This window comes from Cellulosimicrobium sp. NPDC057127 (assembly GCF_042670945.1).
Taxonomy (GTDB): domain Bacteria; phylum Actinomycetota; class Actinomycetes; order Actinomycetales; family Cellulomonadaceae; genus Cellulosimicrobium.
Map to the genome: position 1 here is coordinate 1 of NZ_JBHUUP010000019.1, position 46,143 is coordinate 46,143.

A 46,143-nucleotide genomic window follows, 5' to 3' on the forward strand; every position below is an offset into this window, starting at 1 on the left:
CCGGGCCGCCCGGTGCCCGGGGCCCCGGGGGCGCGCCCGGGGGGCCCCGGGCGGGCCCCGGGGCCGCCGGCGGCCGCCCCCCGGGGGGGCGGCGGCCGACGTGCGGGGACGTGCGCGGACGCGGGTCAGGCGGCGCACTCCGTGCAGATCTGCTGGCCGTTCTTCTCGTAGGCGAGCTGGCTGCGGTGGTGCACGAGGAAGCAGCTCGCGCAGGTGAACTCGTCCGCCTGCCGCGGCAGCACGCGGACCGAGAGCTCCTCGCCGGACAGGTCGGCGCCGGGGAGCTCGAAGCCCTCCGCCGCCTCGGTCTCGTCCTCGTCCACAACGCCCGAGCTCTTGTCGGAGCGACGAGCCTGCAGCTCCTGGATCGAGTCCTCGCTGAGCTCCTCTTCGCTCTTGCGCGGGGCGTCGTAGTCTGTTGCCATCTGTGGGGTCACTCTCCGAAAGCTCGTCGATAGCGACCGTGCGTGCCCGGGGACCGGCCTCGCCGGGCGTGCCGAGCGGCACGGGTACGGGACGTGGGGGACGCCCCGTGACGTGCCGTGCCTCGAGGACCTCGGGACACGTGCACGCTGATCAATGCGTGGCGCACCGGAATTGTTCCCGGCGGGCCCCCGGATTCTGCACCATTTCGCGCGCTGATGCACCCCGTGGCTCACGGCGCGTCGCGGGTGTCCTTCGTCACGGCCCCGGACCGCCGTGTCGGGTCACGCGTCGGAGTCGGCGCCGGCCCTCTCGAGCAGCTCCACGAGCTCGGCGACGCGCGCCGGTCCCCCGACGACGGTCATGTCGTGACCTGCGGCGCGACCCCGCAGGCCGGTCACCCGGGCGCCCGCCTCGTGCGCGACGAGCGCGCCCGCCGCCATGTCCCACGGGTTCAGGCCGCGCTCGTAGTACAGGTCCAGCTCGCCGCTCGCCACGAGGCACAGGTCGATCGCCGCCGAGCCGAGGCGGCGGATGTCCCGCACGCGCGGGAGCACCTCGACCAGCACCCGGGCCTGCGCCCGGCGACGCCCGGCGTCGTAGCCGAACCCGGTGCCCACGAGGCACTGCGCCAGCTCCGCCGGCTCACCGACCCGCAGGGGTGCGCCGTCGAGCGTCGCGCCCGCCCCGGCGCCCGCCGTCCAGGTGCGCCCGTCCACGACGGAGTGCACGGCGCCGGCGAGCACCGTCCAGCGCTCCGGGTCCGGCGGGCCGACGACCGCCGCGACGGACACGGCGTACGACGCGACCCCGTACAGGTAGTTCACCGTGCCGTCGATCGGGTCCACGACCCACGTGATCCCGGACGACCCGCCGGTCGACCCCTCCTCCTCGCCGAGGACCGCGTCGTCCGGTCGTGCGGCGGCGATCTCGCGGCGCAGCAGCGCCTCGGAGTCGGCGTCCATGCGCGTGACGACGTCGGTCGCGGTGGACTTGGTGGACGCGACCTCGACCCGGTCCGGGCGGCCGGTGCGCACGAGCTCGCCCGCTGAGCGCGCGAGGCGCTCGGCGAGCTCGCGCAGGGCGGGCACGGTGACGTCGTCGGGCAGGCGGGGGTCGTCGATGAAGGAGCGCACGGCTCACATCCTGCCCGAACCGGGCCCGGGCCGACGACCTTCCCAGGGCCCCGGCGCGGACCAGCCGAGGCGCAGGGAGAGCAGGCGGAACCCCAGCACGAGCGCGAGGACGCCCGCCTGGGACAGCAGCCCGAGGGCGTCCGCCTCCCACAGGACCGCGGTGAGCGCCGCGCCCACGAGCGCCGGGACGGCGTACAGCTGCTGGTCCTGGAACAGCAGGGGCGCCTCGCTCGTGAGCACGTCGCGCAGGATGCCGCCGCCCACCCCGGTGAGCACGCCGACGAAGACGGCTGCGAGCGGCCCCACGCCGTACTCGAGCCCCTTCATGGTGCCGGAGAGCACGAACAGGGCGAGCGCGCCGGCGTCGAGCACGACGATGCTGCGTCGCAGCCGCTCGAGGCGAGGGTGCCAGAAGAACGTGACGACCCCGGCGGCGGCCGCGACGGCGACGAGCCGCCAGTCCGAGATGCCCACGGGCGGGATCGCGCCGATGAGCACGTCGCGCAGCAGCCCGCCGCCGAGCCCCGCCGCCCAGGCGAGGACGAGGACGCCCACGAGGTCGAAGCGCTTGCGGACCGCGGCCAGCCCACCGGAGAGCGCAGCGCAGAAGACCCCGCCGAGCTCGAGAGCGTCTCCGGGGACGAGATCGAGGATCACGGGCACGATCCTCCCAGAGCCAGTCCGCGGCACACCGGGCGCATTGCACCCGCGTCGGGCGCGAGGATGGCACCCTCGGAGGCAGGCACGGTGACACGGGAGGACCGATGGACGAGCTCCAGCTGGTGAGACTGCACGAGGACGGGGAGCACCTCGTCCTCGGCGGCACGGGCGGCGCGCGCTTCGTGCTGCCCATCTCCGAGGCGCTGCGGGCCGCCGTCCGGCGCGACCGTCCCCACCTCGAGCACCTGCGCGCCGAGGACGCCCGACGCCTGTCGCCGCGCGAGATCCAGTCGCGACTGCGCGCCGGCGAGGGGGTCGAGGACGTCGCCGAGGCCGCGGGGCTCGCGGTCGAGCAGGTGCGGCGCTTCGCCGGTCCGGTGCTCGCGGAGCAGGAGTACGTGGTCGAGCGCGTCCGCGCCGCGCGCCCGGGGCACGGCGACGACGCCCCCACCGTCGACGAGCTGGTGGCACGGCGCCTGTCCGCCCGCGACGTCGACCTCGCGGGACTCGAGTGGTCGGCGGCGCGCACCGCGGGCTCGCCGTGGGTCGTCACGGTCGTGTTCACCGTCGCCTCCGGCCGCTGCACCGCTCGCTGGTCGTACGACCCGTCGTCGCGCGCCCTGCACGCCCTCGACGACGAGGCGCGCTGGATCACCCAGCCGGAACCCGCGCCCGAGCCCGTGGCCGCCGACGTCTTCGACGTCGACTCCGCCGCGCCCCGGCGACACCCCCCGCGCCGGACGCCCGAGGCGGACGGCACGGCCGACCTGCTCGACGACCTGGGCCGGCGACGTGGCGTGCGCGCGCGCACCGGCCCCGACCGGGGGTCCGCCGCTCCCCCCGACGACGGGCAGGAGCCCTTCGAGGGCTTCGGACCGCTCGCGATGCTCGACGGCGAGGGCCCCGACCACGCGGCCGAGGGGCGCGACGACGACCGCCCGCAGCACGGCGGGACGGTCGTCCAGCTGCCCTCGCTGCGCCCTTCGCCGCGCCCGACGCCCGCCCGGGAGGAGGAGGACGGGGTGCACCCGGCCGCGCTGCGTACCGACGACGAGCCGGCCGCCTCCCCCGCGACCCGTCCGTCCACGCCCGCACGCTCGTCGACGCCGTCGCGACCGTCCGGGCCGCAGGACCCGGACGACGCCGCCGCGCAGGACGTGCCCGCCACCACCCGTCCCGCGCCGCGCGAGACCCGCAGGAGCCGCAACCGCTCGCGCGCGAAGGTCCCCAGCTGGGACGAGATCGTGTTCGGGGCGCGCCCCGAGCACTGACCCCCGGCTCAGCCCGGCAGGTCGAACGACAGCCCGTCCGCGGGCCCGAGGGCGCGCGCCGCGGCGGTCGTCATGCGCCGCATGTGGTGCCGGCGGCACAGGACCTCGTAGGCCACCTCGCCCGGCCCCGTCCCGACGTCGCCGACGACGACCTGCTCCCCCTCGACGACCATGCGCCCGTCGACGGTGCGCGCGTTGTGCGTCGCGCGCGCCCCGCACCAGCACAGGGACTGCACCTGCAGCACCTCCACCCGGTCGGCGAGCTCGATGAACCGTGCGGAACCCGGGAACAGGCGCGTGCGGAAGTCGGCCGTGATGCCGAACGCGAAGACGTCGATCTCGGTCTCGTCGACGAGGCGGGCGAGCTGCTCGACCTGCGCCGGCGAGTAGAACTGCGCCTCGTCGCACACCAGGTAGTCCACGGGGACCGGCTGGGCCGTCACGAACGACCAGAAGTCCGTGTCGTCCCGCACCTCGTGCGCGACGACCTCCAGCCCGAGGCGAGACGACAGCCGGTCCGTCCCCGCGCGGTCGTCACGCGAGAAGATCAGCCCGCGCCGCCCGCGCGCCGCGTGGTTGTGGTCCAGCTGGAGGGCGAGCGTGGACTTGCCGCAGTCCATGGTGCCGGAGAAGAAGACGAGCTCGGCCATGCGGGCCCTTTCGCGGTCGGTCCTGTCGTCGGTGGCTGCGGTGCCGGGCGCCAGCGCGCCGGGCACCGCGCGTCAGCCCGTGGCCACGAGCAGGGGGACCCGCATCTCGCGCTCCGTGAGCGACCCGTGGACCCCGACGAGCGCGAGCGACGCGGGAGTCTGGGTGCGCGAGTCGACCACGGTCGCCCGGCCCCGCATCGCCACGAGCACGTCTCCGGCGGCGGCCACCGCGTCGGGTCGTGGATCGGGCCCCAGCAGCCCGCCCGCGAGCACCTCGTCGCGCTCGAGCACGAGCGCGCCGTCGCCCAGGGCGTCGCGCCAGCGTGCCGCGACCTCCTGCGCCCGGCCGGGCTCGGCGTACAGGTGCACGGCGCGCGGCTCGCCCCCGACGAGCACGACGCCCTGCGAGAGCACCGGGTCGTCCGCGACGTCTCGTCGCAGCACGGGGTCGACGTCGACCATGCCGTGGTCGGCCGTGACGAGCAGCAGCGTGCCCGCGGGCAGCGAGCGCGCCAGGCGCGCGAGCTCGCGGTCGAGGGCCTCGAGCTCGTCGCCCCACTGCCACGAGCCGGAGCCGTGGTGGTGGCCGGCCTTGTCGACCTCGCCCCAGTAGACGTAGACGAGACCGGGTCGGCGCAGCGCCCGCACCGCGGCGTCCACGCGGTCGCCCAGCCGCTCCCCCGCGGCGTACGTGCCACCGCGCAGCGCGGCGAGCGTCATGCCGGACCCGGCGAACCGTGCGGGGCCCGTGGACGTCACGGCGACCCCTGCGTCCGCGGCGACGCCCAGCAGCGGAGGTTCCTGCTGGAGCTCGTGCGGCGGCGGCGCGCCCTCCCACGACACCATGTTGGCGAGCCCGCCGGTCGCCGGGTTGCGCTGCGTGTAGCCGAGCATGCCGGTGCGTCCGGGTGCGGTCCCCGTGCCGAACGCACCCACCGCTGCGGCGGTCGTGCTGGGGAACGACGACGTCAGGGCCCGTGCCCCCGGCAGCAGGGAGCGCAGGAAGGGCGCGTGCCCCGCGCGCTCGGCGAGGTTGACGTGCCCGAGGCCGTCGACGAGCACGACGCACACCCGCTCGGCGGCAGGCAGGTCGAGGACGCGGCGCGCGTCGGCGCCGTCGATGCCCGTCGCCGTCGTCACCCCGACGCCGAGCGCGTCGAGCGCGGCGGGGAGCACGGCTGCGAGGCTCCCCGTCCCGCCGTCCGGCGCGAGCAGGTCCGCGGGCAGCTCGACGGCGGCGCCGGCCGCGGCCCGCGGCGGCGGCACGGTCACGGGACGCGCTGCGCCGTCGCGCGCGACAGGGCCCTGGCGAAGTCGACGGCGGCACCCACGGCGGCGCGCCCCTCGGCCTCGGCGCTCACGCGGACCACGACGTCGTCCGGCGTGATCTGGCCGGTCATGCCGTGGTCGGCCTCGCACGCCGGGTCGGTGCAGCCGGCGGGCTCGAGGTCCACGCGCGAGACCGCGCCCCAGCCGAGCGCGAGCGTGACCTCGAGCGGCGGCTTGCCCGCGCGGTGCTTCTGCGGGTCCGCGACCACGTGGGTGAGCGAGACGGACCGCACCTCGGCGAGGGGCACGGACTCCGTCGTCGCGGCGGCCGAGGCCGACGGGTTCTCGCTGTCGGCGGGGTGGTCGTCCACGTGCGCCGTGACGAGACGCGTCGGGGTGAGCACGAGCACCGTGAGGTGGCGCCGGACCTCGGACGCGTCGAACGTGGTCTCGGGCAGCACCAGGTGGGAGACGATCTCCTCGCCCGCGACCGCGAGGTCGAGGACGTCCGCGACGAGCTCCGGGTAGTAGCCGGCACGGTGGAGCTGGGCGGTCAGGTCGGTCCAGGCGTCCGGGGACGCGTCGGAGGTCGTGGAGGGCACCCGCGCATTCTCCCACCCGCCGGGAGGCGGCGGCCAGCCCGCGGCACGCGGTGCGGACGTCGCGGTGCGCTCAGCCGGGGAGGGCACGGCGCAGGGTGTCGGCGCGCTGGGCGTCACCGAGACTGATGCGCGCGCTGAGCACCGCCGCGCCGTGCTCGGACACCACCACCGGGTGGAGCTCGAGGCTGCGCACCTCCGGCAGGTCGTCGGCGAGCACGGACACGCGGGCGAGGACGTCCTCGAGCGCGCCGGTCGCGACGACCGGCGCGCCCATGTAGCCGAACAGGCGTGGAGCGGCGCGCACGGAGCGGACCATCGCCGCGACGTCGACGTCGGTGAGCGGCGGCACCCCGTAGGCGACGTCGTCGAGGAGGTCGACCGCGTCGCCGGCGAGCCCGAACGAGACGACCGGCCCGAACAGCTGGTCCTCGGTGGAGCGGATCACGCAGGCCACCCCCGCGTCGGCCATGGCCTGCACCTCGAAGGGGGCGTCGGCCGCGCTCGGCACGACGGCGGCGAGCGCCGCGCGCATCTGCTCGACGTCAGCGCGCAGCTCCGCCTCGTCCGCGATGACGAGACGCACGCCGCCGAGGTCGGCGCGGTGGCGCAGCGCCGCGGCGGTGCTCTTCAGCGCGACCGGCCACCCGATCTCGTCGGCGGCCGCGACGGCCTCGTCCGCGGTGCCGACCCGCCGTGCCGGCCACACGCGGATGCCGTAGCAGTCGAGGAGCTCGGCGGCGTCGGCGGGGCCGAGGTCCCTCCCGGGCGCGCCCGCGAGCGCACGCTCGACGATCGAGCGCGCGCGGTCGGGGTCGAGTCCCGACGGGCGCACGGGCACGCCGTGGTCCGTCTCGCGCCAGGCGGCGTAGCGCACGACGGCACCGAGCGCGGCGACGGCGTCCTCGGGCGTCGAGTACGCCGGGACGCGGCAGCGGGCGGTGGCGGCCGCGCCGTCGGCGGGGGCGTGGGGGTCCGGTGCCGACAGCTCGTCCGTCATCCCGTGCAGCCCGAGCATGCTGGCGACCGTCGTGCGCCGGGTGCGCGCCGCCGCGCGCGCGACCGCGTGGGACACGTCGGCGCGCCGCGGCCGCACCGTCGGCACCTGGACGGCGACCACGACGTCGCACGCGTCCGGCGCGTACGCGGCACCCACCGCCTCCGCGACCCGCTCCGGCGAGGCGTCCTCGGGCAGGAAGTCGGTGTGGGACACGACGAGGCCCGCGGAGACGACGGCCTCGGCCACGAGGGCCGCGAGCGACGCCGAGCTCGCGAGGACGCCGACGCGCCGGCCCTCGGGCAGCGGCTGGTGCGCGAGGAGCTGGGCGATGTCGATCATGTGGTGGGTGTTCTCCGCCCGGATCACGCCCGACTGGCGCAGCATCTCCTCGAGCGTGCGGCGCGGTGCGCGCGTCGAGCGCACCGCGTGCCCCGGTGGCACGACGTGGCCGGACCGGCCCGCCGTCACCACGACGACGGGCTTGACGGACGCGAGACGGCGCGCGATGCGCGTGAACTTGCGCGGGTTGCCGATGGACTCGAGGTACAGGCACACGACCTGGGTCGCCGGGTCGTCCTGCCAGTACTGCATCAGGTCGTTGCCCGACACGTCGGCCCGGTGGCCCGCCGACAGGAAGGTCGAGACCCCGAGGCCGCGACGCGCGGTCGTGGCGAGCAGCGTGACCGCCATCGGCGCGGACTGGCAGAACAGGCCGACGACGCCGGGCGCGGGCAGGTCGTCGGCGAGCGTGGCCGCCAGCCGTGGGTGCTGCGCGCTCGTCCCGGTCGTGACGAGGCCGTAGCTCGCCGGCCCGATCACGCGCAGACCGGCGGTGTGCGCGGCGCGCAGCAGCTCGCGCCGCAGCGCGAGCCCCTCCTCGCCCGTCTCCGCGTACCCGGCGGAGAGCACGACGACGCCGCGCACCCCGAGACGCGCGAGGCGGCGGACCGCGTCGATCGCCTCGGGCGGGCGCAGCGCGACCACGGCGAGCTCCACGGGTCCGGGCACCGCGGCGAGCGACGTGTGCGCGACGACCCGGGCCCCGCCGGGCCTCCGCGACTCACCCGGCTCATCCGGCTCGGCGGCCGGGACGGTGGTCGGGACGGACGGGCCGACCACGTGGACGGTGCCGTCGCCGCGCGCGAGAGCCGCGAGCGCCCGGTGCGCGAGGAGCCCTTCGATCGAGGCGTCGCGGCCGTCGGCCGGGTCCGGCGGGCCCACGAGCACGACGCTCGTCGCCCCGAGCAGCCCCTGCATGCTGCGCGCCTCGGCACGGTGCTCGCGGTCCGCCATGACGGCGCGCGAGCGCTCGGTGGGGTCGAGGTCGACGCTGACCACCACGAGGCCGTCGTCCATCTGCTGGTGGACGTCGTACCCGGCCTCGCGGAACACGGCGAGCATGCGGCCGTTCTGCGGCAGGACGTCGGCCGTGAACCGACGCACGCCGCGCTCGCGCGCCGCCGCCGCGAGGTGCTCGAGCAGCACGGAGCCCAGCCCGCGCCCCTGCGCCGCGTCGGCGATGTTGAACGCGACCTCGGCCTCGTGCGCCGAGGTGCGGTCGAACCGCGCGACCCCGATGATGTCGACGCCGTCGGGGTGCTGGTCGGCGTCGTGCGACCCCTCGATGCCGGGGCCCGCGCCGTCCGCGTCCGGGCCGGCCGACCGCGGGCGGACGGCGACGAGCGCGACGCGGTCGCGGTGGTCGACCTGCGTGAAGCGCTCGAGGTCGCGCGGGGGCAGGCGCTGCAGCGGCGCGAAGAACCGCAGGTACGTCGACCGCTCGGACTGGCCGACGTGGAACCGCTGGAGCGCGTCGGCGTCCCCGGGACGGATGGGGCGCACGTGCGTGGTCGTCCCGTCGCGCAGGACGACGTCCGCCTCCCACTCCACCGGGTACGTGCCGGCGGCGCCGTCGTCGCTCACGCCCCCAGGCTATGCACTCCCCCGTCCGGTGCGCCTGCCGCGGCACGGTCGCGCGACGGAGGACAATCGTCCGCAGGGGCGCGCGGCGCGAGCCGGGCGCGGGCGTGTCGCACGCGTGGGCTACCCTCGCGTGCGGCGACCCGGCGGCCCCAGCCGTCGGCCCGCCACCCACGACCAGCGTCGCCGACGCACCGACCGGCAGGAGCCCGCACGACCATGGCGCGCAAGCCCTCGACCCCCTCGCTCGACCCGGGCGCGGTGAACGAGACGATCGTCGACGTCGACGTCGCGACGGAGATGGAGGGGTCGTTCCTCGAGTACGCCTACTCCGTCATCTACTCGCGCGCGCTGCCGGACGCCCGTGACGGCCTGAAGCCGGTCCAGCGCCGGATCCTGTACATGATGGCCGACATGGGCCTGCGGCCCGACCGTGCGCACGTGAAGTCCGCGCGCGTCGTCGGCGAGGTGATGGGCAAGCTCCACCCCCACGGCGACGGCGCGATCTACGACGCGCTCGTCCGCCTCGCCCAGGACTTCTCGCTGCGGCTCCCGCTGGTCGACGGGCACGGCAACTTCGGCTCGCTCGACGACGGCCCCGCCGCCTCGCGGTACACCGAGGCGCGGCTCGCCCCCTCGGCCCTCGCGATGACGACGAACCTCGACGAGGACGTCGTCGACTTCGTGCCGAACTACGACAACAAGCTCACCCAGCCCGAGGTGCTGCCCTCGGCGATCCCCAACCTGCTCGTCAACGGCGCGTCCGGCATCGCCGTCGGCATGGCGACCAACATGCCGCCGCACAACCTGGTGGAGGTCGTCGCGGCGGCGCGCCACCTCGTCAAGCACCCGGACGCGGACCTCGAGGCGCTGATGCGCTTCGTCCCCGGCCCCGACCTGCCGTCGGGCGGGAAGATCGTCGGGCTCGACGGCGTGCGCGACGCCTACCGCACCGGCCGCGGTTCGTTCCGCACGCGCGCGACGGCACGGGTCGAGAACCTCACGCCGCGGCGCAAGGGCATCGTCATCACGGAGCTGCCGTACGTCGTCGGCCCGGAGAAGGTGATCGAGAAGATCGCCGAGGGCGTCAAGGCCAAGAAGATCCAGGGCGTCACCGCCGCGACGGACCTCACGGACCGCGAGCACGGGCTGCGCATCGTGGTCGAGGTCAAGACGGGCTTCAACCCGGAGGCCGTGCTCGAGCAGCTGTACAAGTTCACGCCGCTCGAGGACTCGTTCGGCATCAACAACGTCGCGCTCGTCGGTGGCCAACCGCGCACGCTGGGCCTGCGCGAGCTGCTGACCGTCTGGGTGGACCACCGCATCGACGTGGTGCGCCGACGGTCCGCCCACCGGCTGCGCAAGCGCTCCGAACGCCTGCACCTCGTCGACGGGCTGCTCGTCGCGATCGTCGACATCGACGAGGTCATCCAGGTCATCCGGTCGTCCGACGACGCGCGCACGGCGCGCGAGCGGCTGCGGACGGTGTTCGACCTCTCCGAGCCGCAGGCCGAGTACATCCTCGAGCTCCAGCTGCGCCGCCTGACGAAGTTCTCGCGGATCGAGCTCGAGAAGGAGCAGGAGGAGCTGCGCCGCGAGATCGCCGAGCTCGAGGAGATCCTCGGCGACGACGCACGGCTGCGTGCCGTCGTGTCGGCGGAGATGGCGGACGTCGCGAAGACGTACGGCACGCCGCGCCGCACCGTCCTCCTCGAGTCCGCGGGCGCCGCCCCGACCACCACGTCGGCCGTGCCGCTCGAGGTCGCCGACTCCCCCTGCTGGGCGCTGTTCTCGGCGACCGGCCTGCTGGCGCGCACGAGCGACGACGCGGAGCCCGCACGAGCCGGTTCGCGCTCCGCGCACGACGTGCTGCGCGCCCGTGTGCGCACCACGGCGCGCGGCACGGTCGGGCTCCTCACGAACCGCGGCCGCGTGGTGCGCCTGTCGGTCCTCGACCTGCCGGCGATCCCCCCGACCGACGGCGCGCCGAGCCTGTCGGGCGGCGTGCCGCTCAGCGAGGTCGTCGCGCTCGAGCCGGGTGAGGAGGCCGTGACCGTCGTCTCGCTCGACGCCGACGCGCCCCCGCTCGCGATCGGCACCGCGCAGGGGGTGGTCAAGCGCCTCGCGCCGGGCGACGTGCCGAACCGCGACGACTGGGAGGTCATCGGCCTGCGCGACGGCGACACGGTCGTCGGTGCCGCGCCCGCGACGGACGCCGACGAGGTCGTGTTCGTCAGCACCGACGCGAACCTCCTGCACTTCGAGGCCGCCGCCGTGCGGCCGCAGGGCCGGCCGGCGGGGGGCATGGCCGGCATCCGGCTCGCCGACGGGCAGCGCGTGGCGTTCTTCGGGGTCGTCCCGGCCGACGTGCGCGACCTCGCGACGGTGGTCACCGTGTCCGGGTCGTCCGACGCGCTGGCGGGCACCCAGACCGGAGCGGCCAAGGTCACGCCGTACGAGCTCTATCCCGGCAAGGGCCGCGCGACGGGCGGGGTGCGCGCGCACCGCTTCCTCAAGGGCGAGGACGTGCTGATCCTCGCCTGGGTGGGCCAGGGGCCCGCGCGGGCGACCGGCGCCGGCGGACAGGCCGTCGACCTGCCCGAGGCGGACCAGCGCCGCGACGGCTCCGGCACACCGCTGGCCTCCCCGGTGACCGCCGTCGGCTGACCCCTCGCCGCCCCGGGCCGCGTCCCTCGCGCTGCGCGATACCCCCGATGGGGGCACGCTGAACAAGGTGGAGGCCGCACAGGAGCGGGGCGGCGGGACGGCGAGGGAGCCGGCGGAGAAGGTCGACTACCACGCGGTCTTCGCCGCGCTCACGGCGCCCAAGCTCGTGCTGTCGCCCGAGCTGATGATCCTCGACGCCAACGACGCCTTCCTGCGGACCGTCGACGCCCCGGCCACCGCCGTCATCGGCCGGCACTACCTCGACGTCTTCGCGCCACGGGACGACGTCAGCCCGCTGATCCGCCAGGTGACGGAGGCGTTCGAACGGGTCCTGGCGACGGGACGGCTCGAGATGATCGGCCCGCAGCGCTTCGACATGCGCGACGCCCACGGCCGCTGGGGCGAGCGGTGGTGGGTGATGACGATCGTCCCCGTCCTGGATCCTGCGGGCCACCTGTCGGTGCTCGTGCACCGAGCCGAGGACGTGACCGACATCGTGCTCGCGCGACGGCAGGCCCGCGCCGGGACCGCGTCGCGTGGCAGCCCGCCGGCGACCGCCCCTGCCGAGGACGCCTCGCTCACCGGCACGTCGTCACCGGTCGCCGCGTCCGGCGACGCGCTCCCGGACGCGGCGTCCGGCGGGCAGGACGCGCCGCTCGACCCGGCGGTGATCGGTCACGTGCTCGCCGTGGGCTCGACGGTGCGCCGGTACGCCGACGCGCTCGTCCGCGAGCGCCGCGCCGCGCTCGAGCTCCAGGACTCGATCCTCACTCCCCCGCCCTCGCCGCCAGGGCTGCGCATCGACGCCCGGTACCGCCCGGCGGTCCCGGAGGTCCATGTCGGAGGGGACTGGTACGACGCCTTCGTCCAGCGCGACGGCCGCACCGTCGCCCTGGTGGGCGACGTCACGGGGCACGACGTCGCCGCGGCCGCGCGCATGGGGCACCTGCGGGGCCTGGTCCGGGCGGTCGGCTACAGCACCGGGGGCACCCCCGCGCAGATCCTCGACGAGGCGGAGCGGACGGCGGCCGGCCTCGAGCTGGACGTCACCGCCACGGTCGTCGCGGCGTGCGTCGACCCTGCTGCGCCGGACGGGACGCGCGCGGCACGGCTGTGCCGTGCGGGGCACCCGCCGCCCGTGCTGCTGTCCGCGGACGGGTCGGCGCGTCTGGTCCCCGCCCGCGCCGACCCACCGCTCGGGCTCAGCTTCGGCGACGACCGCCACGACAGCGACGTGACGCTGTCGCCGGGCGACACCCTCCTGCTCTACACCGACGGGCTCGTCGAGCGGCGCGGCCACCGGTTGCGGGACAGCCTCGCCGTGCTCCCCGAGCGCGTGGCCGTGCACGCGCGCGTGGGACCGAGGCGCCTGCTCGACGCGCTGCTCGCCGACCTCGTGCCCGACGGCGCGGAGGACGACGTCGCGCTCCTCGCCGTCCACGTCGAGGAGGGGTGAGCCGGGCGCCGGCGCCCGGTCCGGGCGCGCCGTGCGACCGTCGCGCGCCCTCGTCCTGCGAGCGCGGCCGGCGCCCGTCAGGCTCAGGGGGTGACGCGAGCACCCGACGTGACGGAGGACAGCGTGCGGACCACCTCGCAGGATCTCGACTACCAGGCGATCTTCTCGGCCCTCACCGCCCCCAAGCTCGTCATGTCGTCCGAGCTCATGGTGCTGGACGCCAACGACGCGATCCTGCGCACGGTCGACGAGCCGGCGTCGGCGATCGTGGGACGGCACTACCTCGACGTGTTCCCGCTCCACACCGAGGAGGGCGCCGGCGCGGCCGAGGTGGTCGCGTCGCTCGACCGGGTGCGGGCGACGGGACGCCTGGAGATGATCGGGCCGCACCGGTACGACCTGCGCGACGCGGACGGCCGGTGGACGGAGCGCTGGTGGATCACGACGAACGTGCCCGTCACCGACGCCACGGGCGCGGTCTCCGTCATCGTGCACCGCGCGGAGGACGTGACGGACATCGTGCGGGCGTACGGTCCCGTCCGGGCGGGCGGCGCCACGGCTCCCTCCCCGTCCGTGCTCGACCGCGTGCTCAGCGTCGGGTCGACCGTCCGCCGGTACACGGCGGCGCTCGTGCGCGAGCGCCGCGCCGCGCTGGAGCTGCAGGACTCGATCCTCACGCCGCCGCCCGATCCACCCGGCCTGCGCATCGACGTGCGGTACCGGCCGGCGGTGCCGGAGGTCCACGTGGGCGGTGACTGGTACGACGCGTTCGTCCAGCCCGACGGCCACACCGCGGTCGTCGTCGGCGACGTCACGGGGCACGACGTGTCCGCCGCGGCGCGCATGGGTCATCTGCGCGGGGTGGTTCGTTCGGTCGGGTACTGCACCGGTGCCGGGCCGGCGTCGGTGCTCGACGCCGCCGAGAGCACCGCCTCCGGGCTCGGGCTCGACGCGCTCGCGACGGCCGTGGTCGCACGCATCGGACCGGGTGCGGAGGGCGAGCCGCGGTCGCTGACGTGGGCGTCGGCCGGGCACCTGCCCCCGGTGGTGCGGCGGGCGGACGGTTCGGCGCGGCTGCTCGAGGCGCAGTCCGACCCGTTGCTCGGGCTGGGCCTGGGCGGCGACCGGTCCGACCACGCCGACACGCTGGCGCCCGGCGACACGCTGCTGCTCTACACCGACGGCCTCGTCGAGCGCCGGGACCGTCCGCTGCGCGAGAGCCTCCACGAGCTGCCGGGGCGTGTCGCCGCGCTCGGCGACATCGCGCCGGGGCGGCTGCTCGACGCCCTGCTCACCGAGCTCGTCCCGGCCGGGACCCGGGACGACGTCGCACTCCTCGCCGTCCGCGTGGACCGCTGAGGTCGGTCCGTCGGCACGCCGCCCGCGACGAGGACGCGAGGGTTCGGTCAGGCCCCGGACGGCGACGCGGCCACGCGTTCCTCGGCCGCCGTCCGCCCCACGACGACCACGGACCGTGCGCCGACACCGGCGACGAGCACGCGCCCGTCCCGGACCTCCGCGGGGAACACGGCGAGCGGCCGGCGGTCCTTGCCCCCGGAGTCGACGACCTCGCCCGTGTCGATGTCCCAGACCTGCTTGAGCATGGGCGTCGTCACGGTGGTCACGTCGCGCACCGCTCCGTCGTCGCCGGTGACGCGGTGCGTGCCGACCAGGCCGCGCGACATGACGTTGGCGCCCGAGTACGGGTCGCGCTGCTGGACGGCGCGCACCGTGCCGTCGGTGAGCCGGAAGACGGCGACCTGGGTGGCCCCCAGGAGCGCACCGACCCCGCGCTCGGGGTCGAGGTCCTCGAGGGCGCAGATGTCGACGGGCGTGCTCATCGGGCGTCTCCTGCGGTGAGGTCGGCGCGCACGCCGGACAACGCGGCGTCGCGGGCGGCGCGCGGGTCAGGGTACGTCGGGGCGTCGTGCTCCCCGGCCGGGCGGACCTGGCCGCGCTCAGGCACGAACGCGAGGTCCGGGTCCGCGGCGTCGGGCGCGTTGACGAACGTCACGAACTTGCGCATCTTGTCCGGGTCGGCGAGCGTCGCGCTCCACTCGTCCTCGTAGGAGCGCACGTGCTCGGCCATCGCGGCCTCGAGCTCGTCCGCGATCCCGAGGGAGTCCTCGACGACGACGCGGCGCAGCTCCTCGAGCCCGCCCGTGCGGTCGGCGACCCACGGCGCGGTGCGCTGCAGCCGGTCGGCCTCCTGGACGTAGAGCATGAGGAACCGGTCGACGTACCGCACGAGGGTCTCGTCGTCGACGTCCTCGGCGAGGAGCTGGGCGTGGGCGGGCTGCGCGCCGCCGTTGCCGCCCACGTACAGGTTCCAGCCCTTGTGCGTGGCGATGATGCCCACGTCCTTGCCGCGCGCCTCCGCGCACTCGCGCGCGCAGCCGGAGACGCCGAACTTGATCTTGTGCGGCGACCGCAGCCCGCGGTACCGCAGCTCGAGCCGCACCGCCATGGCCGACGAGTCCTGGACGCCGAACCGGCACCACGTCCGGCCGACGCACGTCTTCACCGTGCGCAGCGACTTGCCGTACGCGTGCCCGGACTCGAAGCCCACCGCGACCAGGCGCTCCCAGATCTCCGGGAGCTGGTCGAGGCGCGCGCCGAACATCGCGAGGCGCTGGCCGCCGGTGACTCGCACGTAGAGGCCGTAGTCGTCCGCGACCCGCGCGAGCTCGAGCAGCTGGTCGGGTCGCACCTCGCCGCCGGGCATGCGCGGGATCACCGAGTAGGTGCCGTTCTTCTGCAGGTTCGCCATGACGTGGTCGTTGGTGTCCTGCAGCGCCGCGTGCTCGCCCTCGAGCACGTGACCGCGGTGGAGCGTCGACAGGATCGAGGCGACGGTCGGGCGGCAGACGGCACAGCCTCGGCCCGTGCCGTGCGCCGCGACGATCTCCGAGAACGTCCGCAGGCCCTCCTCGCGGACCACCCGGTACAGCGCGGCCCGCGACATCGCGAAGTGCTCGCACAGCGCGTCCGAGACCGTGACGCCCGCGCGCGACAGCTCGGTGTTCAGCAGCTTGGTGAGGGCCGGGACGCACGAGCCGCACACCGTGCCGGCCTTGGTGCACTCCTTGACCTGCCCCACCGTCGTGCAGCCGTGCTCGGTCACCGCCGCGCGGACGGTCCCCGCATCGACGTTGTTGCAGGAGCAGACGACGGCCTCGTCCGGGAGCTCGGTGTCCGCCAGCCCTTCGCCGTCGGGCGCGATGACGGCGGCCGGGTCGGCGCCGAGCGGGCGTCCCAGGAGCGGGCGCAGCGCCGCGTACAGCTCGACGTCCCCGACGAACACGCCGCCCAGGAGCGTCGTGGCGTCGTCCGAGAGCACGAGCTTGCGGTACCGACGGTTCACCGGGTCGACGAAGGACACCTCGAGCGCGCCCGCGCTGACGGCGTTGACGTCACCGAACGACGCGGCCTCGACCCCGACGCCCTTGAGCTTCGTCCCCTCGTCGGCGCGCCGGTGCGCACGTTCGCCGCCGAGGAAGCGGTCGACGACGACGTCCGCCATGTCGTTGCCCGGCGCGACGAGCCCGGCGCACACGCCGTCGACGGACGCGCACTCGCCGATCGCCCAGACGACCGGGTCGGAGGTCTGGCACGCGTCGCCCACGACGACGCCGCCCCGCTCCCCGATCGCCAGGCCGGCCTCGCGGGCGACGCGGTCGCGCGGTCGGATGCCGACGGACAGGACCACGACGTCCGCCGGGAGGTCCGAGCCGTCGGAGAGCACGGCCGTGCCGACGGGACCGTCGCCGGCGGGCAGGAAGCGCTGCGCCCCCACCCCGGTACGGACGGTGATGCCGAGGTCCTCGACGAGCAGGCGCAGCATCTCGCCGCCGCCCTGGTCGAGCTGGACGCTCATCGGGCGGTCCGCGAACTCGACGACCGTGGCCTGCGCCCCCAGCTGCTGCAGGGCCGCCGCGGCCTCCAGACCGAGCACCCCGCCGCCGACGACGACGCCCCGCACCGGCCGGCCGAGCACCTGCTCGCGCAGCCGCACCCACTCCGCGAGCCGTTCGACGTCGTCGATGGTGCGGTACGTGAACAGACCGGGCAGGTCCGTGCCCTCCGCGCGCGGCGTCCAGGCCCACGACCCGGTCGCGAGCACGGCGCGGTCGTAGTGGACCTGGCGACCGGACCTCGTGGTCACCACGTTCGCCGTGCGGTCCAGGGACGCGACCGCGTCACCGGTGACCAGGGTGATGCGCGGGTCCTCCCACACGCCGGGGTCGAGCGTCAGGGCCTCCGCGTCGCGCGACGCGAACCACTCCGACAGGTGCACGCGGTCGTACGGCTCGTGCGCCTCGTCGCCGATGACGGTCAGCGACCACGTGCCCTCCGGGTCGCGACAGCGCAGGCTCGTCGCGAAGCGGTGGGCCGTCATGCCTGCGCCGACGACGACGATCCGGGTGCCGTCGAGCCCGCTCGCGTCGGTGGACGAGGTGGTGACGGGTGACGGGCTGGTCGTGGTGTGCATCTGGGGAGATCCTTCGGGAGGAGAGCGTTGCCGCACGTCGCCCCGCACCGGTCGACGCCGGTTCCGACACTATCCCGCTCACACCGGACGAATCGGACGCGCGGGACCAAGGTCCCCGACATCCCCCCGGAAGGGCCTCCGCCCGGACGCGACGGCGCCGTGCGGTACGCCCGCGTCAGGCGTTCGCGAGCTCGCGGTCGCCGTGCGCCGCGGGCTTCTGGTCCTCGTAGCGGCGCACGACGCGGCTGACGGTCGAGCGCGACGCCGAGACCTGCTCGGCGATCTCACGCTGGTTCATGCCCTGACGAGCGAGCTCGACGATGCGGCGGTCGCGCTCGGCCGCCGGGTCCTCCTCGACGGAGGGCCCGGTGGCCGAGGCCTGCGCGGCGTCCCCGGAGCCAGGGAGATTGAACACCTCGACGCGTCGGGTGTGACCGGTCACGGCCGACGGCTCCGTGGCCGACGGCGTCGCGGTGTCCTCCGGGACGGGCTGCTCCCAGGGGAGCGGTCGCGTGCGCTCGAACAGCTCCTTCACCCGCGCCTCGAGATCGGGAAGCGCCTCGAAGGTGGTGGTCCGGGGCGTGTAGGGCTGCTCGAGCCCGTTCTCCGGCTCGGCGGCGGGGCTCTCGGCGGGCGCCGCCGCAGCGTGCTGCTCGGGGGCCGGCTCGTCCGTCCGTGCGACCGCGACGGCGGGGCCGGCGGCGTCGCGCGCCGGCTCCGGCACGAGGGACTCGAGGTCGCGCGCCTCCACGAGCCGATCGGCGGGCGGGGCGGTCCGGGCGACGGCCCCGGAGGCCTCGGAGGCCCCTGCCGATCCGGAGGCCTCCGCCGACCGGCGGGCGGTGCCGCGCTTGACGGAGCTCGCCCCGATGCGGTCGAGCCGGTTGCCGTGGCGCTCCGCGGCCTCGAGCCGGTCGACCCAGACCTGCATGCGGCGCTCGAAGTCCTCGACCGTCAGCAGCTTGAGCGCTGCGTCCCGGGCGGCGCGCTGCCGCTCGTGCGCGGCACGGACCTTGCGCAGGTCCGCGGGCGCGCCCGCGCTGTCGGCGCGCGCGTCGCGCCACTGCTCCAGCGCGGAGACGTACCCGTGGACCCGTGCCTCACGGCGACGCTCCTCGAGGGTGTGACCCGTGACCATGTGCCGCTCCCCCACGAGGGCGAGGTGCCACATGAGCGCGGCGACCAGCGGCGGTACGAACCGGAACACCACCATGTAGGGCGTGCTCTCGGTCGGGACCGCGACCTCGTGCAGCGCAGCGAACACGCCCGAGGTGCCCGAGAGCACCCAGGTGAGGGTGAGGAGGACGCCGTACGGGCGGCCCTCCAGCGCGGCGTTGCGCGCCATGAGCGCGACGGCGACGAGGCTGACCTCGAGGAAGCCCGCCAGGCCGTACGCCTCGAGCGGCGACATGTGCGCGACCTCGAGGCCGAACAGGACCATGCCGCTGTAGGCCAGGGCCGTGGCGATCGTCGCCGCGACGACCACCGCGACCATCGGGAGATACCTGCCGCGGTAGCGCACCTGCCGCGGGGAACCGCCCGAGCCGGTCTGGTCCTGCTGTGTCACGTCGTCCTCCGAGAAGTGGTGGGGGGCGCCCATATCGCACCACTCGGGACACTCTTCGTCAACGCCCCAGAAGGATCGCAACCGGATCGTGAACAGCGACGTCGGTGGGGCGGCTCGCCCCGTGCGCGGCACGACGCGCGTCGGACGGCTCCAGACAGCCCGACGCCGCGCCCCCGAGGGGACGCGGCGTCGGTCGGCGAGCGCGGAGGTCGTCAGCCCGCACGGGCGCAGGCGGATGGTCTCCGGCGCACAGGGAGGCAGCGAGAACGCCGTCCGGTGCTCAGACGTTGAAGCCCAGCGCGCGCAGCTGGTCCTTGCCGTCGTCGGTGATCTTCTCCGGGCCCCACGGCGGCATCCAGACCCAGTTGACGCGGAAGCCGTCGACGAGCCCGTCGAGCGCCTGCGCGGACTGGTCCTCGATGACGTCGGTCAGCGGGCACGCCGCGGACGTGAGCGTCATGTCGATGACCGCGTGGTTGTTCTGGTCGATCTGGACGCCGTACACGAGGCCGAGGTCGACGACGTTGATGCCGAGCTCGGGATCGATGACGTCGCGCATGGCCTCTTCGACGTCCGCCACGGTGGGCGGGCTCGGTGCGACGCCCTCGGGCGCGCCGGTGTCGGTGCTCATCGGTTCTCCTCCGTCGTGCCGGGCGCGCTCGGTGCCGCGCCGGCGGGTTCGGTGACGTTCGTGGTGCCGGTCCCGTCGAGGGCGCCCGAGGTCACGAGCGAGTCCCGCAGAGCCGCCCAGCCGAGCAGGGCGCACTTGATACGGGCAGGGTAGCGGGAGACACCGGTGAACGCGGTCGCGTCACCGAGCTCGTCCTCCGCGTCGTCGTCGAGGCCCTTGCCCCGCGAGCCCATGAGCTCGCGGAAGACCTCGCCGAGGTGCTCGGCCTCGTCCACCGGCCGACCGGTGACCAGGTCCGTGAGGACGGACAGCGAGGCCTGCGAGATGCTGCAGCCCTGCCCCTCCCAGCTCACCCGGGAGATGGTGTGCTGCGCCGGGCCGCTCCCCGCAGCACCTCCGGCTCCACCGATCTCCACGCGCAGCGTCACCTCGTCGCCGCACGTCGGGTTCACCTGGTGCGACTGGCCGTGAGTCGTGGCGTCGGCCGCCTCGACCAGCCCTCGCCCGTGCGGGCTCTTCGCGTGGTCGAGGATGACCTGCTGGTACATCTGCTCGAGCGAGCTCATCGGGCCTCCCTCATCGGTCCACCGAGAAGAACGCACGGACCCCCGCGAGTGCTTCCCGGAACGCGTCGACGTCGTCACGCGTGGTGTACACCGACGCGGACGCGCGAGCCGTCGCCGCGACGCCGAGGCGCCGGTGCAGCGGCTGCGCGCAGTGGTGCCCCACGCGCACCGCGATGCCCGCGTCGTCGAGCACCTGCCCGACGTCGTGCGCGTGCACGCCGTCCACGACGAACGACACGACCGCGATCCGGTCCTGCGGGTCGCGCGGCCCCATGACCCGCACGCCCGGGACCTCCGCGATGCGCAGGAGCTCGGCCGCGAGCTCGTGCTCGTGCGCCTCGACGGCCTCCATGCCGAGCTCGTGCAGGTAGCGCGCGGCGGCGCCGAACCCGACGACCTGGGCCACCGCGGGCGTGCCGGCCTCGAAGCGCTGGGGCGGCGCCATGTAGCTCGACTCGGCCATCGTGACGACCTCGATCATCGACCCGCCCGTCGTCACGGGCGGCAGCGCCTCGAGCAGCTCGCGCCGCCCGTAGAGCGCACCGACCCCCGTGGGCCCGAGCATCTTGTGCGCGGAGAACGCGGCGAAGTCGACGCCCAGGGCCGGCAGGTCGACGGGCACGTGCGGCACGGACTGGCACGCGTCCAGCACGGTGAGAGCGCCCACCTCGCGCGCCCGCGCGACGAGCGGCGCGACCGGCGTGATCGCACCCGTCACGTTCGACACGTGCGTGAACGCGACGACGCGCGTGCGCTCCGTGATGACGGAGGCGGCGTCCTCGACGCGCACGCGGCCGTCGTCGTCCACCTCGAACCAGCGCAGCACGGCGCCCGTACGGGCGGCGAGCTCCTGCCACGGCACGAGGTTGGCGTGGTGCTCCGCCTCGGTGACGACGATCTCGTCGCCCGGGGCGAGCGCGAAGCGGCGCGCCGCCTCTCCCCCGCGGCCCAGCGTGGCGTTGGAGATCCCGTACGCGACGAGGTTGATCGCGGCCGTCGCACCGGACGTCCACACGATCTCGCCCGGGCGCGCGCCGACGAGCGTCGCGACGTCCGCCCGGGCGTCCTCGAACGCCTCGGTGGCCTCCTCGGCGAGCTGGTGCGCACCGCGGTGCACGGCGGCGTTGCGCTGCTCGTAGAAGTCGACCTCGGTGTCGAGGACGACCTGCGGCTTCTGCGACGTGGCGGCGGAGTCGAGGTAGACGAGCGGACGACCACCGCGCACGGTGCGCTCGAGGAGCGGGAAGTCCGCGCGCACGGCCGCGAGCTCGCCCGCGCTGAGGCGGGCGGGCTGCTCGGGGCCGGGACGTGCGGCGGGCGCGGTGGTCGTCATGGTCGTCTCCTCCGGTGCCGGTCCGGCAGTCGGTCGGTGTCGGTCGGGCCGCGTCAGGCGGACGCCGCCGCGGCGGACTCGACCGAGCCGCCGAGGTAGCGGTCGTAGCCCTCGGACTCGAGGCGGTCGGCCAGCTCCGGGCCACCCTCCTCGGCGACCTTGCCGTCGACGAAGACGTGGACGAAGTCCGGCTTGATGTAGCGCAGGATGCGCGTGTAGTGCGTGATGAGCAGGATGCCCGCGTCGGTCGAGCCGTGGACGCGGTTCACGCCCTCGGACACCACGCGCAGCGCGTCCACGTCGAGCCCGGAGTCCGTCTCGTCGAGGACGGCGAACTTGGGCTTGAGCAGCTCCATCTGGAGGATCTCGTGGCGCTTCTTCTCGCCGCCGGAGAAGCCCTCGTTCACCGAGCGCTCGGCGAAGGACTCGTCCATGCGCAGACGCTCCATGGCGCCCTTGACGTCCTTGACCCAGTGGCGCAGCGCGGGGGCCTCGCCGTCGATCGCGGTCTTGGCGGTGCGCAGGAAGTTCGAGACGGAGACGCCCGGGACCTCGACGGGGTACTGCATCGCGAGGAACATGCCGGCACGGGCGCGCTCGTCCACGCTCATCTCCAGCACGTCCTCGCCGTCGAGCGTCACGGAACCGCTCGTCACCTGGTACTTCGGGTGGCCGGCGATGGAGTACGCGAGCGTGGACTTGCCCGAGCCGTTGGGGCCCATGATGGCGTGGACCTCGCCGCTGTTGATGGTGAGGTCGACGCCGCGCAGGATCGGCTTCGGCCCTTCCTTGGTCTCGACGCTGACGTGCAGGTCGCGGATCTCGAGAGTGGACATTCGTGGTTCTCCCAGGAGTTCGGTCGTGAGGTTCAGGGGGGCCGGTCGCGCCGGCCGGGCGATCAGGTGTGCGACGTACGGGGTGCCGCGGGTCAGGCCGCCCCGAGAGTCCGGTCGACGTCGACGAGCACCTTCTCGCCCTCGACGGTGACCGGGTAGACGGGCACGGGCCGCATCGCGGGCAGCGCCGTCGGCTGGCCGGTCCGCACGTCGAACTGCGAGCCGTGCAGCCAGCACTCGACGAAGCAGCCCTCCACCTCGCCGTCGGACAGCGACACGGCCCCGTGCGAGCAGATGTCGGAGATGGCGTGCCACCCGCCGTCGCCGTCGCGTACGACGGCGACCTCCACCGTGGCGCCGTCGGCGGACGCGAGCTCGACGCGCAGCGCCTCCTCGGGGCCGAGGTCCGCGGTGGTGCAGGCGAGCTGTGCTGTCACGCCACGCCCTCGGCGGTGCCCTCGATCACGCTCATCGACTTGCTCAGCTCGCGCTCGATGGCCTCGATCAGGCGCTGCTCGACCGACTCGACGCCGATCTCGGCGATGAGCTCCGCGAAGAAGCCGCGCACGACGAGGCGCCGCGCGTCGGTCTCCGGGATGCCGCGGGCCTGCAGGTAGAACAGCTGCTCGTCGTCGAACCGGCCGGTCGCCGACGCGTGGCCCGCGCCCTCGATCTCGCCGGTCTCGATCTCGAGGTTCGGCACGGAGTCCGCGCGCGCCCCGTCGGTGAGGACCAGGTTGCGGTTGAGCTCGTACGTGTCGGTGCCCTCGGCCTCGGCGCGGATGAGCACGTCGCCCACCCACACCGCGTGCGCGCCCTCGCCCTGCAGCGCGCCCTTGTACGTCACGCGGCTCTTGCAGCGCGGGACGGCGTGGTCGACGAACAGGCGGTGCTCCTGGTGCTGGTCCGCGTCCGCGAAGTACAGGCCGACCATCTCGACCTCGCCGCCCTCGGCCGTGAACTCGGCGTCCGGGGTGACGCGCACGACGTCGCCCCCGAGCGTCACGACGACGTGCTTGAGGCGCGCGTCGCGGCCGATGCGGGCGCGGTGGGAGGACGCGTGGACGGCACCGTCCGCCCAGTCCTGGACCGACACGACGGTCAGCTGCGCGCCGTCCTCGACGACGATCTCGACCGTCTCGGTCAGCGTCGCGGACCCGACGTGGTCGAGCACGACGACGGCTTCCGAGTGCCGCTCGGCGCGCACGAGGACGTGGCTCGCGGTCGGCGTGGGGCCGTGCCCCTCGACGCGCACCGACGTGACGTCGGACGCGACGGCCTCCTTCGGCACGGTGATGACCGTCGCCTGCTCGAACTCGTTCCACGCGGTGACGGCGGTGCGGTCGCCGGGCCTGCCGGCGGTGCCGAGCCGCTCGTCGCCGCGGCCGACGATCGACACCTGCACCTCGGGGGCCTCGACGACGGTGACGCGCACGTCGCCGCCCCCGGACTGCCCGACGAGCGAGGCCTCGAACAACGGCGCGAGGCGCGCGACGGGCGAGAAGCGCCACTCCTCCTCGCGCCCGGAGGGCACGGGGATGTCGGCGAGGTCGAACGAGGTCAGGCGCTCCGCGCGCGAGCCCTGCGGGACGACGCCGTGGGAGTGCGCGCCGTCGGCCGCCGCGCGCGAGTGGTCGGTGCTCAGGCCCTGCGCGGGCCCGGCGGTGGACTCTTCCGTGGTCACTGGGGTGGTCATATCAGCCGACGGACCCTTCCATCTGCAGCTCGATGAGGCGGTTGAGCTCGAGCGCGTACTCCATGGGCAGCTCGCGCGCGATGGGCTCGACGAACCCGCGCACGATCATGGCCATCGCCTCGGTCTCCTCCATGCCCCGGGACATGAGGTAGAACAGCTGGTCCTCGCTCACGCGGGAGACCGTCGCCTCGTGCCCCATGGACACGTCGTCCTCGCGGACGTCGACGTACGGGTAGGTGTCGGAGCGCGAGATCTGGTCGACCAGCAGCGCGTCGCACAGCACGGTCGAGGCGGAGTGCTCGGCGCCCTCGAGCACCTGGACGAGACCGCGGTAGGACGTGCGACCGCCTCCGCGCGCGACCGACTTCGACACGATCGAGGACGACGTGCGCGGTGCGGCGTGCACCATCTTCGCGCCCGCGTCCTGGTGCTGGCCCTCGCCCGCGAACGCGATGGACAGCGTCTCGCCACGGGCGTGCTCGCCCAGCAGGTAGATCGCCGGGTACTTCATCGTCACCTTGGAGCCGATGTTGCCGTCGACCCACTCCATCGTCGCGCCCTCGGCCGCGGTCGCCCGCTTGGTGACGAGGTTGTACACGTTGTTCGACCAGTTCTGGATGGTCGTGTAGCGCACGCGCGCGTTCTTCTTGACGACGATCTCGACGACCGCGGAGTGCAGCGAGTCGCTCGAGTAGATCGGCGCGGTGCAGCCCTCGACGTAGTGCACGTACGAGCCCTCGTCGGCGATGATCAGCGTCCGCTCGAACTGGCCCATGTTCTCCGTGTTGATGCGGAAGTAGGCCTGCAGCGGGATCTCGACGTGCACGCCCGGGGGCACGTAGACGAACGACCCGCCCGACCACACGGCCGAGTTGAGCGCCGCGAACTTGTTGTCGCCCGACGGGATGACCGTGCCGAAGTACTCCTGGAAGAGCTCCGGGTGCTCGCGCAGGCCGGTGTCCGTGTCGACGAAGATGACGCCCTGCGCCTCGAGGTCCTCACGGATCTGGTGGTAGACGACCTCGGACTCGTACTGCGCGGCGACGCCGGCGACGAGGCGCTGCTTCTCCGCCTCCGGGATGCCGAGCCGGTCGTACGTGGCGCGGATGTCCTCCGGCAGGTCCTCCCAGCTCGTGGCCTGCTTCTCGGTCGAGCGCACGAAGTACTTGATCTTGTCGAAGTCGATGCCCGTGAGGTCCGAGCCCCAGCTCGGCATCGGCTTCTTGTCGAACAGGCGCAGGGCCTTGAGCCGGGACTTGAGCATCCACTCGGGCTCGTTCTTCAGCGCCGAGATGTTGCGCACGACGTCCTCGGACAGGCCGCGCTGCGCGATCGCGCCGGCCTCGTCGCTGTCGTGCCAGCCGTACTCGTAGGCACCGATCGAGGCGATGATCTCCTCGTCGCTGCGCTTGTCGTCGACGGGCTGTGCCACGCCGGCGGCGTCCTGGGTGGGAGCGCTCATGGTTGTCCTTCCACTGTCCGTCGATGCGGAGGGGGCGGTCAGTATCGGTCGGGGGTCGAGGGTCGGAGGGGGACGTTCGTCGTGCACGCGTGCCCGCCGCCGGCGAGGGTCGCCAGGCGCTGCACGTGGGACCCGAGCAGCCGGGCGAAGACCTGGGCCTCCGCCTCGCACAGCTGCGGGAACTCCTCGGCGACGTGCTGCACGGGGCAGTGGCCCTGGCACAGCTGCAGCGCCCGGGCGCCCGCGACGGGGCGCACGCTGGCCGCGTAGCCGTCGTCCGCGAGCGCCTCGGCGAGCTGGGAAGCCCTGCCCTCGACGTCCTCGGCGTCGAGCCGGGCGGCGTAGCGGTCCGCGAGCCCGCTGAGGCGGTCCTGGGCGAAGCGCTCGACGGCTTCCGGGCCGGCGACGTCGCGCAGGAAGCGCAGGGCGTCCGTGGCGAGGTCGGCGTACGTCCCGGACAGCTCGCCCTGGCCGGCGGCCGTCGCGACGTAGCGCCGCGCGGGCCGACCGCGCATGCCGGTGGCGTGCCCGGCGTCGTGGACGGCGACGAGGTCGTCGTCCTCCAGGAGCGCGAGGTGCCGGCGGACCGCGGCCGGGGTGAGCCCGAGCGTCGCGGCGAGGTCGGCGGCGCTCACGGGGCCCGCGGTGGCGACGAGCTCGAGGACGCGCTCGCGCGTGCGGCGGTCGGCCTCGGAGGACGCGCGGGCGGGGGCAGGCTGGGCGGGGTGCGCGACGGCGCGCTGCGTCGCGGGCGGACGGACGGTCCCTGCGGCCATGCTCACCTCCTGGTGGTCCCGTGCCGGACGGTGCTGCGGGCCGTGGTGCGCGACGCCCGGGGCGCCCGCGGGCACCACGCGGCCCAGATATAGACAACATGGTTGTTCCCTAATTGTTCCCGCGCAAGCAAGGTGTGCCTCACAGCCCCCGCTGTGACGCGCGCGACAACGCGGGCGGGGCCGCCGGGACGGGCGCGCGCGGGCACTAGGATCGCCGGGTGCCCGTCGACCCCGCCGTGCTCGTGCGCGACCTCGTCAAGCGCTACGACGGTCGCGCCGTCGTGGACGGCGTGGACCTCGTCGCCGAGCGCGGGGCCGTCACGGCAGTCCTCGGCCCCAACGGCGCGGGCAAGACGACGACGGTCGAGTGCTGCGAGGGCCTGCGGTCCCCCGACGCCGGCGAGGTGCGGGTCCTCGGGCTCGACCCGCTGGCCGACGCGCGCGAGCTCCGTCCTCGCGTCGGGGTCATGCTGCAGGACGGCGGGCTCCCCACGGGCGTGCGGGCGCTCGAGATGCTGCGCCACGTCGCGTCGATGTACGCCCGGCCGCGCGACGTCGACGAGCTCTCCGAACGGCTCGGGCTGGGCGGCTTCGCCCGCACGACCGTGCGACGTCTCTCGGGCGGTCAGCGCCAGCGCCTCGCCCTCGCCGCGGCGGTGGTCGGGCGGCCCGACGTGGTCTTCCTCGACGAGCCGAGCGCGGGCATGGACCCGCAGAGCCGGCACGCCGTGTGGGAGCTCGTGCGCGAGCTGCGCGCCGACGGCGTGGGCATCGTGCTCACGACGCACCTCATGGACGAGGCCGAGGACCTCGCCGACCAGGTGTACGTCGTCGACCACGGCCGGGTCATCGCCGCCGGGACGACGCGCGCGCTCCTCGAGTCCGAGCACGCCGCCGGGACGGCCCCGAGGACGACCGTGCCCGACGGGTCGCCTGACGGGCTGCCCGAGCGCACCGTGCGGTTCGAGGCCCGGGCCGGTCTCGACCTCGACGACCTCCGCACGGCGCTGCCGGGCTCGTGGGCCCTCGTCGAGGCCCGGCCGGGTGCGTACTCGCTCACGGGCCCGGCCGACCCCGGCACGCTCGTCGCCCTCACGACGTGGCTCGCCGCGCGGGGCGTCCTCGCCGCGCGCGTGACCGTCGGCCGCCGCACGCTCGAGGACGTCTTCCTCGACCTCACGGGACGGCACCTGCGATGAAAGACGACACCCGCCCTGCGCGGACGGCTCCCACCACGGCCACCGATCCCACCGCGGACGCCCACGTCGCTCCCCCGGCGCCCGCGCCCGCGTGGCGCCGCGTCGTCGCGCAGACGGCCTTCGAGACCCGCATGATCCTGCGCAACGGAGAGCAGCTGCTGGTCACGGTCGTCCTGCCCGTCCTCCTGCTGCTGGGCCTCGTCCTCACGTCGTTCGTCGAGCTCGACACCGGCGGCGCGTCCCGGGTCGACTTCGTGACGCCCGGCGTGCTCGCGCTCGCCGTCATGTCGACGGCGTTCACGTCCCAGGCCATCGCCACCGCCTTCGACCGGCGCAACGGCGTCCTGCGGCTCATGTCGACGACGCCCTTGGGTCGCGGTGGCCTCCTCGCGGGCAAGGTGCTCGGGGTGCTGGCGGTCGAGGTCGTCCAGGTGGTCGTCGTCACGGTCGTCGCGCTCGGGCTCGGCTGGCAGCCGCAGGCCGCCGGCATCGCCGCGGCGCTCCTCGCCGCGCTCCTCGGGACGGCCGCGTTCACCTCGCTCGCGATGCTCCTCGCGGGCACGCTGCGCGCCGAGGGCGTCCTCGCTGTGGCCAACCTCGTGCTCGTGCTGCTCACCGTGGGCGGAGGCGTGCTCGTCCCGGCCGAGCAGCTGCCCGGGCCGCTGCAGCACGTCGCGCTGCTGCTGCCCTCCGGCGCCCTCGGCGAGGCGATGCGGGGCGCGCTGATCGACGGCGCGCTACCGCCGTTCTCCGTCGTCGTCCTCCTCGGGTGGACGGCGGCGCTCGGCTGGGGCGCGAGCCGGCTCTTCCGCTGGCACTGACGGGACGCCGCCGTCCGTGGGGGCGGTCCGGTCCCCTGCGCCCGACTCGGGCGCTCCGTCCTGGTCGTGAGCGTCGTACCACTGCGTGAGCGCGGGGTCGTCCGTGTCCAGCCAGTCGCCGGCGGACGGCTGGTGCGGTTCCGTGGCACCGGCCGCGAAGACGAAGTCGTCGCCGTGGTCCTCGATCGCCTGCGCGACGCCGAGCCGGATCGCCTCGCGCGCGTACCTGCGCCGCAGGACCAGCGGGTCGCGGGCGAGGTCCCGCGACCACGCCACCATGACGAGGACGAGCACGAACGCGAAGGGCAGCGCCGTGACGATCACGAGGGACTGCAGCCCGTCCAGGGCCTGCCGTCCGCCCACGAGGAGCATCACGACGGCGATCCCGGCGAGCGCCACGCCCCAGGTGATCGTCACCCACGGGGACGGTTCGGGGCGGCCGCGCTGGCTCAGGCTGCCCATGACGAGCGCCGCGCTGTCCGCGCTCGTCACGAAGTAGATGACGATGGCCACCATGGCGATCACCGCGGTGACGCCGCTCAGCGGCAGGGCGTCGAGCAGCCCGAACAGCATGTCCTGCGGCGAGTCGCGCTCGCTGATCGCGGCGCCGCCCTGCTCGAGACGCATCGTCGTCCCGCCCACGATGCCGAACCACACCATGGTGACGAGGCTGGGCGCGAGGATGACCGTCATGACGAACTCCCGCAGCGTCCGTCCGCGGCTGATCTTCGCGACGAAGATCCCGACGAACGGCGTCCACGCGACCCACCACGCCCAGTAGTAGGTCGTCCACGCGTTCATGAACGCGGAGGCGTCGTCGCTGGTGGCCGCGCTCTGCGCCGCGAGCGTGAAGGTGTCGCCGACGAACGAGGCCAGCGCGCTCGGGACGAACGCGAGGACGAATGCCGTCGGGCCGACGACGAGCACGAAGAGGCCCAGCAGCGCCGTGAGCACCATCGCGGTGTTCGACAGGGCGCGGATGCCGCGCTTGATCCCCGACACGGCCGAGACGATGAAGGCGATCGTGAGCACGCAGATGATCGCGACGACCGCTCCGTTGCCCACCGGACCGATCCCGGCGACGAGCTCGAGCCCCCGCCCGATCTGCAGGGCACCGATGCCGAGCGTCACCGCCGTGCCGAAGAGCGTCACGATGATGGCCGCGACGTCGATCACGGCGCCGGCCCAGCCGTGCGTGCGAGCGCCGAAGATGGGCTCCAGCAGCGACGACATGAGCGGGCTGCGGCCCTTGCGGTACGCGGCGTACGCGATCGCCCCGCCCACGAGCGCGTAGTACGACCACGCCATCGGGCCCCAGTGGAACATCGCCTGCGACGTCGCGGCGAACATCGCCCGGTTGGACGCGGGCTCGAGCTCCTCGAACGCCGGGGGCAGGTCGAGGAAGTAGGTGAGCGGCTCGTACGGCCCGAAGAACAGCAGCCCGATGCCCATTCCCGCGGCGAAGAGCATCGCGATCCACGACGTGCGCGAGAACTCGGGCTCCTCGTCGTCACGGCCGAGCCGGATGGCCCCGTAGGGCCCGAGACCGAGCCACAGCATGAATCCGAAGACCACGAGCGTCAGCACGGAGAACAGCCAGCCGAACGAGCTCGAGACCCAGCCGAGCGCGAGGCTCGAGGCCCGGGTGAGCGACTCGGTGCCGACCACGCCCCACACGATGAACGCCCCCGTGAGGACCGCCGCGACGACGAACACCGCCCTGTTCGTGCGGAAGTCCTTGTCCGTGCTCTCCACCCCGATCCCCGGCAGGAGCGCCGGGTGCGCGAGCGAGGGGCGCGTCGTCTCCCGCATGACCCGCCGTGGCGGGTCGGTCACCCTCCGCAACATCTGTCGCGCACGCGACGCGTCGTGCGAGTGCGCCCCGTGCAGGGGGCGGTCGTGCTCGGGCGGCGGGACGTGCGCCGTGCTGTCGGTGCAGGTGGCCTCCTCGTCGTCCATCCACCGAACGCTACCCGCCACGGCCCGCCACGCCCGGGGTCCGACGTCGTGCACGTCACCCCGGCGGGTCCCGGGACCGGCCTGTCCGGGCGGCGTGGGCGGATACCGTAGTGGCGTGACGAGCACGAGCCCGACGATCCCTCCCGGCGACGCGGACCGGACAGGCCACGACGGCGCACCCGCCGGCGCTCCCCCGACGCGGCGTGACCGCCTGGCCCCGTGGCGGCGCTGGACGCGTCCGGTGCTCGTCGCGAACCTCGTCGCCCAGATCGGCATCATCGTCACGGGCGGGGCCGTCCGGCTCACCGGGTCCGGGCTCGGGTGCTCCACGTGGCCGCAGTGCCACCCCGGCCAGTTCAGCGCCGAGTTCCACCCGGCGACGACCTACCACGAGTTCGTCGAGTTCGGGAACCGCACGCTGACCGGCGTCCTCGGCGTCGTGGCCGTTCTCGCGCTCCTGCTGGTGTGGACCGACCGCTCGCGCGTGCTGTCCTACCGTCTGCTCGGCGCCGTGCCCCTGCTGGGCGTCGCGGCGCAGGCCGTGATCGGCGGCGTCATCGTGCTCCTGCACCTGCACCCGGGCTGGGTGTCGTTGCACTTCCTCGTCTCGGCCGCGCTCGTCGCCGTGTCCCTCCTGCTGCTGCACCGCTCGGGCGAGGGCGACGGCCCGCCCGTGCCCACCGTCGACCGCGCCACGCGCGCCACCGCGTGGGTCCTCGCGGCGCTCACCGCGGCGGTCGTGACGCTCGGCGTCATCACCACGGGCGCAGGCCCGCACAGCGGCGACGACGAGGTCGGCTACCGTCTCGCCGTCGACCCGGCCGCCATGAGCAAGCTGCACGCCTGGGCGGTCTGGGTCTTCGTCGCGGTCCTCGTCCTCTACCTCGTGCGCGTGCGCCGCGCGTCGCCCGTCGTGCGGCGCGCGGCCTGGTTGCTCCTCGCGATCACGCTCGCGCAGGGTGCGGTCGGCTACGTGCAGTACTTCACCGGGCTGCCTGCACTGCTGGTCGGGCTGCACATGCTCGGTTCCGCGCTCCTCGTGGCCGGCACGGCGCGCGCCGTGCTCACGACGCGGACCCGCGCCTGAGCGGCACGAGCTCTCACTCCTCGGGGAACGAGAGCGGCGTCCAGCCCAGCGGGACGAGACCCCGCACCCGTGCCCTGGCGCGGTCCGCCGCGTCCGACCAGCCCTGGGCCGCGGGGACACCGGGCTCGCCGACGGCGCCCCGAGCGACCCTGAAGCCCACGTCCTCGATGCGCGCGTCGGGCGCGCTCCCCCGCCGTACGCCCGCGCGGACGCTCCACGGCGGATCGGCCCAGCCGCCACCGCGCAGGCTGCGGTACTCGCCGTACCTGGCGGTGTCCGCGTAGTCCCAGCACCACTCCCAGACGTTGCCGAGCACGTCGTGCAGACCGAAGGCGTTCGGCGATCGGGTCGCGACGGGTTGCGGCGCGTCGACGGCGTCGTCCGCGGTCCAGGCGACCGTACCCAGCGGGCCGTACGTCGGACCGGACGTCCCGGCTCGGCACGCGTACTCCCACTCGGCCTCGGTGGGCAGCCGGTACCCCTCGGACCCGACGTCCCAGCGCACGCGCCTGCCCTCGACGTCGTAGGCGGGTTCCACCCCTGCGAGCCGCGACGCCGCGTTGCACCATCGCACCGCCTCGAACCACGTCACCCCGTGCACCGGGAGGCGGTCCCCCGCCTCCGTACGACGAGCCCCTGACCCGACCGCGTCCAGGACACGGCGGTGCTCACCGACCGTCACCGCCGTCCGCCCGATCCGGAAGGCCTCCAGGACGGCGGAGCGGGTCCGCCCCGTCCTCGCGTCGGCGATCTCGAGCCCGCCCGCGGGCAGGGGCAGCAGGTCGGGCAGCGTCGTGAGCACGTCCGGACGCTACCCGAGCCTGCGCAGGCGCCGCGGAGGGACGACCGCGGGTGTCTCGTCGTCCCGGGACGTCAGACGCCGCGGCGCTCGGGCCAGGGTGCGTCCGCCGGCCGCAAGGACGCCCACCCGCCCGCGCGGGACGTCGCGGCGGCCAGGATGCCGACGACGGCCGACGGGTTGTGCACCTGTCCTGCGAGCACGGCCGCGACTACGTCGTCGAGGGGGACCCAGCGCGCCTCCATGTCGCGCTCCTCGGCCTCGCGCTCGTGCCGCTCGTACTCGGGGACGGGCGACAGGTCGCGCGCGAGGAACACCCGCAGGGCCTCGTTGGACCCGCCGGGCGACGTGTAGTAGTCGACGAGCACGTCCCAGCGGCCCGCGCGCAGGTCGGCCTCCTCGGCGAGCTCGCGCGCGGCCGCGTCGCGGGCGTCCTCGCCCTCGACGTCGAGCAGGCCCGCCGGCGGCTCCCACAGCTCGCGTCGCACCGGGTGCCGGTACTGGCGCAGCAGGAGCACGCGGTCGTCGTCGTCGAGCGCGACCACGGCCACCGCTCCCGGGTGGTCGAGGTACTCGCGCGTCACGCGCCCGCCCTCGCCGAGGTCGACGTCGTCGGCGCGCAGGTCGAACACGCGCCCCTCGTGCACCAGACCGGTGGACAGCACGGGCCGCGGGGCCGGGAGGTCGACGACCTCCGGCCCTGCGGCGTCGGCTGACGCCGTCGCGGCGTCCACTCAGGCGGCCTGGATCTCGAGCGCGGCCGCGACGAGGCCGGCGAACAGGGGGTGCGCACGCGTCGGGCGCGACTTGAACTCGGGGTGCGCCTGCGTGCTCACGTAGTACGGGTGCACGTCCGCGGGCAGCTCGACGAACTCGACCAGCGCCGTGTCCGGCGACGTGCCCGAGATCACCAGGCCGGCCTCCTCGAGCTGCTCGCGGAAGAGGTTGTTCACCTCGTACCGGTGCCGGTGGCGCTCGGTGACGTGCTCGGACCCGTACGCCTTGGCCACGACGGATCCGGGGACCAGCGCGGCCGGGTAGGAGCCGAGACGCATCGTGCCGCCGAGGTCGCCCTCGCCGCCGACGATCTCGAGCTGCTCCTCCATGGTGGCGATGACCGGGTTCTGCGTGTCCGGGTGGAACTCCGTGGACGAGGCGTCCTCGATGCCGAGGATGTTGCGCGCGTACTCGATGACCATCGACTGCAGGCCCAGGCAGATGCCCAGCGTCGGGACGCGCCGTTCGCGCGCCCAGCGCAGCGCACCGAGCTTGCCCTCGATGCCACGCACGCCGAAGCCGCCGGGGACGAGCACCGCGTCGACCCCGCCGAGCGCGTCCTCCGCACCCTCGGGCGTCTGGCAGTCGTCGGAGGTGACCCAGCGGATCGTCACCTTCGCGTCGTTGGCGAAACCGCCGGCGCGCAGCGCCTCGGTGACGGACAGGTACGCGTCCGGCAGGTCGATGTACTTGCCGACGAGCGCGACCTCGACCTGGTGCGCGGGCTGATGCACGCGCTCCAGGAGCTGGCTCCAGCCGTCCCAGTCGACGTCGTGGAACGGCAGGCCGAGCCGGCGCACGACGTACGCGTCGAGCCCCTCCGAGTGCAGCACGCGCGGGATGTCGTAGATGCTCGGTGCGTCCACGGCGTTCACGACGGCCTCGTTGTCCACGTCGCACATGAGCGCGATCTTGCGCTTCACGGGCTCGGGCACGACACGGTCCGCACGGAGCACGATCGCGTCGGGCTGGATGCCGATCGACCGCAGCGCGGCGACCGAGTGCTGCGTCGGCTTCGTCTTCAGCTCGCCGGAGGGCCCGATGTACGGCACGAGCGACACGTGCAGGAAGAACACGTCGTCGCGGCCGAGCTCGTGGCGCACCTGGCGCGCCGCCTCGAGGAAGGGCTGGGACTCGATGTCGCCGACGGTGCCGCCGACCTCGGTGATGATGACGTCGACGTCCTCGCCCGCCTGGGCGCGCATCCGGGACTTGATCTCGTCCGTGATGTGCGGGATGACCTGGACCGTGTCCCCGAGGTACTCGCCACGCCGCTCGCGCGCGATCACCTGCGAGTACACCTGACCCGTGGTGACGTTCGCCGACGCCTCGAGGTCGACGTCGAGGAAGCGCTCGTAGTGGCCGATGTCGAGGTCCGTCTCGGCGCCGTCCTCGGTGACGAACACCTCGCCGTGCTGGAACGGGTTCATCGTCCCGGGGTCGACGTTGAGGTACGGGTCGAGCTTCTGCATGGTCACGCGCAGGCCGCGCGAGCGGAGCAGACGACCGAGGCTCGAGGCGGTCAGGCCCTTGCCGAGCGAGGACGCGACGCCGCCGGTGACGAAGACGTGCGCGGTGCGGTGCTCGGAACGAGCACCCGAGGCGTTGGGGCGGGAGGAGGGCCGGTTCAGGAGGTCTGCCACGGAACTCCATCCTAACAGCGGCCCCGACGCCGGCATCCGCGTCGCGACGTGCGTCGCCTCACCGTCGGCGGCGCAGGACCCCGAGCAGCGCAGTACGGTCCGCCAGGAGCGTGCCGCCCACCACGACGAGCGCCGCGGCGGTCGCGGCCAGCAGCCCGACCCCGAGCGCTGCCGGCACGCCCGCGTCCTCGGGCAGCAGGGCCGCCGACAGCGCGGAGCCGAGCGCCGCCCCGGCAGCGGTCGAGAGTCCGACGACGACGAGGGTGCGCGGCACGTACCGCGTCGCGTCCCCGCCCGCGCGACGGTGGACGCCGAGCAGCAGGGCCGCGCCGGCGACCGTCATCCCGAGCGTCGTGGCGAGGCCGAGCATCGACAGCACGCCCCGCTGGTCGCGCACGCCCGTCGCCGCGGGCAGCGCGAGGGCCGCCACCGCGACGACAGCCCAGCCCGCGACCGTCGCGACGGCGGCGGCACGCTGGTGGTCGATCGTGTACAGGGCGCGCGACAGGTGGAGGATCAGCGCGAACCCGACGACGCCGGGGGCCATCCACGCGACGCCGGCTCCGAGCCCGTCGACGGACGAGCGCGCGATGACCGCGAACACGGCCTCGACCGCCTCCGAGGCGGCGACGAGCGCGGCGACGCCGATGCCGGCGACGACGAGCAGCGCGCGCGTGGTCACGGCGAGCAGGCTGCGGAACGTGTCGAGCCGGGCGTGCGCGACGTGCTCGGCGAGGCGCGGGAAGGCGCTCGTGGCGAGCGGGAACGCGAGCACGGCGTACGGGAGCAGGTAGACCTGCTGGACGAAGGTGTAGGTCGGGAACGTCGCCTGGGGCCCGAACTGCAGGGCCGACCACATCGTCGCGAGCACCGACAGCTGCTGGGCGACGAGCGCGCCGACGCCTGCGAGCGCGAGGTTGCGGGCACGCACGCCCTCGCCGTGCGGGAAGCGCAGACGTGGGCGCAGCCGGGTGCCGGTGCGCAGCACCGGACCGACGAGCGGGAGCGCGAGGACCGCGACGCCCGCGGTCGTCCCCCAGCCGAGCCACGCGATCGCCCTGCCGGACAGCTCCGCGACGTCGGCCTGGTTCCCGTCGGCGAGGGCGACGAACACGAGGTAGACCGCGATGACCGCGAGACTGGACAGGAGCGGCGACAGCGCCTGCCAGAAGAACCGCTTGTGCGCCTGCAGGATCCCGCCCAGCACGACCGCGACGCCGTAGAGCGGCACCTGCAGCGCGAACACGCGCACGAACGTGGCCGTGACGTCGACGAGCCCGGGGTGCTCCTCCGACATGAGCGCGACCGCGATCGGCCCCGCGAGCAGGGCGAGCAGCGCACCCAACGGCACGAGCACGAGGAGCGTCCAGCCGAGCACGGCCGAGGCGATCCGCGAGACGTCCTCGCGGGAGCGGCGCGCGATGGGCCCCGCCAGGAGAGGCACGACGGCGCCCGCGAGCGCCCCGCCGGCGGCGACCTCGAAGAGCACGTTCGGCAGGATGTTCGCCGACGTGTACGCGGTGCCGACGCCCACCGTGCCGAGCGTCGAGGACAGGACGAGCGACCGCGCGAAGCCGACGAGCCGGCTCGCGACGGTCACGACGGTGATCATCACCGCCGCGCCGGCGAGCGTCTGGGTCGCGGCGCGCAGACGACCGGCGCGCCCGGTCACGCGGGGCGCCGCCCCCACGCGTCGACGCGCCGGAGCACGTCGTTGCCGTCGATGACGCGCGAGAAGCTCACCCGCTCGCTGGCGAACGTCAGCCCGACGACTCCCGCCAGCGCCAGCCAGCGCACGGGTCGCGGGGACGCCAGCGCGACCTGGGTACCGAGCACGGCACCCAGGGCGTTCGCACCGCAGTCGCCCAGCATGTCGCGCTCGCCGAGGTCGTCGCGCGCGGCGGCCGCGGCCGCGCCGAGCACGGCGCCCGTCGTCGGTGCGGCGGACGTGCCGAGGAACGGCGCCGACACCGCGACCGCGGACTTGAGCGCGCGACCGGGACGCAGGTCGAGAAGGTTGAGGAGGTTGGCCGTCCCCGCGACGAGCGCACCGTTCACGGCGACGTCGACGAGGTGCGCCGGCACGGGCCCGCGGCGCGGCGTGCCCAGGGCGGCCGCGGCGAGCGACGTCGCCCCGATGCCCAGGACCTTGAGCCCCCCGGTCGTGAGCTCACCGCGCGCGAGCGCGCCGAGGTGACCCTTGAGCCCCTTCCTCCGCGTCGACGTGTCCTCCGCGAGGTCGTCGACGAGGCCGAAGGCACCGCCGCCCGCGGCGGCGAGCGCCGTCGCGGTCCGAGTCCGCGCGTCGCCCGCCCCGAGGAGCGCGCCGGCGACCAGCCCGGCCGCGACGGAGGGCCCTTCGAGCAGGCTGATGGGCTCGCCGCGGTGGTTCGTGCGCGTCCAGCGCTCCTCGCCGCCCGGCGGTCGTGCGCCGAGCCCGCGCCGGACGGCGGCGGTCACCACCGCGGCGACGGCCCCGGCGACGGTCGTCGTCCCGCTGCGTCCCACGCTCAGCCCTCGCCCTCGCCCGACGCCGCCCCCGCGTCCTCGACGCCCTCGGCCTCACCGGCCGGGGTCCGGACCACCGGCGGCAGCTCCACCGCGGGCGGCAGGACCGCCGTAGCGCTCTCCTCGAACCCGTAGTGGCCGACCTGGCCGGCCAGGCGTGCCGCGAGGCCGAGCGGCACGTTGATCCGGCCGGGCAGGTTCTCGATGCCGCTCACGGTCGACACCGTGGCGGCGAGCCCCTCCGAGCTGCGGATCGTCGACACGAGGTCGCCCGGCACCGTCGTGGCGCCCGCGACGAGCGCTGCCTGGGCGACGTCCTGCGCCGCGACGGCGACGCTCGCCTCGATGTCGACGACGTACGTCGAGGGTGCGGCGCTCTCGCCCGACTCCCCGGCAGGCTCCGCCGGGTCCGGTCCCGGCCCGGCCAGCAGGAGGACCAGGTCGGCGGGAGCCACCTGCTCCGCCACGACGTCGACCAGCGCGAAGCGCTCGAGCAGCGTCTCGAGCTCGACCGCCTCGGGGCTGCGCGTCTGCGGGTCGTCGGCGGAGACACCGGTGAGCGACAGGGCGAGGGCGCGCGCGAGGCGCTGGTCCGCCGTCGCGTCCTCGGGCACGTCGCCGATCTTGTCACCGAGCCCGTCCGCCACCGTGGCGCGGGCGCTCTCCTCGTCCTCGCTCGTCCACGCGTCCGTGAGCCGCACGTGCGCCACGACGCTCGCCCCGGCCGCGTCGAGCTGCGCGATGACCTCCTCGTCGCGCTCGCCCGCCCCGGCGTCCAGGTCGACGACGGCCACGCGGCGCTGCGGCAGCGAGTCGGCGACGAGCTGCGGCCCGGCCGCCTCGATGTAGCGCGTCGCCTCGTCGAGGCGCACGTTCGTCCGGTCGAGCTCGTCGCGGAGCTCGTTGCGCTCCACGCGCAGCTGCTCGACTTGGCCCGTCAGCTGCTCGCCGATGGCACCCTGCAGCGGTCCGGCGCCAAGGATGATCCCGACGGCGAGCGCGAGGAAGACCGAGATCAACGAGACGATGTGGTACCTGAAGTCGATCACTGTGCGGCGGTGTCCTTCGGTCGGTGCGGCGGGTGGAGGTGCGGACGTCGCGACGGTCGTCGCGTCGGGGCTCGGAGCCCCGGACCGGACGACGGCGGCGTCGTCCGGGCGCGGGGCGCTCAGCCCCCGGAGAACAGGGCGCCGACCCAGGACGTGAAGTCGTCGACCCGTGCGCCGACCAGTCCGAAGAAGGTCTGACCGGCGGACGTGGACCACAGGGCCATCACGACGGCGAACAGCCCGGCGAGGGACAGCAGCGTGAGCTGCAGGTTCGAGATGCGTTGCCGGTACAGGCGCGAGACGCCCTTGGCGTCGACGAGCTTGCCGCCGACACGCAGCCGCGTGAGGAAGGTGCTCGCCATGCCCGCACGGCCCTTGTCGAGGAACTCGACGAGCGTCGCGTGCGTGCCCACCGCCACGATGACCTCCGCGCCCTTGTCGTCCGCGAGCAGCATCGCGATGTCCTCGCTCGTGCCCGTCGCCGGGAAGACCACGGGGTCCACGCCGAGCTCTCGGACGCGCTCGAGCCCCGGCGCCTTGCCGTCCCGGTAGGCGTGCACGACGATCTCGGCACCGCTGCTCAGGGCGCGGTCGGACACGGAGTCCATGTCGCCCACGATCATGTCGGGCTTCCAGCCCGCGTCGATGATGGCGTCCGCACCGCCGTCGACACCGATGAGCACCGGGCGGTACTCGGTGATGTACGGGCGCAGCGTCGCGAGGTCCTCGCGGTAGTGGTAGCCGCGCACGACGATCAGCACCTGCCGGCCGTCGATGGGCGTGCTGATGTCGGGGACGCCCACGCCGTCGAGGAGCAGGTCCCGCTCGCGCCGCAGGTAGTCCATCGTGTTCTCGGCGAACGACTCGATCTCGACCGACAGGTTGGCGCGCGCCTCCTCCAGGCTCTGCGCGACCGTCGCCGGCGTCTGGACCACGCCCTCGGCCACCAGGGCCTCGCCGAGGTACACCCCGTCCCCGTCGAGGCGGAGCACGCTGCCGTCCGGCACGGCCATCACGGCCGGGCCCAGGTCGTCGACGAGCACGATCCCCGCCTCGACGAGGATCTCCGGACCGAGGTTCGGGTAGCGCCCGGAGACGGAGCGCGCGGCGTTGAGCACGGCGGCCGGCTTCGCGGCCACGAGGGCGTCCGCCGCGACGCGGTCGATGTCGACGTGGTCGATGACCGCGACGTCACCGGGCTGCAACCGCTTGGTCAGCGCCTTGGTGCGCGAGTCGACCTTGACCGGCCCGAGCGTGTCGGGGCCCGACGGGGGCGGCGTGCTCTTGCGCAGGGTGAGTCTCATCGTCGCCTATCGTCCCACGACCGACGACTCGAGGAGCTCGTGCGCGTGGCGCAGGGCCGCCTCCGAGTCCTCCTGCCCCGACAGCATGCGTGCGAGCTCGCGCACACGATCCTCCCCCGTCACCTCCTGCACGCCCGTCACCGTGATCCCGCCGTCGCCGCCGGAGCCGCCGGGGGCCGGCGAGGACTTCGTGACGACGAGCTGCACGTCGGCGAAGGCCGCGACCTGCGCGAGGTGCGTGACGACGACCACCTGGGCGGTCCGGGCCAGGGCCGCGAGGCGACGCCCGACCTCCACGGCGGCCCGGCCACCGACGCCAGCGTCGACCTCGTCGAACACGAACGTCGGCAGGGCAGGTCCGTCCTCGTCCCCGGCCACGGCCGCGGTGGCCAGGGCCACCTCGATGGCGAGCATGACGCGCGACAGTTCTCCGCCGGACGCGCCCTTGCCGAGGGGCCGGGGAGGCGCACCCGCGTGGGCAGCGAGCGAGAACGTCACCACGTCCGCGCCCCAGGGGCCTGGTTCGTCCGCGGGTGCCACGTCGACGACCAGGCTCGCCCCGCTCATCGCGAGACCGCGCAGCTCGTCGGTCACCGCGGTCGCGAGCTGCGCCGCCGCGCGCTCGCGCGAGGCCGTGATCGCGGCGGCGGCCCGGCCGAGCTCGTCGTCGAGGGCGTCGCGCCGCTGCGCCGCCCCGCGGAGCCGTTCGCCGCCGTCGTCGAGGTCGAGCAGGCGCAGGCCCGCGTCGCTCGCCCACGCGAGGACGTCGTCGATCGTCTCGCCGTAGCTGCGCGTGAGCGTGCCGAGCTCCGCGAGGCGCGAGTGCGCGGTCTCCAGCCCCGCCGGGTCGGCCGCGAGGTCCTCGACGTAGCCGGAGATCTCCGTCGCGACGTCGGCGAGCACGTAGCCGACCTCCGCGAGCCGCTCGGCGAACCGCCCGAGCACAGGATCGGTGTGCGCGCCGGACTCGAGCGCGCGCCGGGCGCGGTCGACCGCGACCACCGCGGTCTCCTGCGGCTCGGCCGCGTCGTCGCCGGCGACCGCGTCGTGCGCGAGCTGCGCCGCGACGCGCAGCTCCTCGACGTTCCCGAGGCGCGACACGAGCGCGGTGAGCTCGGCGTCCTCGCCCGGCTGGGGGTCGACGCGCTCGACCTCCGCGAGCCCGAGCCGCAGGAGCTCCGCCTCGCGCGCGCGCTCGCCGGCACGGGCGGTGAGGTCGTCGATCTCCACCTGCAGGGCGGTGCGCTCCGTCCACGCGGCGCGGTACCCCTCGAGCAGCTCGCGGTGGTCCGGGCCCGCGAAGGCGTCGAGCGCCGCGCGCTGGTGGCTGGGGGTCCGCAGGCGCAGCTGGTCCGACTGGCCGTGCACGGTGACGAGGTCGTCCGCGATCTCGGCCAGGACGCCCTGGGGCACGCTGCGTCCTCCGAGGTGCGCGCGCGATCGTCCCTCCGCGGCGACGGTGCGCAGGATCAGCACGGTGCCGTCGTCGTCGACGTCGCCTCCCGCGTCGTCGACGCGCCGAGCCACGACCGGACGGTCGGCGACGTGCACGCGGCCCTCCACGACCGCCGACCTCGCCCCCGGGCGCACCGTGGCCGGGTCCGCCTTGCCGCCCATGAGCAGGCCGAGCCCGGTGAGCACCATCGTCTTGCCCGCACCCGTCTCGCCCGTGATGACCGTAAGCCCCGAGCCGAGCGGCACGCGGGCGGACCGGATCACCCCGAGGTTCTCGATCGCGATCTCCTCGAGCACCCTCACTCCTCCTCTCGGGTCGTGCTCCGTGGCACGGACGGCGGCACGGTCGGCACCGCGGCGGTGCGCGCGGCGACGTCGGCCGCGCGCTCGCGCCAGCCCACGACCGGCAGCGAGAACTTCGACACGAGCCGGTCCGTGAACGGGGCCGTGCTCAACCGGGCGAGACGCAGCGGGGTGTCGCTGCGGCGCACCTCGACCCGGGAGCCGTTGGGCAGGTCGATACGACGGCGCCCGTCGCACGTCAGCACCCCCGGCGAGGCCGACCGTGGCAGGACGTCGACCGTCACCGTGGACCGCGGGCCGACGACCAGCGGCCGCGCGAACAGCGCGTGCGCGGCGAGCGGGACGACGAGCACCGCGTCGACCTCGGGCCACATCACCGGGCCGCCGGCCGAGAACGCGTGCGCCGTCGAGCCGGTCGCCGTCGCGGTCACCACGCCGTCGCACCCGAACGACGACACGGGGCGCCCGTCGACGCCGATGGCGACCTCGATCATGCGTTCACGCTGCGCCTTCTCGACCGTCGCCTCGTTGAGCGCCCATCCCGTGACCGGCTCGCCGCCGTCGGGCGGGTGCACGCGGACGTCGACGACGGTGCGTTCCTCGACCGCGTAGTCGCGCGACGCGAGGCGCGCCACGGCGGCGTGCAGGTCCTCCCGCTCGCTCTCGGCCAGGAAGCCCACGTGACCGAGGTTGACCCCGAGGAGCGGGACGTCCGTGCCGTGCGTGAGCTCCGCCGCGCGCAGGATCGTGCCGTCGCCCCCGAGCACGATCACGACCTCCGACTCGGCGACCCCCTCGCGTGCCCGGGCCCGTGCCATGTGGTCGCCGAAGCTCTCGGCGAGGTCGTCGTCGTGCAGGGTGACGGAGAACCCGGCGCGCTCGAGCTCGCGCACGGCCTCGCGCAGCGCGACGACCGCCTCGGGACGGCCGCCGTGGGTGACGATCAGCGCGCGCCGCGTCACGGGGCCCCTCCCGTCGCCGGCGCCGCCCCGGCGACCACGACCGGCGGCGCTCCGGCCGTCGCGCCCGGCTCCCACGCCACGGCCCGAACGGCCGCCTCCAGGAGCGCCGCGTGCCCGACGTCGGTCTGCCGGCCCGCACGGAGCCACCAGAAGTACTCGCGGTTGCCGCTCGGACCGGGCAGCGGGCTCGGGATCACGGCCACGGGGCGCATCCCCGCGCGCTCCGCGTGCTCGGCGACGGTCACGACGACCTCCGCGTGCAGAGCGGTGTCCCGCACGACGCCGCCGCTGCCCAGGCGCTCGCGCCCGACCTCGAACTGCGGCTTGACGAGGAGGAGCAGGTCGGTGCCGTCGGCCACGACGCGGGCGACCGCCGGCAGGACCGTCGTGAGCGAGATGAACGACAGGTCACCGACGACGAGGTCCGGCGGTGGTCCCACGTGCTCGGGCACGAGCTCTCGCACGTTGAGCCCCTCGTGGAGGCGCACCCGCGGGTCCTCGCGGAGCATCGGCACGAGCTGGTCGTGCCCCACGTCGACGGCGACGACCTCGCGTGCGCCGGCGCGCAGGAGCACGTCGGTGAAGCCCCCGGTGGACGCGCCCAGATCGAGACACCGCGATCCGGTGACCACGGGCGGGCGCGGTCCCCCGCCGGACGCCGCGTCCATCGCGTCCAGCGCCTCGAGCACGCCCGCGAGCTTGAACGCGGCGCGGGACGCGTAGCCGGGGTCGCCCGGGTCGGCGACGACCTCCAGCACGCTCGACCCCGCGACGACGACCGACGGCTTCGTGACCGCGACGCCGTCCCGCACGACCCTGCCCGCCGCCACGAGCTCCGACGCCTGGCGACGTGAGCGAGCGAGCCCGCGTCGCACGAGCTCGCTGTCCAGGCGCGCCCCCGCGCGCTCGGTCACCGTCAGTCCTCCGTGCGCGCCAGATCGGCGACGAGCGCGGCGTGCACGGCCTCGAGCACCTCGACGTGCGCCGCGGTCGGCAGCGCCTCGAGCCCGTCCAGCCGCCCCAGCGCGTCGTCGAGCGTCACGCGCGGACGCGACGGACCCGGGACGGGGACCGTGCCGCCGCGGGCGTCGTCACCCGTCGACACCCCGACCAGGGGGCCGTGCTCGTCCGCCATCTGTCTCTGCCTTCCGGTTCGGTCGTCGGACGCGCCGAGGGTCGTGGGCGCGCTTCACCCACCCGCTGGGCGGTCCCGGCCAACGGTACCCGTAGCGTCCCACGCGACACGCCGGACCACCGTCGCGCCTCCACAGGTCGCCGCGCCGAGCGGTTCGAGCACCACGATCGCGCTGCCGTCGACCCGTCGGCCCCTTAGTGCCTGCCGACGGGCAGCTCGGGCACCCCGTCGGGGTCCACGGGCCGTCCGGCGTCGGCAGACTCCCACGCCGCGGCCGCCACGACCCGGACCGTGTCGACCGTCGCGGACCCGCGCACGTCGAGCCGCACCTGGCTGTCCTCGACCCGGGCCGCGCTGTCACCGCAGACCCACCAGCCGTCGGCGCGCGGTTCGGGCGCGGGATGCGCCTCGTGCAGCGACCGCAGGTCCTCGCCGACGTAGTCCGGCCGCAGGCCCGGCTCGGCGAGCACGGCGTCGCGCGCCGTGCTCACGCCGGTGAGCACGTGCAGGCCGGGGTACCCGCCGGCCCGCGCGCCCGCGAGGTCCGTGTCGAGCCGGTCGCCGATCACGAGGGGCGCCGTGGCACCCGCCCGCTCGACGGCGAGCCGGTACATCGCGGGCGTGGGCTTGCCCGCGCTGTCCGGCGCGACGCCGGTCGCGGCCTGCACCGCCCCGACGAGCGCGCCGTTGCCCGGCGCGAACCCCTGCTCCGTCGGCAGCGACAGGTCGAGGTTGCTCGCGACGTGCCAGGCTCCTCCTCGGACGGCGTACGCCGCCTCCGCGAGCTGCTTCCAGCCCACCTCGGGGTGGAACCCCTGCGCGACGGCGACCGGCTCGTCGTCCGCGCGGTCGACGACCTCGAAGCCCGCTTCCCGCACCGCCGTGACCAGACCCGCACCACCGACGACGAGGACCCGCGCGCCCGGCTCCAGCCGGGTGCGCAGCAGCGCCGCCGCCGCCTGCGCCGCCGTCATGACCTCCTCCGCGGTAGTCGGGATGTCCAGGCCGCTCAGCTGCTCCGCCACCGAGGCGGGCTCGCGCGACGCGTTGTTCGTCACGAACACCAGGCGCATGCCGGCCGTGCGCGCCCCGGCCAGACTCTGCGCCGCGTGCGGGATCGGGTCGTGCCCCCGGTACGCGACGCCGTCGAGGTCGACGAGAGCGAGGTCGTAGCGTCGGGCGAGCGGTTCGGGGCTCGCCAGGAGGCCGCCGCTCACCGCGACTCCTCCGTCGTGGGGCGGTCCCCGGGCGCGGCGCTCCCGACCGGCCCCTCCTCGTCGCCCGGCCCGGTCGCGTGCTGCGTAGCGGCCACGGCGTCACCGGACTCTGCCCCGAGGTCGTCCCCGTCCTCCGTGAGGTCGTAGACGACGACGTCGTCGTCCTCGTCGAGAGCGCTACCGAGCGCGGCGGCGTCGACGCTCCCGAGGAGCTCGGCCGCCTCCTCCGTGCGCCCGAGCAACTCGAGCACGGCGGCCTTCGCCTGGAGCACGCGCGCGCCCAGCTCACCGCGCGTCCCGACAGCTGGGACGTGGTCGAGCACCGCGAGCGCGGCGTCGAGCTCGTCGAGGTCGACCCGCGCGCCGCTCACGACGATGGCGAGCTCGGTGCGCGCGACGTCGTCGAGCGTGCCGGCCTCCTCCGACGCGGCGAGCGCCAGCGCGCGTTCAGGACGGCCGAGCCCGCGCTCGCAGTCGGCCATGATGGGAAGGTGCTCCGACGAGCCGTTGAGCCGCCGCACGGTCCGCAGCTCGCGCAACGCCTCGGCGTACCGTCCCGTCCGGTAGGCCGTCAGTCCGGCCGCCTCGCGGACGACGTCGACCCGGCCTGCGCGCCGCACCGCCGCCTGGGCGTGCTCGTAGGCCAGCTCCGGATCGGTGTCGATGAGACGTCCCGCCATGACGAGATGCTTGCCGACGACCTCAGCGGTCTCCTTGCTCACGGTGCGCAGCCGTCCGCGCGCCGCCCTGTCCAGCTGGGAGATCGTCACGTCCTCCGCGATCTCGGGACCGGCCGGGTGCCGCGGCTCCGGGCGGCGATCGTGCCTCTCCGCACGGTCCCTGCCCGCCCCGGCACGCGGAGCGTGGCCCCGCCTGTCGCCGTTCCCGGCACGCTCCGGCCCGCGCCCGCCGTCTCGCCGACGTGCACCGGTCCCGCCGTCACGGCGGTCGGAGCGGTCCCCACCCTTCCGGGCGGGCCCGCCGACGTCGTCCCGTCGACGGTCGGGACGCTCGCGTCGCTCGCCGCCGTCAGGGCGGGCGTCGCGCCGCGGTCCACGGTCGCGTCGGTCGTCGCCCCACGTGCGGCGAGCACCGTCGCGAACGGGACGGCTCGCCCCTCGGCCCGTGCCGCCGCTCCGACCGGCTCCGTCCCGCCCGTCGCGCGGCGCTCGTCGGCTCGAGCCGCGGGGCGCGCCCTCGTCGCGACGATCCGCGCCGGCGTCGCGCGACGACCCCGGCGTCTGGCGGTCTCGCTCGGGGTCGTGGTGCGTGTCGTTCACAGGTTCCTTCTTCCGTGCCGGGAGTGCGCTGGCCATCTTCGCACGCCGCGCTCCGCCGGCCCTGCTCGAGTCCTCACGGGGTCCCACGACGCTGTACGCGATCACCCGTACGGTGCTCGGCGCGACATGGGGCCAGAAACGCCGAAGGCCCACCCGTGGGGGTGGGCCTTCGGTGAAGGGTTGTCCGGCGGCGTCCTACTCTCCCACCCCGTCTCCAGGGCAGTACCATCGGCGC

General features: G+C 74.9%; 39 protein-coding genes. 7 read left to right on the forward strand and 32 right to left on the reverse strand.

Going from position 1 to position 46,143, the window contains the following annotated elements; all coding sequences use genetic code 11:
- Window positions 1-125 precede the first annotated feature (125 nt).
- From ACFTZA_RS15545 to ACFTZA_RS15555, 3 genes are all read right to left on the reverse strand, one after another.
- Window positions 126-425, reverse strand: coding sequence for a DUF4193 domain-containing protein (locus ACFTZA_RS15545; RefSeq protein ID WP_069387839.1), 300 nt, complete (start codon window positions 423-425; stop codon window positions 126-128).
- A 282-nt stretch (window positions 426-707) separates the two neighbouring features.
- Window positions 708-1,559: an inositol monophosphatase family protein gene (locus tag ACFTZA_RS15550; protein WP_378196824.1), complete on the reverse strand. Its 852-nt coding sequence runs from the start codon at window positions 1,557-1,559 to the stop codon at window positions 708-710.
- A 3-nt stretch (window positions 1,560-1,562) separates the two neighbouring features.
- Complete coding sequence (locus tag ACFTZA_RS15555) at window positions 1,563-2,216, reverse strand: trimeric intracellular cation channel family protein (RefSeq protein ID WP_378196826.1); 654 nt, start codon at window positions 2,214-2,216, stop codon at window positions 1,563-1,565.
- 107 nt (window positions 2,217-2,323) lie between these two features.
- On the opposite strand from ACFTZA_RS15555, the gene sepH reads away from it, so the two are divergent.
- Window positions 2,324-3,490 (forward strand): septation protein SepH, encoded by a 1,167-nt coding sequence (sepH, locus tag ACFTZA_RS15560; RefSeq protein ID WP_378196829.1) that lies wholly within the window; start codon window positions 2,324-2,326, stop codon window positions 3,488-3,490.
- A gap of 8 nt (window positions 3,491-3,498) precedes the next feature.
- Here the strand turns inward: sepH and ACFTZA_RS15565 are convergent, their stop codons facing one another.
- The 4 genes from ACFTZA_RS15565 to ACFTZA_RS15580 form a co-directional block, all read right to left on the reverse strand.
- Window positions 3,499-4,140 carry a thymidine kinase gene (locus ACFTZA_RS15565; protein WP_378196833.1) on the reverse strand — a complete coding sequence of 214 codons (642 nt, stop codon included), beginning with the start codon at window positions 4,138-4,140 and terminating at the stop codon, window positions 3,499-3,501.
- Window positions 4,141-4,212: 72 nt separating this feature from the next.
- A complete protein-coding gene (locus ACFTZA_RS15570) occupies window positions 4,213-5,412 on the reverse strand; it encodes an alkaline phosphatase family protein (RefSeq protein WP_378196836.1) in 1,200 nt (399 codons plus the stop codon).
- The gene (locus ACFTZA_RS15575; RefSeq protein WP_378196838.1) at window positions 5,409-6,011 is read right to left on the reverse strand and encodes a DUF5998 family protein; all 603 of its coding nucleotides are present in this window, start codon (window positions 6,009-6,011) and stop codon (window positions 5,409-5,411) included. Before ACFTZA_RS15575 ends, ACFTZA_RS15570 begins: the two co-directional genes overlap by 4 nt.
- A gap of 70 nt (window positions 6,012-6,081) precedes the next feature.
- Window positions 6,082-8,931: a GNAT family N-acetyltransferase gene (locus ACFTZA_RS15580; protein ID WP_378196841.1), complete on the reverse strand. Its 2,850-nt coding sequence runs from the start codon at window positions 8,929-8,931 to the stop codon at window positions 6,082-6,084.
- 216 nt (window positions 8,932-9,147) lie between these two features.
- Here ACFTZA_RS15580 and ACFTZA_RS15585 point away from each other — a divergent pair, with 216 nt between their 5' ends.
- The 3 genes from ACFTZA_RS15585 (at window position 9,148) to ACFTZA_RS15595 (ending at window position 14,410) form a co-directional block, all read left to right on the forward strand.
- A complete protein-coding gene (locus ACFTZA_RS15585; protein ID WP_378196844.1) occupies window positions 9,148-11,595 on the forward strand; it encodes a DNA topoisomerase (ATP-hydrolyzing) subunit A in 2,448 nt (815 codons plus the stop codon).
- A 67-nt stretch (window positions 11,596-11,662) separates the two neighbouring features.
- Window positions 11,663-13,051 (forward strand): PP2C family protein-serine/threonine phosphatase, encoded by a 1,389-nt coding sequence (locus ACFTZA_RS15590; protein WP_378196847.1) that lies wholly within the window; start codon window positions 11,663-11,665, stop codon window positions 13,049-13,051.
- A 90-nt stretch (window positions 13,052-13,141) separates the two neighbouring features.
- Window positions 13,142-14,410 carry a PP2C family protein-serine/threonine phosphatase gene (locus ACFTZA_RS15595; protein WP_378196850.1) on the forward strand — a complete coding sequence of 423 codons (1,269 nt, stop codon included), beginning with the start codon at window positions 13,142-13,144 and terminating at the stop codon, window positions 14,408-14,410.
- 47 nt (window positions 14,411-14,457) lie between these two features.
- Here ACFTZA_RS15595 and ACFTZA_RS15600 read toward each other — a convergent pair whose 3' ends face one another.
- The 11 genes from ACFTZA_RS15600 to ACFTZA_RS15650 form a co-directional block, all read right to left on the reverse strand.
- Entirely contained in the window at window positions 14,458-14,892 is a 435-nt protein-coding gene (locus tag ACFTZA_RS15600) for a nitrite reductase (NAD(P)H) small subunit (RefSeq protein WP_378196853.1), read from the reverse strand.
- Window positions 14,889-17,543 (reverse strand): nitrite reductase large subunit NirB, encoded by a 2,655-nt coding sequence (nirB, locus tag ACFTZA_RS15605; RefSeq protein WP_378196856.1) that lies wholly within the window; start codon window positions 17,541-17,543, stop codon window positions 14,889-14,891. Before nirB ends, ACFTZA_RS15600 begins: the two co-directional genes overlap by 4 nt.
- A 175-nt stretch (window positions 17,544-17,718) precedes the next feature.
- Window positions 17,719-19,110, reverse strand: a complete 1,392-nt coding sequence (locus ACFTZA_RS15610; protein WP_378196859.1) for a helix-turn-helix domain-containing protein — start codon at window positions 19,108-19,110, stop codon at window positions 17,719-17,721.
- A 280-nt stretch (window positions 19,111-19,390) separates the two neighbouring features.
- A complete protein-coding gene (locus tag ACFTZA_RS15615) occupies window positions 19,391-19,741 on the reverse strand; it encodes a metal-sulfur cluster assembly factor (RefSeq protein ID WP_378196862.1) in 351 nt (116 codons plus the stop codon).
- A complete protein-coding gene (gene sufU, locus ACFTZA_RS15620) occupies window positions 19,738-20,307 on the reverse strand; it encodes a Fe-S cluster assembly sulfur transfer protein SufU (protein ID WP_378196865.1) in 570 nt (189 codons plus the stop codon). The genes ACFTZA_RS15615 and sufU overlap by 4 nt, the downstream gene beginning before the upstream one ends.
- A gap of 10 nt (window positions 20,308-20,317) precedes the next feature.
- A complete protein-coding gene (locus ACFTZA_RS15625; RefSeq protein ID WP_378196868.1) occupies window positions 20,318-21,640 on the reverse strand; it encodes a cysteine desulfurase in 1,323 nt (440 codons plus the stop codon).
- Between the two features lie 53 nt (window positions 21,641-21,693).
- Window positions 21,694-22,476 (reverse strand): Fe-S cluster assembly ATPase SufC, encoded by a 783-nt coding sequence (gene sufC, locus ACFTZA_RS15630; protein ID WP_378196870.1) that lies wholly within the window; start codon window positions 22,474-22,476, stop codon window positions 21,694-21,696.
- Window positions 22,477-22,568: 92 nt separating this feature from the next.
- The gene (locus ACFTZA_RS15635) at window positions 22,569-22,913 is read right to left on the reverse strand and encodes a non-heme iron oxygenase ferredoxin subunit (RefSeq protein WP_378196873.1); all 345 of its coding nucleotides are present in this window, start codon (window positions 22,911-22,913) and stop codon (window positions 22,569-22,571) included.
- Complete coding sequence (sufD, locus tag ACFTZA_RS15640) at window positions 22,910-24,172, reverse strand: Fe-S cluster assembly protein SufD (protein WP_378196876.1); 1,263 nt, start codon at window positions 24,170-24,172, stop codon at window positions 22,910-22,912. The genes ACFTZA_RS15635 and sufD overlap by 4 nt, the downstream gene beginning before the upstream one ends.
- Window position 24,173: 1 nt before the next feature.
- On the reverse strand, window positions 24,174-25,634 hold the full coding sequence (gene sufB / locus ACFTZA_RS15645) for a Fe-S cluster assembly protein SufB (RefSeq protein ID WP_378196879.1): 1,461 nt from the start codon (window positions 25,632-25,634) through the stop codon (window positions 24,174-24,176).
- A 38-nt stretch (window positions 25,635-25,672) separates the two neighbouring features.
- Entirely contained in the window at window positions 25,673-26,488 is an 816-nt protein-coding gene (locus ACFTZA_RS15650) for a helix-turn-helix transcriptional regulator (protein WP_378196881.1), read from the reverse strand.
- Between the two features lie 140 nt (window positions 26,489-26,628).
- Between ACFTZA_RS15650 and ACFTZA_RS15655 the strand changes: the two genes are divergently transcribed.
- Window positions 26,629-27,609, forward strand: coding sequence for an ABC transporter ATP-binding protein (locus ACFTZA_RS15655; protein WP_378196884.1), 981 nt, complete (start codon window positions 26,629-26,631; stop codon window positions 27,607-27,609).
- The gene (locus ACFTZA_RS15660; protein WP_378196887.1) at window positions 27,606-28,430 is read left to right on the forward strand and encodes an ABC transporter permease; all 825 of its coding nucleotides are present in this window, start codon (window positions 27,606-27,608) and stop codon (window positions 28,428-28,430) included. The genes ACFTZA_RS15655 and ACFTZA_RS15660 overlap by 4 nt, the downstream gene beginning before the upstream one ends.
- Here ACFTZA_RS15660 and ACFTZA_RS15665 read toward each other — a convergent pair.
- On the reverse strand, window positions 28,347-30,389 hold the full coding sequence (locus ACFTZA_RS15665) for a BCCT family transporter (protein WP_378196890.1): 2,043 nt from the start codon (window positions 30,387-30,389) through the stop codon (window positions 28,347-28,349). The genes ACFTZA_RS15660 and ACFTZA_RS15665 overlap by 84 nt on opposite strands.
- Window positions 30,390-30,504: 115 nt before the next feature.
- On the opposite strand from ACFTZA_RS15665, the gene ACFTZA_RS15670 reads away from it, so the two are divergent.
- Window positions 30,505-31,476, forward strand: coding sequence for a heme A synthase (locus ACFTZA_RS15670; RefSeq protein WP_378196892.1), 972 nt, complete (start codon window positions 30,505-30,507; stop codon window positions 31,474-31,476).
- Between the two features lie 13 nt (window positions 31,477-31,489).
- Here the strand turns inward: ACFTZA_RS15670 and ACFTZA_RS15675 are convergent, their stop codons facing one another.
- From ACFTZA_RS15675 to ACFTZA_RS15735, 13 genes are all read right to left on the reverse strand, one after another.
- Complete coding sequence (locus tag ACFTZA_RS15675; protein WP_378196895.1) at window positions 31,490-32,278, reverse strand: formylglycine-generating enzyme family protein; 789 nt, start codon at window positions 32,276-32,278, stop codon at window positions 31,490-31,492.
- A gap of 71 nt (window positions 32,279-32,349) precedes the next feature.
- Window positions 32,350-33,009 carry an NUDIX domain-containing protein gene (locus ACFTZA_RS15680; protein WP_378196898.1) on the reverse strand — a complete coding sequence of 220 codons (660 nt, stop codon included), beginning with the start codon at window positions 33,007-33,009 and terminating at the stop codon, window positions 32,350-32,352.
- Window positions 33,010-34,695, reverse strand: a complete 1,686-nt coding sequence (locus ACFTZA_RS15685; protein WP_378196901.1) for a CTP synthase — start codon at window positions 34,693-34,695, stop codon at window positions 33,010-33,012.
- Between the two features lie 58 nt (window positions 34,696-34,753).
- Window positions 34,754-36,367, reverse strand: a complete 1,614-nt coding sequence (murJ, locus tag ACFTZA_RS15690; protein ID WP_378196905.1) for a murein biosynthesis integral membrane protein MurJ — start codon at window positions 36,365-36,367, stop codon at window positions 34,754-34,756.
- A complete protein-coding gene (locus ACFTZA_RS15695; protein WP_378196907.1) occupies window positions 36,364-37,203 on the reverse strand; it encodes a hypothetical protein in 840 nt (279 codons plus the stop codon). The genes murJ and ACFTZA_RS15695 overlap by 4 nt, the downstream gene beginning before the upstream one ends.
- Window positions 37,204-37,205: 2 nt before the next feature.
- Window positions 37,206-38,252 carry a copper transporter gene (locus ACFTZA_RS15700; RefSeq protein ID WP_378196910.1) on the reverse strand — a complete coding sequence of 349 codons (1,047 nt, stop codon included), beginning with the start codon at window positions 38,250-38,252 and terminating at the stop codon, window positions 37,206-37,208.
- Window positions 38,253-38,371: 119 nt separating this feature from the next.
- The gene (steA, locus tag ACFTZA_RS15705; RefSeq protein WP_378196913.1) at window positions 38,372-39,556 is read right to left on the reverse strand and encodes a putative cytokinetic ring protein SteA; all 1,185 of its coding nucleotides are present in this window, start codon (window positions 39,554-39,556) and stop codon (window positions 38,372-38,374) included.
- 6 nt (window positions 39,557-39,562) lie between these two features.
- Window positions 39,563-41,308, reverse strand: a complete 1,746-nt coding sequence (gene recN, locus ACFTZA_RS15710; RefSeq protein WP_378196916.1) for a DNA repair protein RecN — start codon at window positions 41,306-41,308, stop codon at window positions 39,563-39,565.
- A gap of 2 nt (window positions 41,309-41,310) precedes the next feature.
- The gene (locus ACFTZA_RS15715; protein ID WP_378196919.1) at window positions 41,311-42,276 is read right to left on the reverse strand and encodes an NAD kinase; all 966 of its coding nucleotides are present in this window, start codon (window positions 42,274-42,276) and stop codon (window positions 41,311-41,313) included.
- Window positions 42,273-43,190, reverse strand: a complete 918-nt coding sequence (locus tag ACFTZA_RS15720) for a TlyA family RNA methyltransferase (RefSeq protein ID WP_378196922.1) — start codon at window positions 43,188-43,190, stop codon at window positions 42,273-42,275. The genes ACFTZA_RS15715 and ACFTZA_RS15720 overlap by 4 nt, the downstream gene beginning before the upstream one ends.
- A gap of 2 nt (window positions 43,191-43,192) precedes the next feature.
- The gene (locus ACFTZA_RS15725; protein ID WP_378196925.1) at window positions 43,193-43,411 is read right to left on the reverse strand and encodes a hypothetical protein; all 219 of its coding nucleotides are present in this window, start codon (window positions 43,409-43,411) and stop codon (window positions 43,193-43,195) included.
- A gap of 194 nt (window positions 43,412-43,605) precedes the next feature.
- Window positions 43,606-44,628, reverse strand: coding sequence for an HAD-IIA family hydrolase (locus tag ACFTZA_RS15730; protein WP_378196928.1), 1,023 nt, complete (start codon window positions 44,626-44,628; stop codon window positions 43,606-43,608).
- Complete coding sequence (locus ACFTZA_RS15735) at window positions 44,625-45,398, reverse strand: hypothetical protein (protein WP_378196931.1); 774 nt, start codon at window positions 45,396-45,398, stop codon at window positions 44,625-44,627. The genes ACFTZA_RS15730 and ACFTZA_RS15735 overlap by 4 nt, the downstream gene beginning before the upstream one ends.
- Window positions 45,399-46,143 lie beyond the last annotated feature (745 nt).

What these genes read in the sequence shown, in the direction of transcription:
- ACFTZA_RS15545 (WP_069387839.1), bottom strand. Translation starts at nt 425, where the DNA reads ATGGCAACAGACTACGACGCCCCGCGCAAGAGCGAAGAGGAGCTCAGC.
- sepH (WP_378196829.1), top strand. Translation starts at nt 2,324, where the DNA reads ATGGACGAGCTCCAGCTGGTGAGACTGCACGAGGACGGGGAGCACCTC.
- ACFTZA_RS15565 (WP_378196833.1), bottom strand. Translation starts at nt 4,140, where the DNA reads ATGGCCGAGCTCGTCTTCTTCTCCGGCACCATGGACTGCGGCAAGTCC.
- ACFTZA_RS15585 (WP_378196844.1), top strand. Translation starts at nt 9,148, where the DNA reads ATGGCGCGCAAGCCCTCGACCCCCTCGCTCGACCCGGGCGCGGTGAAC.
- ACFTZA_RS15600 (WP_378196853.1), bottom strand. Translation starts at nt 14,892, where the DNA reads ATGAGCACGCCCGTCGACATCTGCGCCCTCGAGGACCTCGACCCCGAG.
- nirB (WP_378196856.1), bottom strand. Translation starts at nt 17,543, where the DNA reads ATGCACACCACGACCAGCCCGTCACCCGTCACCACCTCGTCCACCGAC.
- ACFTZA_RS15615 (WP_378196862.1), bottom strand. Translation starts at nt 19,741, where the DNA reads ATGAGCACCGACACCGGCGCGCCCGAGGGCGTCGCACCGAGCCCGCCC.
- sufU (WP_378196865.1), bottom strand. Translation starts at nt 20,307, where the DNA reads ATGAGCTCGCTCGAGCAGATGTACCAGCAGGTCATCCTCGACCACGCG.
- ACFTZA_RS15625 (WP_378196868.1), bottom strand. Translation starts at nt 21,640, where the DNA reads ATGACGACCACCGCGCCCGCCGCACGTCCCGGCCCCGAGCAGCCCGCC.
- sufC (WP_378196870.1), bottom strand. Translation starts at nt 22,476, where the DNA reads ATGTCCACTCTCGAGATCCGCGACCTGCACGTCAGCGTCGAGACCAAG.
- sufD (WP_378196876.1), bottom strand. Translation starts at nt 24,172, where the DNA reads ATGACCACCCCAGTGACCACGGAAGAGTCCACCGCCGGGCCCGCGCAG.
- sufB (WP_378196879.1), bottom strand. Translation starts at nt 25,634, where the DNA reads ATGAGCGCTCCCACCCAGGACGCCGCCGGCGTGGCACAGCCCGTCGAC.
- ACFTZA_RS15660 (WP_378196887.1), top strand. Translation starts at nt 27,606, where the DNA reads ATGAAAGACGACACCCGCCCTGCGCGGACGGCTCCCACCACGGCCACC.
- ACFTZA_RS15665 (WP_378196890.1), bottom strand. Translation starts at nt 30,389, where the DNA reads ATGGACGACGAGGAGGCCACCTGCACCGACAGCACGGCGCACGTCCCG.
- steA (WP_378196913.1), bottom strand. Translation starts at nt 39,556, where the DNA reads ATGAGACTCACCCTGCGCAAGAGCACGCCGCCCCCGTCGGGCCCCGAC.
- ACFTZA_RS15725 (WP_378196925.1), bottom strand. Translation starts at nt 43,411, where the DNA reads ATGGCGGACGAGCACGGCCCCCTGGTCGGGGTGTCGACGGGTGACGAC.